This window comes from Acinetobacter sp. M5A5_2a (assembly GCF_053345265.1).
Genome location: NZ_JBKEZV010000012.1, coordinates 115,343 through 173,013, shown reverse-complemented (window position 1 = coordinate 173,013; position 57,671 = coordinate 115,343). Strand labels below are relative to the sequence as shown.

54 protein-coding genes (2 of these 54 running past the window's edge) are annotated in these 57,671 nt (G+C 37.9%); 27 read left to right on the top strand and 27 right to left on the bottom strand.

All coding sequences use genetic code 11. The features are described 5' to 3' along the window. The 5 genes from ACLBWE_RS16585 to ribF form a co-directional block, all read right to left on the bottom strand. A protein-coding gene (locus ACLBWE_RS16585) for an NADPH-dependent FMN reductase (RefSeq protein WP_348951046.1) crosses the window boundary here: on the bottom strand, nt 1-24 show its 5' portion. Its footprint begins 519 nt before the window's first position; the window shows 24 of its 543 coding nt (coding positions 1-24); it begins with the start codon at nt 22-24; the stop codon falls past the left edge of the window. Between the two features lie 138 nt (nt 25-162). After that, nucleotides 163-645 carry an FKBP-type peptidyl-prolyl cis-trans isomerase gene (locus ACLBWE_RS16580; RefSeq protein ID WP_004640310.1) on the bottom strand — a complete coding sequence of 161 codons (483 nt, stop codon included), beginning with the start codon at nt 643-645 and terminating at the stop codon, nt 163-165. Between the two features lies 1 nt (nt 646). After that, the gene (gene lspA / locus ACLBWE_RS16575) at nt 647-1,177 is read right to left on the bottom strand and encodes a signal peptidase II (RefSeq protein ID WP_005037701.1); all 531 of its coding nucleotides are present in this window, start codon (nt 1,175-1,177) and stop codon (nt 647-649) included. Then, entirely contained in the window at nt 1,170-4,007 is a 2,838-nt protein-coding gene (gene ileS, locus ACLBWE_RS16570) for an isoleucine--tRNA ligase (RefSeq protein WP_447604039.1), read from the bottom strand. The genes lspA and ileS overlap by 8 nt, the downstream gene beginning before the upstream one ends. A gap of 61 nt (nt 4,008-4,068) precedes the next feature. Beyond that, nucleotides 4,069-5,070: a bifunctional riboflavin kinase/FAD synthetase gene (ribF, locus tag ACLBWE_RS16565; RefSeq protein ID WP_017391479.1), complete on the bottom strand. Its 1,002-nt coding sequence runs from the start codon at nt 5,068-5,070 to the stop codon at nt 4,069-4,071. A gap of 208 nt (nt 5,071-5,278) precedes the next feature. Here ribF and ACLBWE_RS16560 point away from each other — a divergent pair, with 208 nt between their 5' ends. Both ACLBWE_RS16560 and ACLBWE_RS16555 read left to right on the top strand, forming a co-directional pair. After that, complete coding sequence (locus ACLBWE_RS16560) at nt 5,279-6,412, top strand: TDT family transporter (RefSeq protein WP_447604038.1); 1,134 nt, start codon at nt 5,279-5,281, stop codon at nt 6,410-6,412. Nucleotides 6,413-6,494: 82 nt separating this feature from the next. Then, nucleotides 6,495-7,061 carry a 5'-methylthioadenosine/S-adenosylhomocysteine nucleosidase family protein gene (locus tag ACLBWE_RS16555; protein ID WP_447604037.1) on the top strand — a complete coding sequence of 189 codons (567 nt, stop codon included), beginning with the start codon at nt 6,495-6,497 and terminating at the stop codon, nt 7,059-7,061. Between the two features lie 35 nt (nt 7,062-7,096). Here ACLBWE_RS16555 and ACLBWE_RS16550 read toward each other — a convergent pair whose 3' ends face one another. The 12 genes from ACLBWE_RS16550 to ubiG all read right to left on the bottom strand — a co-directional run bounded on the left by ACLBWE_RS16550 (nt 7,097) and on the right by ubiG (nt 18,049). Further along, nucleotides 7,097-7,717, bottom strand: a complete 621-nt coding sequence (locus ACLBWE_RS16550; protein ID WP_003655809.1) for a TetR family transcriptional regulator C-terminal domain-containing protein — start codon at nt 7,715-7,717, stop codon at nt 7,097-7,099. 259 nt (nt 7,718-7,976) lie between these two features. Then, nucleotides 7,977-8,777 carry an ABC transporter ATP-binding protein gene (locus tag ACLBWE_RS16545; RefSeq protein WP_447604036.1) on the bottom strand — a complete coding sequence of 267 codons (801 nt, stop codon included), beginning with the start codon at nt 8,775-8,777 and terminating at the stop codon, nt 7,977-7,979. Nucleotides 8,778-8,790: 13 nt separating this feature from the next. After that, complete coding sequence (gene ssuC, locus ACLBWE_RS16540; protein WP_003655804.1) at nt 8,791-9,588, bottom strand: aliphatic sulfonate ABC transporter permease SsuC; 798 nt, start codon at nt 9,586-9,588, stop codon at nt 8,791-8,793. After that, nucleotides 9,585-10,760, bottom strand: a complete 1,176-nt coding sequence (gene ssuD / locus ACLBWE_RS16535; protein ID WP_199990978.1) for an FMNH2-dependent alkanesulfonate monooxygenase — start codon at nt 10,758-10,760, stop codon at nt 9,585-9,587. The genes ssuC and ssuD overlap by 4 nt, the downstream gene beginning before the upstream one ends. A 26-nt stretch (nt 10,761-10,786) precedes the next feature. After that, nucleotides 10,787-11,770: a sulfonate ABC transporter substrate-binding protein gene (locus ACLBWE_RS16530; protein WP_447604035.1), complete on the bottom strand. Its 984-nt coding sequence runs from the start codon at nt 11,768-11,770 to the stop codon at nt 10,787-10,789. Between the two features lie 72 nt (nt 11,771-11,842). Continuing rightward, complete coding sequence (locus ACLBWE_RS16525; RefSeq protein ID WP_447604034.1) at nt 11,843-12,811, bottom strand: sulfonate ABC transporter substrate-binding protein; 969 nt, start codon at nt 12,809-12,811, stop codon at nt 11,843-11,845. Between the two features lie 333 nt (nt 12,812-13,144). Then, nucleotides 13,145-14,500, bottom strand: coding sequence for an amino-acid N-acetyltransferase (argA, locus tag ACLBWE_RS16520; protein WP_447604033.1), 1,356 nt, complete (start codon nt 14,498-14,500; stop codon nt 13,145-13,147). Between the two features lie 121 nt (nt 14,501-14,621). Further along, nucleotides 14,622-14,951: an RcnB family protein gene (locus ACLBWE_RS16515; RefSeq protein WP_004640333.1), complete on the bottom strand. Its 330-nt coding sequence runs from the start codon at nt 14,949-14,951 to the stop codon at nt 14,622-14,624. Between the two features lie 240 nt (nt 14,952-15,191). After that, nucleotides 15,192-15,605, bottom strand: coding sequence for an RcnB family protein (locus ACLBWE_RS16510; protein WP_045437335.1), 414 nt, complete (start codon nt 15,603-15,605; stop codon nt 15,192-15,194). A gap of 217 nt (nt 15,606-15,822) precedes the next feature. Continuing rightward, on the bottom strand, nt 15,823-16,569 hold the full coding sequence (locus ACLBWE_RS16505) for a YciK family oxidoreductase (RefSeq protein WP_447604032.1): 747 nt from the start codon (nt 16,567-16,569) through the stop codon (nt 15,823-15,825). 68 nt (nt 16,570-16,637) lie between these two features. Then, nucleotides 16,638-17,339, bottom strand: a complete 702-nt coding sequence (locus ACLBWE_RS16500; protein WP_080758634.1) for an HAD family hydrolase — start codon at nt 17,337-17,339, stop codon at nt 16,638-16,640. Further along, the gene (gene ubiG, locus ACLBWE_RS16495; protein ID WP_447604031.1) at nt 17,336-18,049 is read right to left on the bottom strand and encodes a bifunctional 2-polyprenyl-6-hydroxyphenol methylase/3-demethylubiquinol 3-O-methyltransferase UbiG; all 714 of its coding nucleotides are present in this window, start codon (nt 18,047-18,049) and stop codon (nt 17,336-17,338) included. The genes ACLBWE_RS16500 and ubiG overlap by 4 nt, the downstream gene beginning before the upstream one ends. A 180-nt stretch (nt 18,050-18,229) precedes the next feature. On the opposite strand from ubiG, the gene ACLBWE_RS16490 reads away from it, so the two are divergent. Beyond that, complete coding sequence (locus ACLBWE_RS16490; protein ID WP_002120747.1) at nt 18,230-18,847, top strand: thiol:disulfide interchange protein DsbA/DsbL; 618 nt, start codon at nt 18,230-18,232, stop codon at nt 18,845-18,847. Between the two features lie 108 nt (nt 18,848-18,955). Here the strand turns inward: ACLBWE_RS16490 and ACLBWE_RS16485 are convergent, their stop codons facing one another. Further along, nucleotides 18,956-19,603, bottom strand: coding sequence for a TetR/AcrR family transcriptional regulator (locus ACLBWE_RS16485; RefSeq protein WP_005037677.1), 648 nt, complete (start codon nt 19,601-19,603; stop codon nt 18,956-18,958). A gap of 137 nt (nt 19,604-19,740) precedes the next feature. Next, entirely contained in the window at nt 19,741-20,379 is a 639-nt protein-coding gene (locus ACLBWE_RS16480; protein WP_003655781.1) for a TetR family transcriptional regulator, read from the bottom strand. Nucleotides 20,380-20,552: 173 nt separating this feature from the next. Between ACLBWE_RS16480 and ACLBWE_RS16475 the strand changes: the two genes are divergently transcribed. The 6 genes from ACLBWE_RS16475 to ACLBWE_RS16450 all read left to right on the top strand — a co-directional run bounded on the left by ACLBWE_RS16475 (nt 20,553) and on the right by ACLBWE_RS16450 (nt 26,703). Next, a complete protein-coding gene (locus ACLBWE_RS16475) occupies nt 20,553-21,578 on the top strand; it encodes a ferredoxin reductase (protein WP_447604030.1) in 1,026 nt (341 codons plus the stop codon). 33 nt (nt 21,579-21,611) lie between these two features. Next, nucleotides 21,612-22,775 (top strand): fatty acid desaturase family protein, encoded by a 1,164-nt coding sequence (locus ACLBWE_RS16470; RefSeq protein WP_447604029.1) that lies wholly within the window; start codon nt 21,612-21,614, stop codon nt 22,773-22,775. A 174-nt stretch (nt 22,776-22,949) separates the two neighbouring features. Beyond that, complete coding sequence (gene rph / locus ACLBWE_RS16465; protein WP_005037670.1) at nt 22,950-23,666, top strand: ribonuclease PH; 717 nt, start codon at nt 22,950-22,952, stop codon at nt 23,664-23,666. A 133-nt stretch (nt 23,667-23,799) separates the two neighbouring features. Beyond that, nucleotides 23,800-23,934: a hypothetical protein gene (locus tag ACLBWE_RS16460; protein ID WP_255787789.1), complete on the top strand. Its 135-nt coding sequence runs from the start codon at nt 23,800-23,802 to the stop codon at nt 23,932-23,934. A gap of 21 nt (nt 23,935-23,955) precedes the next feature. Beyond that, nucleotides 23,956-26,121, top strand: coding sequence for a phosphocholine-specific phospholipase C (locus tag ACLBWE_RS16455; RefSeq protein ID WP_447604028.1), 2,166 nt, complete (start codon nt 23,956-23,958; stop codon nt 26,119-26,121). Nucleotides 26,122-26,535: 414 nt separating this feature from the next. Next, nucleotides 26,536-26,703 (top strand): ABZJ_00068 family colistin stress protein, encoded by a 168-nt coding sequence (locus ACLBWE_RS16450; RefSeq protein WP_005049256.1) that lies wholly within the window; start codon nt 26,536-26,538, stop codon nt 26,701-26,703. Here ACLBWE_RS16450 and nadC read toward each other — a convergent pair. Continuing rightward, nucleotides 26,700-27,545: a carboxylating nicotinate-nucleotide diphosphorylase gene (gene nadC / locus ACLBWE_RS16445; protein ID WP_447604027.1), complete on the bottom strand. Its 846-nt coding sequence runs from the start codon at nt 27,543-27,545 to the stop codon at nt 26,700-26,702. The genes ACLBWE_RS16450 and nadC overlap by 4 nt on opposite strands. Before the next feature lie 171 nt (nt 27,546-27,716). On the opposite strand from nadC, the gene ampD reads away from it, so the two are divergent. Next, nucleotides 27,717-28,286, top strand: coding sequence for a 1,6-anhydro-N-acetylmuramyl-L-alanine amidase AmpD (ampD, locus tag ACLBWE_RS16440; RefSeq protein ID WP_348951025.1), 570 nt, complete (start codon nt 27,717-27,719; stop codon nt 28,284-28,286). 72 nt (nt 28,287-28,358) lie between these two features. Further along, entirely contained in the window at nt 28,359-29,909 is a 1,551-nt protein-coding gene (gene murJ, locus ACLBWE_RS16435; RefSeq protein WP_447604026.1) for a murein biosynthesis integral membrane protein MurJ, read from the top strand. 48 nt (nt 29,910-29,957) lie between these two features. Here the strand turns inward: murJ and ACLBWE_RS16430 are convergent, their stop codons facing one another. From ACLBWE_RS16430 to ACLBWE_RS16410, 5 genes are all read right to left on the bottom strand, one after another. Next, nucleotides 29,958-30,653 carry an FKBP-type peptidyl-prolyl cis-trans isomerase gene (locus tag ACLBWE_RS16430; protein ID WP_447604025.1) on the bottom strand — a complete coding sequence of 232 codons (696 nt, stop codon included), beginning with the start codon at nt 30,651-30,653 and terminating at the stop codon, nt 29,958-29,960. Between the two features lie 49 nt (nt 30,654-30,702). Continuing rightward, nucleotides 30,703-31,428, bottom strand: coding sequence for an FKBP-type peptidyl-prolyl cis-trans isomerase (locus ACLBWE_RS16425; RefSeq protein ID WP_003656168.1), 726 nt, complete (start codon nt 31,426-31,428; stop codon nt 30,703-30,705). 192 nt (nt 31,429-31,620) lie between these two features. Further along, nucleotides 31,621-33,804 (bottom strand): polysaccharide biosynthesis tyrosine autokinase, encoded by a 2,184-nt coding sequence (locus ACLBWE_RS16420; RefSeq protein ID WP_447604024.1) that lies wholly within the window; start codon nt 33,802-33,804, stop codon nt 31,621-31,623. Between the two features lie 18 nt (nt 33,805-33,822). Further along, nucleotides 33,823-34,251, bottom strand: a complete 429-nt coding sequence (locus tag ACLBWE_RS16415) for a low molecular weight protein-tyrosine-phosphatase (protein ID WP_447604023.1) — start codon at nt 34,249-34,251, stop codon at nt 33,823-33,825. A gap of 4 nt (nt 34,252-34,255) precedes the next feature. Beyond that, nucleotides 34,256-35,353 (bottom strand): polysaccharide biosynthesis/export family protein, encoded by a 1,098-nt coding sequence (locus ACLBWE_RS16410; RefSeq protein ID WP_447604022.1) that lies wholly within the window; start codon nt 35,351-35,353, stop codon nt 34,256-34,258. Between the two features lie 353 nt (nt 35,354-35,706). Between ACLBWE_RS16410 and tviB the strand changes: the two genes are divergently transcribed. The 11 genes from tviB (at nt 35,707) to galE (ACLBWE_RS16355) (ending at nt 47,722) form a co-directional block, all read left to right on the top strand. Continuing rightward, on the top strand, nt 35,707-36,981 hold the full coding sequence (gene tviB / locus ACLBWE_RS16405; protein WP_447604021.1) for a Vi polysaccharide biosynthesis UDP-N-acetylglucosamine C-6 dehydrogenase TviB: 1,275 nt from the start codon (nt 35,707-35,709) through the stop codon (nt 36,979-36,981). Nucleotides 36,982-36,994: 13 nt separating this feature from the next. Beyond that, nucleotides 36,995-37,855, top strand: coding sequence for a polysaccharide pyruvyl transferase family protein (locus tag ACLBWE_RS16400; RefSeq protein WP_447604020.1), 861 nt, complete (start codon nt 36,995-36,997; stop codon nt 37,853-37,855). After that, nucleotides 37,856-39,037 (top strand): lipopolysaccharide biosynthesis protein, encoded by a 1,182-nt coding sequence (locus ACLBWE_RS16395; RefSeq protein WP_447604019.1) that lies wholly within the window; start codon nt 37,856-37,858, stop codon nt 39,035-39,037. It begins immediately after the preceding gene. A 16-nt stretch (nt 39,038-39,053) separates the two neighbouring features. Continuing rightward, on the top strand, nt 39,054-39,947 hold the full coding sequence (locus tag ACLBWE_RS16390) for a glycosyltransferase (RefSeq protein ID WP_447604018.1): 894 nt from the start codon (nt 39,054-39,056) through the stop codon (nt 39,945-39,947). Nucleotides 39,948-39,950: 3 nt separating this feature from the next. Further along, on the top strand, nt 39,951-41,027 hold the full coding sequence (locus ACLBWE_RS16385) for a hypothetical protein (RefSeq protein ID WP_447604017.1): 1,077 nt from the start codon (nt 39,951-39,953) through the stop codon (nt 41,025-41,027). Between the two features lie 7 nt (nt 41,028-41,034). Beyond that, a complete protein-coding gene (locus tag ACLBWE_RS16380) occupies nt 41,035-42,171 on the top strand; it encodes a glycosyltransferase family 4 protein (protein WP_447604016.1) in 1,137 nt (378 codons plus the stop codon). A gap of 1 nt (nt 42,172) precedes the next feature. Next, nucleotides 42,173-42,781 (top strand): sugar transferase, encoded by a 609-nt coding sequence (locus ACLBWE_RS16375; RefSeq protein ID WP_111856295.1) that lies wholly within the window; start codon nt 42,173-42,175, stop codon nt 42,779-42,781. Beyond that, complete coding sequence (locus tag ACLBWE_RS16370) at nt 42,778-43,437, top strand: NeuD/PglB/VioB family sugar acetyltransferase (protein WP_447604015.1); 660 nt, start codon at nt 42,778-42,780, stop codon at nt 43,435-43,437. Before ACLBWE_RS16375 ends, ACLBWE_RS16370 begins: the two co-directional genes overlap by 4 nt. A gap of 27 nt (nt 43,438-43,464) precedes the next feature. After that, on the top strand, nt 43,465-44,640 hold the full coding sequence (locus ACLBWE_RS16365) for a DegT/DnrJ/EryC1/StrS family aminotransferase (RefSeq protein WP_447604014.1): 1,176 nt from the start codon (nt 43,465-43,467) through the stop codon (nt 44,638-44,640). A gap of 141 nt (nt 44,641-44,781) precedes the next feature. Next, nucleotides 44,782-46,656, top strand: coding sequence for a polysaccharide biosynthesis protein (locus ACLBWE_RS16360; protein WP_270903648.1), 1,875 nt, complete (start codon nt 44,782-44,784; stop codon nt 46,654-46,656). Between the two features lie 43 nt (nt 46,657-46,699). After that, entirely contained in the window at nt 46,700-47,722 is a 1,023-nt protein-coding gene (gene galE / locus ACLBWE_RS16355; protein ID WP_447604013.1) for a UDP-glucose 4-epimerase GalE, read from the top strand. Nucleotides 47,723-47,775: 53 nt separating this feature from the next. On the opposite strand, the gene ACLBWE_RS16350 is transcribed toward galE (ACLBWE_RS16355), so the two are convergent. Further along, nucleotides 47,776-49,716 (bottom strand): acyltransferase family protein, encoded by a 1,941-nt coding sequence (locus ACLBWE_RS16350; RefSeq protein WP_447604012.1) that lies wholly within the window; start codon nt 49,714-49,716, stop codon nt 47,776-47,778. Between the two features lie 426 nt (nt 49,717-50,142). On the opposite strand from ACLBWE_RS16350, the gene galU reads away from it, so the two are divergent. The 4 genes from galU to galE (ACLBWE_RS16330) all read left to right on the top strand — a co-directional run bounded on the left by galU (nt 50,143) and on the right by galE (ACLBWE_RS16330) (nt 55,074). Next, nucleotides 50,143-51,018 carry a UTP--glucose-1-phosphate uridylyltransferase GalU gene (galU, locus tag ACLBWE_RS16345; RefSeq protein ID WP_424614384.1) on the top strand — a complete coding sequence of 292 codons (876 nt, stop codon included), beginning with the start codon at nt 50,143-50,145 and terminating at the stop codon, nt 51,016-51,018. Between the two features lie 117 nt (nt 51,019-51,135). After that, nucleotides 51,136-52,398 (top strand): nucleotide sugar dehydrogenase, encoded by a 1,263-nt coding sequence (locus tag ACLBWE_RS16340; protein WP_151743760.1) that lies wholly within the window; start codon nt 51,136-51,138, stop codon nt 52,396-52,398. Next, a complete protein-coding gene (gene pgi, locus ACLBWE_RS16335; RefSeq protein ID WP_447604011.1) occupies nt 52,395-54,065 on the top strand; it encodes a glucose-6-phosphate isomerase in 1,671 nt (556 codons plus the stop codon). The genes ACLBWE_RS16340 and pgi overlap by 4 nt, the downstream gene beginning before the upstream one ends. Next, a complete protein-coding gene (gene galE / locus ACLBWE_RS16330) occupies nt 54,058-55,074 on the top strand; it encodes a UDP-glucose 4-epimerase GalE (RefSeq protein ID WP_348950989.1) in 1,017 nt (338 codons plus the stop codon). The genes pgi and galE (ACLBWE_RS16330) overlap by 8 nt, the downstream gene beginning before the upstream one ends. A 43-nt stretch (nt 55,075-55,117) precedes the next feature. On the opposite strand, the gene ACLBWE_RS16325 is transcribed toward galE (ACLBWE_RS16330), so the two are convergent. Further along, the gene (locus ACLBWE_RS16325) at nt 55,118-56,488 is read right to left on the bottom strand and encodes a phosphomannomutase CpsG (RefSeq protein ID WP_447604010.1); all 1,371 of its coding nucleotides are present in this window, start codon (nt 56,486-56,488) and stop codon (nt 55,118-55,120) included. 376 nt (nt 56,489-56,864) lie between these two features. Here ACLBWE_RS16325 and lldP point away from each other — a divergent pair, with 376 nt between their 5' ends. Further along, nucleotides 56,865-57,671, top strand: partial view of an L-lactate permease gene (gene lldP / locus ACLBWE_RS16320; protein WP_171056797.1) — the beginning only. It continues 861 nt past the right edge of the window; 807 of the gene's 1,668 nt are visible here — the first part of the coding sequence; its start codon is at nt 56,865-56,867; its stop codon lies beyond the right edge, outside the window.

Genomic DNA, 57,671 nt, shown 5'->3' with positions numbered 1-57,671 from the left:
TCCTACGATAATATAGACCAGCATGTATTTTCCCCAAGGATTTTTATATTTATAACTTAATTCATTATATAGGGGGGAGAGAATATAGAATTTGTAAGGATTCTTAGGTCATTAATAAAAAATTGAATAATAAAAAAGCCCTCATTGAGAGGGCTTTTTTATTTACATGAGTTTAATACCTTGTTGGCCTTCGGGCGTTACCTTGAATATTTCTACTTCAAAGGTAATGTTTTTCCCTGCTAACGGGTGATTAAAATCAATTTCTGTAATGTCATCATTTACCGACTTCACTACGCCGAATAAGGTTGTTTTTGCCTTATCTTCAAACTCAATCATATGGCCAGGAATAGGGCGTTGTTCAAACTTAACCGTATCGAAAGTTTGTATATTTTCTGGATTCCATGGGCCAAATGCATCTTCAGGTGGAAGATGCACGGTACGACGGTCGCCTGCACGTAAACCAAATAATGCTTTTTCAAAACCTGGTAAAAGATTTCCGTCACCAATAGTAAGAGTAACTGGTTCTTCACGGTTACGTGTATTATCGATTTCTACACCATTTTCAATAGCAACAGAAAAGTGTAGATCGACTTTAGAGCCGTCTGTAATACGAATTTCTTCGTTAGGTTGGATAATTTCGGTCATATTATGCATCCGAATTTTGGTTACGTTGCTTCTCAAGGAAGAATGTATCGATGAGTAGCAAGATGGTACCTAGGGTAATGGCACTGTCCGCAATATTAAAAGCTGGAAAGTGATGATTTTGGTAATAGACATGAATAAAATCGACAACATAGCCTAAAGTAATGCGGTCAATTAAATTGCCTAATGCCCCACCTAAAATTAAAGCGATGGCTACAGGTAGCACCACCATTTTTTTAGGCATACGAAGCAACCAAAATACAAAAAGAACTGAAACTAAGCCTGCTAAAGATGTGAAGAAATAGCGTTGCCATCCTCCTGCATCAGATAAAAAGCTAAAGGCTGCACCATAGTTATGTAATAGTGTCCAGTTTAAAAATGGAAGCACAGGTACTGGATCCGCGTAGTTCAGATGTGTACTTGCAATCCATTTTGTCCATTGATCCAACACAATGGCAAGGACAGAAAGTCCAAGCCAAATTAGGTTGTGTGGATAAAACTGGAATAAGCCTTTTTTAGCTTGTGAATTAGGCATATTTTCTCACTTCGCCACGACCAGTGACGTTCACAATACAACGACCACATAAACCAGGATGATCGGCATGTGTATTTACATCTGGAAGGACATGCCAGCAACGCGCGCATTTTTCACCTTCAGCTGCAGATATTTGTACACGTAAGCCTTCCATTTCAGTTGCTTCACCTTGTTCAGCAAATGGATGTACTACTACTTCTGAAGTAATAAGAACAAAACGGAGTTCATCAGCCAGTTGGTTTAAAACTGTTTGTAATGATTCATTTGCCCAAAGTTCAACTTTGGCTGAAAGATTACTGCCGACAAGTTTAGCGTTACGCGCTGCTTCAATCTGTTTATTTACTGCAGATTTTACGCTAATCAATGTTTGCCAATCTTCTTCAGAAAGCAAGTTTGCTTTTGATGAAACCGGTAGGTCATACCATTCTGAAGTAAATACATACTTTTCAGTTTGTTCTGGAATCAATGGCCATGCTTCTTGAGCGGTAAAGCTTAAGATTGGGCTCATCCAACGGATAAATGCTTGGACAATATGGTAAAGCGCTGTTTGTGCAGAACGGCGTGCCTGTGAATCCGCTTTAGTGGTGTACTGACGATCTTTGATAATGTCTAGGTAGAAACCACCTAAGTCATTAATACAGAAGCTTGTTAACGCACTACACACCACATGGAAGTTCATTTCTTCATAGGCAGTGATAATCGTTTGTTGTACTTCATTTGCACGCTGCAAGATGTATTGATCGAGAGCGATGAGGTCATCTACTGCCAAAGCATCAGTGCTTGGTTTAAAACCATTTAAGTTAGCAAGTAAGAAACGTAATGTATTACGAATACGACGATAGCTATCACTTACACGGCTAAAGATTTCTTTGGATGCCGCGATTTCATAGCGATAGTCACTAGAAGCTACATACAAACGTAAACCATCAGCGCCAAGTTGTTTGATGATTTCTTCAAGCGGAATATAGTTGCCTAAAGATTTCGATAACTTACGACCATTTTCATCAACCGTAAAGCCATGTGTTAACAATGCTTTGTATGGTGCACGATTGTGAATTGCCATAGACGTTAATAAAGAAGACTGGAACCAACCACGGTGCTGGTCTGAACCTTCTAAATATAAATCGGCAGGACTTTCTAGATCTTCACGTTGTTCAAGTACAGCGTAATGTGTTGTACCAGAATCGAACCATACATCGAGGGTATCGCGAATAGCGTTATATTGTTCAGCATCTTCACCAATGAAGTCTTTCGCGTCACGTTTGAACCATGCTTCGATACCTTCTTGTTCGATAAGTTTAGCAACTTCTTCGATTAATTCAGGTGTACGAGGGTGTAATTCGTTCGTATCTTTATGAACGAAGAATGGAATTGGCACACCCCAAGTACGTTGACGTGAGATACACCAATCTGGACGTCCTTCAATCATTGATTCGATACGGTTTTTACCCCAGTTCGGTACAAACTCGATATCGTTTTCAATTGCATTAATGGCACCTTCACGTAAACCCTTTTGATCCATGCTAATAAACCATTGCGGGGTTGCACGGAAAATAATAGGGGTTTTATGGCGCCAGCAGTGTGGGTAACTGTGTTTGATTGGTTGATGCGCCCATAAACGGCCTACAGCACCCAAAGCTTCGATAATCTTTGGATTGGCTTTATAGATGTGCTCACCAGCATAGATAGGGGCAGTTGGTAAATAAACACCATTACCACCCACTGGGTTATCTACTGTAAGGTTATATTGAAGACCTACTTTATAGTCGTCTGCACCATGGCCAGGAGCTGTATGTACTGCACCTGTACCGCTTGTTGCGATAACGTGTTCACCTAAAATCACCGGAACTTGACGATCGGTAAGTAAAGGATGTTGTAATGTAAGGTTTTCAAGTTTGCTACCAGTAAAGTCCGCTAAAACTACTGGATTTTCAAGTTTATAGCGTTCAATTGCTGAAGCAACAAGGTCTTTAGCAAGAATGAAGTTTTGCTTACCACGCTCAGTAGTCACTTGTACCAATTGATATTCAATTTCGGCGTGCAAAGCAACGGCTTGGTTCGCAGGTAATGTCCATGGTGTAGTGGTCCAGATCACGATATCTGTTGGATCTTGAACGTCTACATTTAAACGTGTACTTAAGTCTTTTAGATCGACAACGCCAAAACCAACATCAATTGCATCTGATTTTTTATCTTCGTATTCAACTTCAGCTTCAGCAAGCGCAGAACCACAGTCCATACACCAGTTCACTGGCTTTAAGCCCGGCTGGATATGACCATTTTTTTGAATTAAACCTAAAGCACGAACGATATCGGCTTCTTGTTTATAGTTCATGGTGAGATAAGGATTATCCCAGTCGCCTAAAATACCTAGACGCTTAAAGTCATTACGCTGTAAATCAATTTGTTTTAGTGCGTATTCACGACAAAGTTTACGGAAAGTAGCCGCGTCAACTTTTTCGCCAACTTTACCTACTTTTTCTTCAACTTTTAGTTCGATTGGCAAACCATGACAGTCCCAGCCCGGTACATAAGGCGCATCGAAATCTGACAGAGTACGGCTTTTTACAATAATATCTTTGAGTACTTTGTTGACCGCATGGCCTAAGTGAATTGTACCGTTCGCATATGGAGGGCCATCATGCAAAATATATTTTTTCTTGCCAATACGCGATGCACGAATCTGCTGATAAATGTTGTCGGTATACCACTCTTCTAACCATTTCACTTCACGTACTGCCAAATTTGCTTTCATTGCAAATTGAGTATCCGGCAGGTTTAGCGTGGCTTTGTAGTCCACTGCATTCTCAGGAGTTTGCTTATCGCTCATGCAAGTTTTCATCCAGTTTAATCAGCTTGGGAGCCGACATGTTTTACAATCAAAATTCGAATTAAAAAGGAAATTGTGTCGTGTCGTTACGATATTGTCGTAACTGATGCACGTCATTATCAATTCCTGCCTTAAGTGCTTCAAGCGAAGGGTAGTTCAATTCACCATGAAGATAGTGAAGAAAAGTCACCCGCATAAATAAGCCATACAGATTAGCAGAAACATCAGGGAAATGTACTTCTAATCTCCACTCTGGATGTTCTTGCTGAATGGCTGGACGTGTACCAACATGACCCGCGCCATATAGGCTGTTTTCATGATATCCGGCAATTCCCGGCTTTTCAGGTGTGTCCTGAAGTACTTTTTGAGTTAACGACGTTGTTTCGCAAATGACTTCAACCCCATAAATGCCATTTAAACAAGGTTTATGGCGGTTGAGGCGAACGTTAATGGTTGGAAAATCGAGAGTTCGTCCAATCTGGTCGCCATATTGAACACGTCCAGTAATACTGTATGGACGGCCTAATAATTTAGCGGCTAAGGCAAGATTTCCTGCCTGAAGTACCTGACGAATACGAGTTGAACTTACACGTTCACCTTCGAGTTCAATGGTATGTAAGTTGGTGACCCCAAATCCGTAATCTTTTAAAAATTCGCTATTGCCTTGACGGTCTTTGCCGAAATGGAAATCATCACCTAAAACCAAAGCTTGTGCGTTTAATTTGTCTTTTAATAAATCGGCAAATTCAGTAGCACTCATGCTACGGAAGTGCTGATCAAATTTAGCAACCGCAATGTAATCAACTCCAAGTTCGGCTAGATATTCGACTTTTTCTCGTAATGAATTAATACGAGGAGGAGCATCGTAGCCTTGAAAGAACTCAAGAGGTTGTGGCTCAAAAATCATGACCAATGTTTTTAAGCCTTGTGCTGCAGCAATTTTTTTGAGTTGAGCAATCATCGCTTGGTGACCTAAATGGACACCATCAAAATTACCAATAGTTACCGCTGTTGGTGGTAACTGAAAATTGGGCGATAACGCATTAAGACGAAGCAGTTTCATGAACTTAAAATATGGCTATTTTTGCAAGGGCTATATATTGCCATAATCTCACAGATTCGTCTTGTTGTTGTGTTTTTACTCAGTTATTTTTCAATATGAATATTCTTTATATTTAAAATATTGATGAATTAAATAAAAATAAATCAATTTTTCTTATTAATTATTTGCTTTACTATATTTTCATCCACTCTTTGATTAGAGAATTAAGATGAAAAAACCCTTTTACCAATTAAATCAAAGCAAAGATGTTATACGACATTTTACCCCAAATTGGTTTACAGCGACTATGGGTACTGGTGTGGTAAGTATGATTTTAATTCAGCTTCCTTTTGCTCAATCATTTTTATTCATGCTAGCAACCTTGTTATGGCAATTTAATATTGTCCTATTTAGTGTTTTTTCAGGTCTCTATTTATTACGGTGGTTGCTTTTCCCTCATGAAGCGAAGCAAATATTTAAGCATCCTAATATGAGCTTGTTTTTAGGTGCTATTCCGATGGGGTTAGCTACCATACTAAATGGTTTCTTAAGCTTTGGTGTTGGGCTTTACGGTGAAGTGGCAATCCATATTGCCCAAGCTTTATGGTACATCGATGTCTTTTTAGCGCTAGCAATTGCGTGGATTGTACCGTTTTGCATGTTTAGCCGTCAGAACCATCAGTTACATACCATGACTGCAATCTGGCTTTTACCTGTAGTTGCATGTGAGGTGGCTGCAAGCTCTGCAGGGATGTTAGTAGCTCATTTACCAGCAGATTTGCATAGCTTTCATTTATTACTGGCTGGTTATGTGCTTTGGGGAATCTCTGTTTTACCGGCATTCGCTATTTTGACAATTTTAATGTTGCGTATGGCTTTGCATCAATTACCTGAAAAAGAAGTCGCGATTTCTAGCTGGCTCTCTTTAGGCCCAATTGGTACAGGTGCTTTAGGATTATTGTTGCTAGGGCAACAGGCACAAAGAGTGGCGCCAAATGTAGGATTTGACCAATTCGCGAATGTCTTTCAAGCTTTAGGAGTTGTGGGCAGTCTGGTGCTTTTAGGTTTCGGGTTATGGTGGCTTGGTCTAGCAATCTTAACAACGCTTCGTCATGCAAAGACAGGTATTCCATTCAACTTAGGTTGGTGGGGCTTAACCTTTCCATTAGGCGTATTTATTCTGGCGCTATTTAATTTAGGACATCAGGTTGAAATTGTATTTTTACAATACGTTGCTGTGGCATTGAGTATTCTATTATTGACGATGTGGGGCGTTGTAATGAAGAAAACGCTAGCAGGAGCATATAGTGGTCAACTGTTCTTTTCTCCATGCTTAATCGCTTTACAACAAAAAATGCCGTGATCATGAAAAGGTGCAAAAAGCTTTTGCACCTGATTTATACTTATTTTCTAATTTTATTTAATTTTGATTTGAGCTTTTTTGAATGAACACTGATATTGCTTTAATTATGGCACTTCCTAATGAATCTAAAGGTTTATTTGAACAGGCAGGTGTTGAAGTCCATTACAGTGGTATTGGCAAGATTAATGCTGCTTTTAAAGCATTTGAGGTTATTCAAAAAACAGGGTGTAAAACTTTAATTAATTTGGGTACAGCAGGAAGCTCTGCGTTTAATCGACATGATTTGGTCGAGGTGAAGACTTTTGTACAACGTGATATGGATGTTTCACCGTTAGGATTTGCAGTAGGTGTAACGCCGTTAGATGATCACTTGCCAGCTGAAATTCACCTTCAACCACATTTTGCTGATTTACCAAAGGGGATTTGTGGTACTGGTGATTCATTTGAAACAGGCCAGCCAAAGGTAGCTTGTGATGTGGTTGATATGGAAGGTTATGCTTTAGCCAAAGTCTGCCATAAGTTAGGTGTACGCCTGATTTCGGTGAAATATATTACTGATGGTGCAGATGGCACTGCGCATGTAGATTGGGAAGAAAATTTATTATTAGGTGCCCAAAAACTTTTGGCCCTTTATCAAAATCATTTCTAAAAAAAGATCGGCAAGTTTGCCGATCTTTTTTTGTTTTAACGAGGCAATACGCCGTAGAGCATCAGGTGTACTGTGTGCTCAATTGAGCGTTGGAACATGCTTCGGTTACGAAGAGTTTTTCCAGTCACCATTTCCATTTGGGTTGCAAAATCTGCATAGTTTTGCGTAAGGCCCCAAATGTTTAAAATTAATAATTCTGGATCGATATCTGGTGAAATCTTTCCTTCTTCTTGCCAAGTCTGAATGACTTTAGCTTTACGCTTAAATAGTTTTTTTAATGGTCCTTTGAGAATAGGTAAAATATGCGGAGCGCCTTGAATTATTTCTAATGCAAACAATCTAGATGCTTTCGGTTGGCTACGAGACAGTTCGATTTTTTGTATTAAATAGTGAGATAGGGCTTCGGCTGGTTCTAATTCAGATTCTAATGTTTGTAAGGGAGCCAACCATTTTTGTAAAACAGTTGTGAGCACTTCTACATATAAAGACTCTTTATTTTCGTAGTAATAGAAAATATTCGACTTATGCATGTCGGCGAGTTGGGCAATTTCATCCAGACTTGCGCCAGTGAACCCATAGACCGAAAATACGTCAAGGGCGGCAGCAAGAAGCTGATTGCGCTTTTGGGTACTCTTTTTTTGTTCCATCTGCTGCATAATTAAAAAAATAATATTCCCATTGTAAGGGAAATTGTTTGATTTGTGCACAGGTGTCTTGCTTTTTTAATCAAAAAACGGCTAGTTATTTGCGTAATAGATATACTATTGTGCAAAAAATAAAGAATTTAACTAGTTTATTGTTATTCTTAAAAATATTTTTAAAATTTCGCCCTAAAAAAGAGCAATAAAACAGCAGCTTTATTGCTCGTAAATTGGGCATTTTTCGGTTGAACGGTTCTTATTACTCATTGCAAACTTAAGTTGCCAAAACAGCATCGAGTACTTGTTGCTCAAGTTGAGCAAAACTAATGCTCTTTTTACGCGGGCGTGGCAAATTAACTTGGAAACTTTGAGCAATCTGACCTTTATCTAATAAGATAATACGGTCAGCTAATTGCACTGCTTCACTTACATCATGTGTCACTAAAATGGCAGTAAAACCTTGTTCTTTCCACAAGCGTTCGATGAGGCTTTGCATTTCAAGACGGGTTAGGGCGTCTAATGCACCCAAAGGCTCATCTAACAACAAAATGCGTGGCGTATGCGACAGTGCGCGTGCTAAAGCTGTACGTTGTCGCTGGCCGCCAGAGAGTTGTGAAGGCCATTGTCCCGATTTTTCTTTTAAACCAACTTTTTCTAGTAACTCTTCAGCTAAAGCATGTTGGGGTTTTGGTAGTCCAAGTTGAACATTTTGAAGAATATTTCTCCAAGGAAGTAAACGAGGATCTTGGAACATGACTCGAATATCATCATTGGTAATACCTTCACGCAAATAGCGAGCAGACTTAAATTTAATTTCACCAAAACTGGCTTTTTCAAGTTGGGCAATTAAACGTAGTAACGTGCTTTTACCACAGCCACTTCGACCAACAATTGCCAAAAATTCACCAGGTTGGATGTGTAAGTCAAGATCTTCAAGAACCTTAACCTCGCCATAAAATTTATACAGCTGCTCAATCAGAATCTCTGCGCCTAACGTAGGTTCTTGTGATTCTGTTGGCTCTTCAGGAATGAGCTGCACGTCATTCTGATTAATATTTAAATTCAGATTTGTCATGTTTTAAGCTCCCTTATTTCTGATATCCAGAGTGCCAACGTAGTAAATAGCGCTCTAAAATCTGTGCTAAGACATCTGCCAGTTTGCCTAGTAAGGCGTAAAGAAGAATACCGACCAATACCACATCTGTTTGTAAAAACTCACGTGCATTCATGGTCATATAACCAATACCAGCTTGAGCAGAGATGGTTTCAGCAACGATGAGCAATACCCAAACTAAACCTAAAGCAAAGCGTAAACCGACTAAAATAGAAGGCATCGCACCTGGAAGAATAATTTCTTTGTAAAGTTGCCAGCGAGAAAGTCCGTAGCTTTTACCCATCTCAATCAATTGAGGGTCAACTGATCGAATACCGTGATAGGTATTGATATAAATTGGGAAAAAAACACCTACTGCAACTAAAAATAATTTTGCGGTTTCATCAATACCGAACCACAAGATGACGAGTGGAATAAGTGCTAATGCTGGGATGTTACGAATCATTTGCAAGGTCGTATCGAGTAGGGTAGAAGCAAATCGCGAAGAGCCATTCAGTAAACCCAATAGCAAACCCAATCCGCCCCCAATTAAAAGCCCAAGCAAAGCGCGACCTGCACTGACCTTAACGTGATGCCATAATTCTCCGCTAACGAGTAAGTGCCAAAAAGCGGAAATGACTGCCGTGGGTGCCGGCAAAATACGGCTTTCTAAAAGACCAGAACTCGATGCAATTTGCCAGACAATCAATAGGATGATCGGGAAAATCCAAGGCAGCAAATGCTGCCCGATTTGTTTTGTTCCACGTGAAACAATACTTTCATCTTTACTCATGCAGGCTCCTTGACGGAACTATTTGGCTTCTTCTCGTCGGGAACATAGTTGTTGGCAATAATTTCACCGAATGGACCGGTTAGATTTGGCTGAGCAAGTTTGGCACGAGTTTCGATTGGTAGTAGTGGAAATACTAACTCTGCAAAACGGATTGACTCTTCAAGATGTGGATAGCCTGAGAAAATAAAGGTATCGATACCAAGGTCAGCATATTCCTGAATACGGGCAGCGACTGTTTCAGGGTCACCTACAAGTGCTGTACCCGCACCGCCACGGACTAAGCCAATACCTGCCCAGAGGTTTGGAGACACTTCAAGCTTGTCGCGGTTACCGCCGTGGAGAGCTGCCATACGTTGTTGACCGACAGAGTCCATTTGTGCAAATTTTTTCTGTGCGGCAGCAATGGTCGCATCATCAAGATATTGGATAAGCTCGTTAGCTGCTGCCCATGCTTGTTCGTTAGTTTCACGAACAATGACATGCAAGCGAATGCCATAAGTTAATTTACGACCTTTAGCTTCAGCTTTAGCACGAACATGTTCGATCTTTTGTTTAACTGCTGCTGGTGGCTCACCCCACGTGAGGTACGTGTCGACTTGCTCAGCGGCCAAGTCGACAGCGACGTCTGAAGAACCGCCAAACCAAAGCGGTGGGTAAGGCTTTTGAACAGGTGGGTAAAGTAGTTTTGCATCATCAACTTGTAAGCGTTCACCGTGGAATGTAAAAGCTTCACCCGTATGTGAACGCGTCAAAATTTCACGCCAAATTTTTACATATTCATTAGCAGTTTGATAACGCGTTGAGTGATCTTCATATAAACCATCGCCGCGTAGTTCAGCTTCATCACCACCAGTCACTAAGTTGAGTAACACACGGCCATTCGACAAGCGGTCAAATGTTGCAGCCATACGCGCAGCCAAAGCTGGTGTAGTTACACCCGGACGTAACGCGACTAAAAACTTAAGGTGCTGTGTTGCATCAATCAGGCTAGCCGCTGTAATCCAAGGATCTTCACATGAACGACCTGTTGGAATAAGTACGCCTTCATAACCCAAATTATCTACCGCCACAGCAATTTGCTTCATATAGGCATGGTCAACCTGACGAGCGCCTTTACTTGTACCTAAATAGCGACTATCACCGTGGGTAGGAATAAACCAGAAAATTTTCATGTGCATTACCTATATGTCTATTGAAATTACTTGGCAATCCAAACAGCTTGTTTAATGCTGATCGGTTTGGGAATGATGCCTTGTTGGGTAAAAATGTCTGCGAGCTGTTGTTGCTCAGCAATAACTTTGCTGTTGAGTGGCGCTGCCGATGATGGACGTGGACGACGTTTAATGAATAAGTCACTGGTCGCAGGCTTAAGGCCTGTGCTTTGCCCAATAGCACTTGCCGTTTCTGCTTGATGGCTTTGAACCCATTTGTCGGCTTGATTGATTTGTTTGATGAGTCCTGAAACGGCTTTAGGATGTTGTTTAACAAAATCTGGAGCGGCTAAGTAAAATGTATAGTTCGGACTTAAGCCTTTACCTGATGCAAGAACACGGGCTTGGTCTTCTAGTTGTGCTGAAGCAAAGTAAGGGTCCCAAATTGCCCATGCATCAACGGCACCTTTTTGGAATGCTGCACGAGCATCGGCAGGAGTAAGCCAAATTGGAGTAATGTCGCTCCAGTTTAGGCCTGCTTTACGTACGGCTTGTACAAGCAAGTAATGAGAGCTGGAACCTTTTTGCAGCGCAATACGTTTGCCTTTCAGGTCTTTAAGCTGTTTCAGTTGTGAGTTTTTTGGAACTAAAATTGCCGATGCCAGCGGTTTAGCCGCTTCATAAGCAATGTAATATAAAGGCTTGCCAGCTGCTTGTGCGTAGACTGGTGGGGTATCTCCAGTGACTCCAACATCAAGTGAACCGACAGCTAAAGCTTCTAAAATTTGTGGGCCAGCAGGGAACTCATTCCAAGTAACTTTGGCATTTGGAAATTCTTGTTCAAATAATTTTTGCTGTTTGGCAATCGCAAAATTAATAGAGCTTTTTTGAAAACCAATACGAAGTTCTTTTACAGTGGGATCAATTGCCCAAGCTGGCGCTGCAACTGTTAAACCTAGTACAGTGACTGCGCTAATTCGTTTAGCTAACTGGACCCACTGACTTTTATTGAAAAATAATTGATGTTGCATATTGATATCCTTGTTCCCCTTGAGGCAAGGCACAGCATTTATATGATTATTTAAGCCGTGCCTAAGCTGGGTTTATTTCAGTTTTAAAATGGCGTCTTGAATGGTGAGTTTGTTTGGAATGAGCTTTTGTGCATAAAAGGCATCAGCTACTTGTTGTTGTTCTTTCGCCACCTTGTCTGATATTGGCTGAACTCCAAAACCCATACGTGAAATGGAGGTTTTGAGTACATCAAACTCAAGTGCTGTAGGTTTTTCGAGTAGCTTGGCAGCTTCATCCTGATGTGTGCTGACCCATTCAGTTGTCTGATTAAGTGTCTGTACAACTGTGTTGAGAACTTTTGGATTATTTTCTGCAAACTTACGGTCAGCTAAATAGAACTGATGATTGCTTACCAAATTTTCACCTGTTGCTAAAACTCGTGCCTGAATTTGGTGTTCAGCCGCTGCAAAGAACGGGTCCCAAATCACCCATGCATCTACCGCACCTTTTTCAAAGGCCGCACGTGCATCGGATGGCGGTAAATAAACAGGTTGAATATCATTTAAGCTTAAGTTGTTGGCTTCTAGAACTTTCAATAACAGGTAATGAACATTCGAGCCTTTATTAAGAGCAACACGTTTGCCTTTTAAATCTTGAATAGAGTGGATTGGAGAGTCTTTTTGTACCAATAGTGCTTCTGCTTTTGGCGCAGCAGGTTGGTTTGCGACATAGACTAAATTTGGATTAGCAGCCTGAGCAAAGATAGGGGGAGCTTCACCTGCTTCACCAAGTGAAACACTGCCTACATTTAGACCCTCAAGTAATTGAGGGCCAGCAGGAAACTCAACCCATTTTACTTGTACACCTTGATCTTTTAGTACTTTTTCTAGGTCACCACGGGCCTTTAAAATAGGAAGGATGCCATATTTTTGATAGCCAATATTTAAAGTTGTGGTGGCTTGTTCCTCTTTTTTGGCACAACCACTTAGCATCATCACTCCTGCTAGGCTGGCCGCGATGACTGAATATTTTGCCCATGAAGTGGTGTTGAAAAGTGCCATGAGGTTTCGTGCTCCCCGAAAGAGAAAAAGAAAAAATAATTGGATGAGCAGATACCCTAAATGGATTTTTATTTCAGAAAAAATAAGTATTCGGTCTTTATTTATGCAAAAAAAAGCTAAACACAATAGGCTATAAACTTATGCAAAAAAATGATTTATCTAAAAGAAATATGTTTGATGGATTGTAAGTAAGTTAATGTAAATAAAATAAAAAATATTAAAACATTAAAAATAGAGATTTAAAAAAAGTACAACCATAAATTAATAGCATTTATAGTTGTACTTTTTTAACTAAGCTTATCTGAAATAATAATATCTTAAAAAGAGCAAAGGCTAAGGGAGCATCTTTTTAAAGACTAAAGAATTCCTTTGGTAGTTATAGAGCGCTTGACGAGCATTGGGTAACTCATCGACACTGACTTGATGAAAACCATGTTCTAAAAACCAGTGAGCGGTACGCGTTGTTAAAACGAATAATTGACGAATACCTTGTTCTTTGGCTTTTTCTTCAAGGAATTGCAAAATTTGGCTACCACGGTTTGATTTACGATAACTTGGATGCACGGCAACACAGGCAATTTCTGCAGAACGAGTTTCGTTAAACTCAGTCGGAATTGGATAAAGTGCAGCACACGCTAGAATCATACCGTCGCGTTCAATGACAGCAAACTGGCTGATTTCTTGCTCTAAACGTTCTCGTGAACGATAAACCAAGATGCCTTCTTCTTCTAAAGGGCGTAATAAATTCATTAAACCACCCACATCTTGAATATGGGCTGTGCGAACTTCTTCATAATGTGCATCGGTAATCATGGTCCCTATACCATCTCGAGTAAATAACTCTTGAAGAAGGGCACCATCATAGGCATATGAAATAAGATGTACGCGATGTACGCCAGATAAAGACGCTTTTTTTGCTTGTTGCAAATGTAAAGTGAGTGTCGGACTAATAGTTTGGTATTGTTGAATATAGTAGTCGAGTTGATGTGGGCTTAACTCACGTAATATTTGTTCATCCTCATTAAGAAGCCCTTGTTGTTCCCCAAGAAAAATGAGTTTATCTGCTTTTAAATAAGTTGCAGTTTTGGTCGCAACTTCTTCTGCTCTTAAGTTAAATACTTCGCCTGTAGTGGAATAACCTGTTGGCCCCAGTAGCACAATATTATGATTATCGAGGTGTCGATCAATCGCATCGGTATCAATAGAGCGAACTTCACCTGTGAGCTGGAAATCCATTCCATCACGAATGCCATAAGGTTTAGCAGTCACAAAATTACCCGATATCACATCTATTCGAGCGCCGTACATTGGAGAGTTCGCTAAGCCCATAGAAAGCAATGCTTCAATTTCTAGGCGAATGGAACCTACAGCACTCATGACACAGCTTAAAGATTCACGTGTAGTAATGCGGCAGTTGTCATAAAAAGGGGTTTCAATTCCTTTTTCTTTAAGATTTTGATTAATTTGCGGACGTGCGCCGTGCACGAGAATTAAACGGATACCAAGAGAGTGTAATAAAGCAATATCGTGAATGATATGTTCGAAATTAGGATGACGGACTGCTTCACCACCAAACATCAATACGAATGTTTTATCGCGGTGAGCATTAATGTAGGGCGCTGAGTGTCGAAACCAGTGTACATAATGCTGGGTGTTATTATGCGACTTTTCTAAAGACTTGCTTGGCATACCGATCTCGAATCAACAGCAAAAAGATATAGAGATGATTCTAAACAAAAAAGATTAAAGTCGCATGTTTTAGATAAAAAAACACCCAAATCAGAGTTTGGGTGTTTAAAGAATTTTAGAATTAGTGAACAACTCTAATGATTTTGTGGCTTTGTTCATTCACAAGGACATAATTTCCATTCACTTTGTACCATTTTTGGTAGCGACCTGGTTTAGTTAATTTTTGATGTTGACGGTAGTCAATCACGTAACGTGAGTGTTGATATTCACGGGGTACAACCTGACCTGCTCGCCAAACATTACGATGGTCGTCTTTTTTAATCACTTTAACTGTTTTTACTTCATGGTTTTGGTAATTGCCATGGTGATTATGATCGTTAGGTGCTGCCATTGCTGTTGTTGCAACTAAACCACTGAGTGAAAGAACAATTGCTGTTGTTAGTTTTTTCATTGTAAACCTCGAATGATGAATTAAATTTCAATAACTAAAGATTAGTGAACAATTACAGATAAATCGTGGAGGCTACGAAGAATAAATGTGAAAACTAACGATGAAATAAGAAGAAATTAAGAAAATACGAAATGTAAGACTATAAAAAATCTTTTTATTTTTAAAATATATAAGCAATAAAAAAGGATAAAACCATGTGGCTTTATCCTTCTTGATCAGCGATAGCGAGGTTCTATCGCGTTAAAAACCACGAATACTAACAATACTATTAGAATCAGTGTCGACTAAAATATAGTCATTATTGATTTTATACCATTGTTGGTTTCGGTCTGGTTTCGGCAAGTTACTGTCTTTATAGTCGACTTTGTAGCCATTACCACGATAGTGCTGTGGCATGACATAGCCCGGCTGCCAGCGATGCTGTTTAAGCCTTTCAAAACCACGTTCTTCGCGCATACGGCGTTCGTCACGGACACGATCGTCATCATGATCACGTCCAAATCCTGGCCCACGATCGTTCCATTCACCGCGTGGTCCTCCACCTTTAGGACCTTTGGGGCCATGGCCTCGGTCAAAAGGAGGATCAGCAAAGCTCGCCATACTTGTAGTGAGTACGGCTATGGAAAGGGTTAAGATTGTGAACAACTTTTTCATGATGCATCCTCGTTTACATCTGATGTCTCTCATGTTGAATACTCTACGCGCAAAATGCAGAGAAACTGTGAAGATCATTTAATGGTTCAATTAAAATTACGGATAGATCAAGAGTTTTTATCAATAATAAAAAAGGCTTGTATATATCTTTTCAGGTATAGGCAAGCCAGATTTGATGATCGGCTGTAATTTTCTTTAGCTTTTCATCTTTAACATTTTAATCCTGTGCATCGATACTTTGACCATTGAGCGCCAAGCTGTCTTCACCCATTAAATAGAGATAAGCAGGCAAGATCGACTCTGGTGTAAGTAGTGTTTTCGGATCTTCTTGTGGGTAGGCTTTAGCACGCATTGCGGTACGTGTCGCGCCTGGATTAATGCAGTTAAAGCGGATATTTGGATAAGTATTCTCCGCTGCAAAAATTTTGCTGACCGCTTCAATTGCAATTTTGGAGACAGAATATGCGCCCCATAAAGCACGTGCTTCGCGACCTACGCCAGAGCTAGTAAATACAACAGAGGCATTTTCTGATTTCTGCAAAAGTGGTAATAGTGCTTGAGTCAAAGCAAAAGGGGCGCGCAAATTAACAGCCATGACATCATCCCAAGTTTCGGTTGGATAATGTGCTAGTTCTACGCGCTCACCTAAAATACCCGCATTATGTAAAATACCGTCTAGGCGTCCAAACTGCTTTTCGAGCGTATCGACTAAAAAGTCATAATCACGGTCAGAAGCGCTCGAAAGCTGTAATGGTAAAATTGCTGGTTGCGGTGCACCTAGACTTTCAATTTCATCATAAATAACTTCAAGTTTATTTAAGGTTCTACCATGCAGTACAACGGTTGCGCCATGTAGGGCATAAGTCAGAGCTGCAGCTCGCCCAATTCCATCGCCAGCACCAGTAATTAAAATAATTCGATCTTTGAGTAGATCTGGACGAGGTTGGTATTCTGAATATTTCATTGGTAAACCTCCTTCTTTTTATATTGATAAAACGAATAACTGTTAAAAAAGCCTATAAAACTCTTATGTTAACTTATCATACGCTGATTTTCCTGTAGAGCAGGAAGCTTTTGACGTAACATATCGTGTAATTCTGTCACCGTATTTACAATCGAATCGGCCTGCCATGCAGCGAGATCATCACGATGTTCGATTGGTAAATAGCCATATGCAGCCAAAATAGTATACATATTGGCATATCGACCAGCATCAATATCACGTGGGTGGTCGCCCACATAAATAATTTCATTTGCTGGGATATTTAACTGTTTAGCCGCCAAATACATTGGTTCAGGGTCCGGTTTGGTTTTACTGACATCCTCAGGACATACCAAAACCGCGCAGCGTTCAGTCAGATTTAACTTCTCTAAGAGAGACTCGCTTAAACCACGAGGTTTATTGGTCACAATACCCCACGGAATTTCTTTAGCTTCTAAAGCTTCTAGAAGCGGATACATGCCTTCAAACAGGTCTGTATCGACCACAATGTTATTGCCGTAAATGTCTAAAAAGTTTTGGCGATGTGCCAAGAAAATCGGATTGGTCACATCCAGCTCTGGATAGACCAATTTAACCATCGCACGAGCGCCTTCAGAAACCTGAGTACGAATTAGGTCGGCATCAACAACCGGACGTCTTTCATCACGGCACATTTGCTGAATAATACGAATGAAGTCGGCAGCCGTATCGATAAGAGTACCGTCTAAATCAAATAAAACAGCTTTCATCATGCACCTGTGTTTATTGTGTGAACCATATAATTAACGTCGACATTTGGCGCTAACCAGTAATGCTTGGTAAGCGGATTGTAGTGCAGTCCAGTCATTTCTTTTAAGGTAAGGCCTGCATTACGAATGTCATGTGCCATTTCAGATGGGCGAATAAATTTATGATAATCATGTGTACCTTTTGGCAACATGCGTAGTACGTATTCTGCACCAATAATGGCAAATAAATAAGATTTTGGGTTGCGGTTAATAGTTGAGAAGAACACATGGCCGCCCGGTTTAACCAAAGCCTGACAAGCTCTTACAATAGATGCAGGATCTGGAACGTGTTCCATCATTTCCATGCACGTCACCACATCGTATTGACCTGCTTGTTCTTGTGCTAATTCTTCTACAGGAATTTGGCGATATTCAATATTTTGAACATTGTCTTGTTGAGCATGCAAACGGCCTACAGCTAGCGGTGCTTCACCCATATCAATACCGAGTACATCTGCTCCACGACGTGCCATGCTCTCAGTCAAAATACCGCCACCACAGCCGACATCAAGTACTTTTTTACCAGCAAGTCCGCCTACGCGTTCATCAATCCAATTTAAACGTAGTGGATTAATTTGATGAAGTGGGCGAAATTCAGAATGTTGATCCCACCATTTGGCAGCAAGTGCTTCAAACTTTGCGATTTCTTGTAAATCAACATTCAATTGCGACATGGTGCTACCTCTAAACTTGAGTTATCTTTTTGGATGTAGTTCGCCGTTAGTGTAGCGATTATTGGGAAAAAAGCGATAAACCCAATAAAAAACTTCACAGAAGCAAAACGAATTTAGCATATTTGTTTTATATTTAGGGCATAAGCTAATGCATAACAACTTAGAGGAAAAGCTGTAGCAATGAAAAAATTGGTTTTGGGTGGTTTGAGTGCAGCAATTATGGCCGTATCGGGTAGTGCAATGGCAGCAGATTTTGTTGCTGGTAAAGACTACACCGTGATTGCCAATCCAGGCAAAGTGGAAGTTCCGGGGAAAATCGAAGTTCGAGAGTTCTTTTGGTATGGATGTCCACACTGTTTTAAACTTGAACCGCATATGCAAACGTGGTTAAAACAGATTCCTAAAGATGTACGTTTTGTACGTACACCAGCTGCAATGAATAAAATGTGGGAACAAGGGGCGCGTACATATTATACATCTGAGGCATTAGGTGTACGTAAACGCACGCATTTACCATTATTCCATGCGATTCAAGTAAATGGTCAGCAAATTTTTGATCAGGCATCTGCTGCGAAGTTCTTTACTCGTTATGGCGTGCCTGAACAGAAATTTAATAGCACTTACAACTCATTTGCTGTGACTGCAAAAGTTGCTGAGTCAAATAAACTTGCTCAACAGTACCAATTAACAGGTGTTCCTGCGGTTGTAGTTAATGGTAAATATGTTGTGCAGGGTGAAGATGGTAAAGTCACTCAAGTTCTTAATTATTTAATTGAGAAAGAACGTAAAGCCAAATAAGTTGTTTAGGCTTTACTTCAAAAATGGGCTTCATCTGAAGCCCATTTTTATTCACTTAAAATTTATATCGATGTTTAATTTTTTGTTAATTATCACGAAATATTTCAATTAATTTTTTGGGTTTTCATCTTCAATTTGAAAATTTAAAACATCAAAATTAACTGTTTGGGTTGGTAGCGATAAGGCCTGATTAATATATAAATTAATTAATTTCTGGCGAGAACCAATAGAACGCTGGTAATACGTAGAATTTAAAAGTAATGATGCGCCATAAGTCAGTGACCAGATGTAAGACAAATAATCACGAATCGACATATCATAATTTAATGATTTTAAATAATTTTCCGTAATATCTTTAATAGCTAAAATGCGCTGTTGGCGGATTTCATAAAGTTCTTCGAAAAGATGCTTCAACTTAGACTCTGTCATCGTCAGATTTTCTTCAAGTTGATGCAATAGAATCGTTTTTCCAGGCGTAAGCAAATGGTGAAGCATGTAATGAGGAGCATACTCTTTGAAATCTGTATTATATTTTTTAGAAATTTCTAAAATTTGCTTTTCATTTTGAATAATTAACTCAAGTAGAAGCTCATTTTTGCTTCTAAAATGCTTATAAAGTGTGCCTTTAGCAATATCCAGCTCGGCCACTAACTCATCTAGAGTAATTTCCTGATTGTTTTCTAGTAACAATTTTTCTGCCACGCTTAGAATTTTTTCTTTGCGCATCAAAAACTGTGTATGACGATCAAGATTCATAGGTATTCCCACACCAGTTTGGCCTAACTAATAATTTACTTCCTGTAAAAAGAAAAAGACTTTTCTCGAAATTTTTAGCCTTTTTCTTTCTCTCTTTACGTATTACCACATAACCCGTTTTTTGTCATTTGCCGCTTTTACCGTTCCCAGTTTGCAATCCCTCTAAAGAGTAAGCGAACTTGTGTAGAGGCATTTTCGATAAAGGCTGTTTGTTGCTGTTTGAGCTGCTCATCTTGATATTGTTTAGATAGGTTGAGCCACGTCATTGCCCATGTAAATGACATGTTGGTCAAAATAGTAGACAAGACATTTAAGTCTTGAGGTTGTTGAATATGTTTGAAATTTTCGAGTTTGGTGAGATCTGTAGTCAAATCTTCAATCAGAAATTCGATTTCTCGTGCAATTGCTGCACGAACTGTTTCTGAACCTCCCCAACGTTCAGAAATCATAAATTGCCACTGCTTAGGGCTATGATTTACCGCCTGAACAAATAGCTCAATGCTGGTCTGAGTTTTAGTAGATTTATGTTGTAAATAACTTTGGCCTAATTGATGTAAAACACTTTTTAAGTGTAGTGCGACTTGATCAACCAGTTCTTTACCAAGTTCATCCATGTCTTGAAAATGACGATAAAAAGCTGTTGGTACCAAACCAACTTCACGTGCAACTTCACGCAAACTGATACTACTGAACGAACGCCCAGACGTGCTCAGATGCAAGGCTGCATCGAGGAGTGCCTGACGACTTTGCTGTTTTCGTTCATCCCGTATCGACATTAAAAGAACCTATTTAAACCGTGAGCCAGAGTCTAACAAAAAAGAGCAAACTTTCATAAAAAAAATAGTGAACAAGTGTTGACTGAGTGAACGGTTATAAATATAGTGTACATATGTTCACTATACGAACATGTGTTCACTCAAATAAATAGCCAGATACAAAAGAGGAACGTATGAACGCAACAATTAGTTATCAGCCACATTTGGTTCGAGAAGATTTCGTTGATTTTGTTTTGCAGAAAATTAACGTGACTTGGGCTTGGAAACGCGTACTTGCAGAAGTTACCGCAGTTCAGTCTCTTCATACCGATATGGTGCTTATCAAGCTAAAACCGAATCGTAATTTTAAATTCGATCAGGTATGTGCTGGACAAAGTATTTTATTAACTCTACTTATAGATGGGGTTTACCACCAGCGTAGTTATTCAATTATTGAAGTAACGAATGAAGGTGAAATCTCTTTAGGTATTAAAGTACAGGGCTTAGTGTCTAGTGCAGCTCAACTCTTACATGTTGGAGAGTGCATTGAAATTTCACAGCCACAAGGTGATTTTACTTTGCACCAAGGCCAGCAACCTGCGATTTTAATTGCGTCAGGTAGTGGCATTACTGCAATTTATTCACTTTTGCAACAAGCTTTGAAACAGCAGCTTGAACAGATTCATGTCATTTACTTTAATCGCGCAGAAATTTTTCATGCTGAATTAAAAGCTTTGGCAGAAAAGCATCCAGAGCTTCAATATCATTTTTTTAATACCACTGAGCAAAAGCAGCATTTAGATGCGAAATTGTTGACGAAATTGGTCCCGAACTTTAAAGACCTACAAATGTATGCATGTGGTCATCACGGCATGATGCGTCAGGCACAAGATATTTATAAGCAACATGATGTGTTGGAAAACTTCCATCAAGAGTTTTTCATGCCTGTTCAAATCGAACAGTCTAATGAAGCACAACCAATCATATTTCGTCGTTCGCAACAAAACTTTCTTGCCACGACAACGTTATTAAGCAGTGCAGAGCAAGCTGGCTTACGTCCACAGCATGGTTGCCGTATGGGTGTATGCAACCAATGTACGTGTACCAAAGTCAGTGGTGTCACCCAGAATATATTAACAGGTGAAATTGACGATCAACCAAATCGTGCAATTAAGTTATGCGTGAACCAAGCCCTTAGCCCAGTCACGATTGATCTATAAAAACAAACATAAAAGAGATTTGAGGATACCCTTATGAATATGGCAGTGGAACTTAAAGCAACATCAAAATCGGCACATTTAACCCCAGAGCAAACAGAAGCTTTTGGTCGCCGTATTGAAGAAATTCGTCTTGAAGTGATGAAAGATCTCGGTGAAAAAGATTCAAAATATATTTACAAAGTACGTAATTTTGTACGCTACACCGAAATTGCATCACGTGGCATGTTGATGTTTGGTGGTTGGATTCCACCAGTATGGTTGTTGGGTACGGCTATGCTAGGCGTATCTAAAATCGTTGAAAACATGGAACTCGGTCATAATGTGATGCATGGTCAGTTTGACTGGTTAAATGATCCAACGCTTAACGGTGCAACCTATGACTGGGATACGGTGTGTACGGGTGAAGACTGGAAATATACTCATAACTATAAGCACCATACCTATACCAATGTGTTTGGCATGGATCATGATATTAGCGGTTATGGTGTGATGCGCATGAGTCGTGAGCAAAAGTGGGAACCTCGTTTTTTATTCAACGTGCCAATGGGCTTTGTATTGTCAACGGGTTTTGAATGGCTACTGGCTTTGCAACGTCTAGAGATGGAAAAGGTGTTGTTTGATGGCACCAAAACTTGGAAAGAAGTGTATGTAGAATCTAAAAATCTACGTAAAAAAATGGTACGTCAGTTTGGTAAAGATTATGTGCTATTCCCACTAATTGCAGGACCAATGTTCTTGCCAGTATTGGCTGGTAACTTTTTTGCTAACTTGATCCGTAACTACTGGGCATCGACCGTGATTTATTGTGGTCATTTCACAGAAGACTCTGAAATTATCACTGACAATATTGATAATGAAACTAAAGCAGAGTGGTACTTGCGTCAGATTCGTGGTTCAGCAAACTTTACTGGCGGTAAAATCATGCATTTCTTGAGTGGTAACTTGAGTCATCAAATCGAACATCACTTGTTTCCTGATGTACCTGCCAACCGCTATCAAGAGATGGCACCTAAAGTACGTGAAGTTTGTGCAGAGTTCGGTCAACAGTACAATACCGCGCCCTTTGGATCTCAAATTTTGAGTGTGTATAAACGTCTGGCTGTTCACTCTTTGCCTGACAATGTGGTTGATCATTTAGTGGCGACCAAGCGGACCTTTGTTGAGGCGGTAAAAGGCATGTTTGGCAAAACTGCTTAATAAAGATAGAGCATTGTTTAAGGTATTCCAAATAGCTCCTTTTAAGGGGCTATTTTTATTTTTGAGTCATTAAAAGTGCAGACTTACATTTGAAAGTAGGGAATAAACTCAACCTGTCAAAATCCTTTGCTATACTATGCCCAGATTTGTATTTAAGAGAAGTTAGGAAGGATTATGCGTATTGACCAACGTGAATTAGACCAGTTACGTGAAGTAAAAATCACACGTAACTATACCCGTTACGCAGAAGGTTCAGTTCTGGTTGAGTTTGGTCACACCAAAGTCCTTTGTACTGCAAGTATCGATAATTCGGTTCCACGGTTTTTAAAAGGAAAAGGACAGGGCTGGGTCACTGCTGAATATGGCATGTTACCGCGCTCAACACACTCACGTTGTGACCGTGAAGCAGCGCGTGGTAAACAGTCGGGCCGGACACAGGAAATCCAACGTCTGATTGGTCGTAGCTTACGTGCTATGGTCGATTTGAAAAAGCTTGGCGAAAACACGATTACCATCGACTGTGATGTGATTCAGGCAGATGGTGGTACACGTACTGCATCAATTACTGGTGCGGCTGTAGCATTGGTTGATGCTATGAATGTTTTATTGTCTCAAAAGAAAATTAAGCATGATCCGCTTAAAGGATTAGTTGCTGCAATTTCTGTGGGTATGTATCAAGATGAAGTACTACTTGATCTTTGCTATGAAGAAGACTCGAACTGTCAAACTGACTTAAACGTGGTGATGACTCAAGCAGGTGAATTCATTGAAATTCAAGGTACTGCTGAAGACAAACCGTTTACTCGCGCACAAAGCAATGCCATGTTAGAAATGGCTGAAAAAGGAATTGCCGAGCTCGTTAAAAAGCAACAAGAAGCTTTAGGCTGGTAATTTTACACTTTCCAAAAAGCGCATCTTCGGATGCGTTTTTTTATGCCTTCATCAAATCGACATAAAAACATCACTTGCCTGTCACTTTTACGCTTTATTAGTAGTTCGCATTTAAACCGTTTGGAAAAAACCGATGCGAAAACTTTCACTTTTATTAATTACATCTTTAGCACTTATGCTCAGTGCTTGTAACGATGATAACGACTCAGACAATTCATCGCCAACAACACCGCCGACCAGTAATTGCAAAATGCACTGTGCACCATAATAAGAACTCAGGATAGAACTAATGAATCGTCGCGAATTTCTTTTAAATTCTACAAAAACCATGTTTGGGACAGCTGCTTTAGCGAGTTTCCCGCTTAGTATTCAAAAAGCCTTAGCTATTGATGCCAAAGTTGAAACTGGAACTATTCAAGATGTTAAACACATCGTGATTCTGACTCAGGAAAACCGTTCTTTCGATAATTACTTCGGAACACTAAAAGGCGTGCGTGGTTTTGGAGACCGCTTTACCATTCCAATGACCGAAGGCCGAAAGGTTTGGGAACAATATGATGCTAAGAAAAATAAAATATTGCCTTACCATTTGGATAGCCGCTTAGGAAATGCACAGCGCGTTTCAGGTACGCCTCATTCATGGTCGGATGGTCAAGCCGCTTGGGACAATGGTCGTATGAGTGATTGGGTAGCGCATAAAAAGCCGCAATCGATGGGGTACTACAAAAAACAGGAAGTGGAATATCAGTTTGCATTAGCCAATGCTTTTACCATTTGTGACGCTTACCACTGTGCGATGCATGCAGGTACCAATCCAAACCGTAAATTTATCTGGACTGGAACGAATGGCCCTACAGGTGCAGGTGTTGCCAGTGTTGTAAATGAGTTTGATGGTATTGGTCCTTCAAATGAGGGTTATGAATGGACGACTTATCCTGAGCGCTTACAACAGGCTGGCGTTAGCTGGAAAATCTATCAAAATATGCCGGATAACTTTACCGACAATCCTCTAGCTGGTTTCAAACAGTACCGCCGTGCAAATGAGCAGTCAGGGCAACCTGTAAGTAATGATGTTCTCGTTTGTCCTGCATACGATGAAAAAATCGATGCAACACAGCCGCTTTATAAGGGTATTGCTAACACCATGCCGGACGGTGGTTTTTTAGGAACTTTTAAAGCAGATATCGCTCAAGGTAAATTACCGCAAGTAAGCTGGTTGGTTGCTCCTGCAACTTACAGTGAACATCCAGGACCATCTAGCCCTGTACAGGGTGCTTGGTATATTCAGGAAGTATTAAATGCTTTAACTGAAAACCCTCAAGTTTGGAGTCAGACGGTTTTATTAGTGAACTTTGATGAGAATGATGGCTTCTTTGATCATATTCCTTCACCAAGTGCACCTTCTAAAGATGAAAAAGGTGTAGTTCAGGGGAAAACGACTTTAAGTGATCAACAAGTGTCTTATGAGTACTTTACTCATCCAGCAGTCGCTACAGCAAAATCTCAACCTGCAACAGATGGACGTGTTTATGGACCGGGTGTACGCGTTCCAATGTATGTGATTTCACCATGGAGTCGTGGGGGATGGGTGAATTCACAAGTCTTTGACCATACTTCTATTTTACAGTTCTTAGAAAAACGTTTTGGTGTGCAAGAGCCAAATATTAGTCCATACCGCCGTGCTGTGTGTGGTGATTTAACTACAGCTTTTGATTTTAAAACACCGAACCTTTTGCCTGTAAATGAGTTAGTTGGTAAGAAAACAAAAGCAGAAGCCGATGCTATTCGTGTTGCTCAAGCTTTATTGCCACAAGTTCCGGTTCCAAGCCAACAACAATTTGCACAGCAGGAAATGGGCATTAGACCTTCACGTGCTTTACCTTATATTTTGCATACCAGTGCTAAAGTCGATGCAACACAAAAGACTGTAAAACTGATGTTCTCAAATACAGGCAAGCAGGCAGCGGTTTTCCATGTGTATAACCGATTAGATCTTACAGTGATTCCACGTCGTTACATGGTTGAGGCAGGTAAACAGTTAGATGATGTCTGGAATGCTACAAATGGGCAGTACGATTTATGGGTACTTGGACCAAATGGTTTCCATCGTGCGTTTAAAGGTAATTTGAGTCAAGTTAATCAGACTCAAGCATTGCCGGAAATTAGAGTGTGTGTGGAAGAATGTGATGCGAATTTGTATTTAAAAGTGCGTCATGATGGTAGTAAGTCAGTCAAGCTGACAGTCAAGGCAAATGCTTATCTTGTAAATAAGATATGGAATATAGAAACCGATCATTCTGAAAAAGAACTGGTTTGGGATATGTCTGAATTTGGTGGTTGGTACGACTTCACTGTGACATTAGCTGATGATGCTACTTTTAGCCGTCGCTTTGCTGGCCGTATAGAAACTCAAGAAGATTCAATTTCTGATCCATATATGGGTTATTTAGTGTAATGGATGAGTGATTAAGCTGAAGTTTTGGGTTAATAATTTATTTTAAATTAGCTAGCACGACGGAGCTTTATCGTTTATTCATCCAGTGGAAGTAGCTAATTCGTTACTTTGGTTTTGCCCAAAGTGAGGTACGTAACAAAGATTAATTAATCTTTGTTACGTACCGAAAGACAAAGACAGGCTTAAAACATTCTTGCGCTTCGACAAAGCTATAATCGCTTTGTCTTGCTCAGGTTGTAGATGACATCTCGCACAATCTAATGTTGGGAAATATAAATGAAGAGAGGTAATATCTTGTTGTGTAGATGAATAATGAAAATAAAGACTTACCTTTTGTAACAGAATCTCCTAAGCCTCGTCATATTTATCTTTTACCTTGAAACCCTGATTTTTTTAAAGTAATGGGGAAAATTTATGCTACAAGGTTTTATTGTATTATTAGCGGTAGTTACATTTGTTTTAATGGCTGCCGACCCACGTGATAGTGGGGCGCAAGCGACTCAGTCAGCATGGCAGAAAACGCAAGCAGCAGACATGACCAAGTCGCAAAAAAATACTAATAACGATGTGGACTTTATTTAAGCATTAAAACGCATTGATAAATCAACAGCTCTAACGTCTTTAGTCAGTACACCCATAGAAATGTAGTCAACACCTGTGGTGGCAACTTCGCGTAAGTTTTCAATGGTGATATTACCCGATGCCTCTAACTTACAACGTCCTGCAACATGTTTTACAGCATCAATCATTTGCTGTTGACTAAAGTTGTCTAGCATTACAATGTCTGCACCAGCTTCAAGTGCTTGGTTTAGTTCATCCCAAGTTTCAACTTCGACTTCAACAGGTTTACCCGGTGCAATTTGATGGGCTTTGGTAATTGCCTGAGTAATACCACCAGCCGCCATAATATGGTTTTCTTTAATTAAGAAAGCGTCAAATAAACCTAGACGATGGTTTTGACCACCACCGATAGCTACAGCATATTTTTGTGCAATGCGTAAGCCCGGTAAGGTTTTGCGTGTATCGAGAAGTTTTGTGTTTAAACCTTCAAGCTGTTGAACATATTCAGCTGTTTTTGTTGCAACCGCAGATAAAGTTTGAATAAAGTTTAAAGCAGGGCGCTCTACAGTAAGTAAGCTACGCGCAGAACCAGCAAGCTTTAAAAAGGCTTCATTTGCAGCAACACGCTCACCTTCTTGTTTAAGCCAAGTCACTTGAACGGTGTTGTCATAAGCTGAGATGAGTGCATTGACCCAAGGCTGTCCAGCTAAAACCATATCTTCACGGCTAATAATAGTCGCAGTGGCTTGCTCATCTTCGGGTGTGAGCATAGCGGTAATGTCACCGTCCCCAATATCTTCTTGTAATGCTTGTTGAATATTGATTTGAATTGATTGTTCAAGCAAAGACTGAGGTATGCTCATACGGTTTCCATTTTGTCGATGACCCTAAAACTTGCGATATATTAGCACCGTCGACTTTAAAAATAAGCTGTTTTATGAGATTAATCGCGATAAACAATCGCATTTACTACTTTGAAAAGTAGATAACTGTTTTAAACTAAAACAATTGGCAAGCAATTTATTGGCATCTCAATGAAGCAAATTACACCGTATGAAGTTATAGATGGGCAATTAAAAGGGGCGAGACAAATCCCTTCTCCAAATTTTAACCAGCGTCCGACTGGTACCGAAATTCAAATGATTGTGGTTCATAATATTAGCTTGCCGCCGTCTCAATTTGGAGGCGGGTATATTGAGCAGTTTTTTCAAAACAAGTTAGATTGGTCAGTCCATCCTTATTTTCAGACCATTGAGGGGATGAAGGTTTCTACGCATTTGCTGATTTTACGTAGTGGGGAGGTCCTACAGTTTGTTAATTTTAACGATCGGGCATGGCATGCAGGGCGTTCGAGTTATTTAGCCAAAGTAGAATGCAATGATTATTCAATTGGTATAGAGCTTGAAGGGAGTGATGATTTGCCCTTTGAAGAAGTACAATACAATGTATTAACCGACGTCGTTACTGCCATTCGTCAGGCTTATCCTGAAATTAAAAACCATATTGCAGGACATTCAGATGTTGCACCCGGCCGAAAAACTGATCCGGGACCTTATTTTAAATGGCAGCACTTTAGACAATTGTTGGGTCAGAAAAAAACTTGAGTTTGTTCATCATTTCACAACGAAAAGATTTTCTAGTTTCATTACAATAGCGTCTTTCGAATATAGCTGTAGGTGAGTACGATGGCATTATGGCGATCGACTTTTATTGTCAGTGCAATGACGATGTTGTCACGAGTGTTAGGGTTAGTGCGTGACGTCGTATTGCTCAACGTGTTTGGTGCGGGTAAAGATTTCGATACCTTCGTCGTCGCTTTTCGTATTCCCAACTTCTTTCGACGATTATTTGCCGAAGGTGCCTTTTCTCAGGCCTTTATTCCAGTATTAACTGAATATAAAACAGGCCGAGCACACGCTGAAGTTCAGATTTTGATTAGTCGGGTATTTGGCTGCTTGTTAACAGTCATGACCTTACTTACTTTTGTGGCTATGGTTTTAGCCCCTGCAATCATCTATATGTATGCCCCAGGTTTCCATAGTGATCCTGAAAAGTTCGATTTAGCCGTCAGTATGTTCCGTCTGACCATCCCTTATTTATTGTTTATGTCGCTGACTGCTTTTGCCAGCAGTATTTTAAATAGTTATGGATCGTTTGCTTCACCAGCTTTTTCACCAGTTTTGCTGAATGTAGCGATGATTGCAGGCGCATGGTGGCTTACGCCGTATATGGCTGAACCGATCAAAGCATTAGGTTGGTCAGTGGTTGTGGCAGGAGTGTTGCAGTTAGCTTTGCAGATTCCAGAATTATGGCGTAAAAATCTACTGATTCCACCTAAAGTTGATTTTAAACACGAAGGTGTAGAACGTATTTTAAAATTAATGCTGCCAGCATTATTTGGGGTATCTGTTACGCAGATTAACCTGTTATTAAATACGATTTGGGCCTCTTTCATGCAAGATGGTTCAGTGTCTTGGCTCTACAGTGCAGAGCGTATGACTGAATTGCCGTTAGGTTTAATTGGCGTTGCGATTGGTACAGTGATTTTACCTTCACTTTCTGCCCGTCATGCAGAACAAGATCAAGCAAAGTTCCGCGGTATGATCGACTGGGCTGCAAAAATTATTGTATTAGTTGGCTTACCGGCAAGTATTGCCTTATTTATGCTTTCTACACCGATTATTCAGGCATTATTCCAGCGTGGCGAATTTGACCCACGGGATACACAAATGACAGCTCTAGCACTGCAATGTATGAGTGCAGGCGTGATTTCGTTTATGCTGATTAAAGTCTTTGCACCTGGTTTTTATGCACAGCAAGATACCAAAACACCAGTACGTGTCGGTTTAATGTCAGTCGCAGCGAATGCTATTTTAAACGTTGTATTTATTGGTTTCTTTAAGCTGATTGATTGGCAGGCAGAGCATATGGCACTTGCTTTGGCATCTTCAGGCTCGGCTTTAGTAAATGCGGGTCTACTCTACTTCTATTTACATAAACGTAATATTTTCCGATTTGATTCGCATTGGAAAAAATTAGGACTTCAATATGGTTTGGCTAACCTTGCCATGATTGCAGCACTTTGGTTTGCGTTAAATTGGTACAACGGTGAACTTTCACAGTGGTTACGTGTTGCCGAAGTGGTTGGATTATGTGTCGTCGGTGTAGTTGCTTATCTGGTTGCTCTCGGGGTTACAGGTTTTCGTCCTAGAGACTTAAAACACTAAAAATAAAAAAGCGATCTTAACTGATCGCTTTTTTTATATCTAATGAATTTATTTCGGTAAAACTTGCAGTAATTCAATATCAAAAATTAAAGTACTATTTGGGCCAATCGTGTCACCAGCCCCGACTTCACCATAAGCAAGATTCGCAGGAATAAAGAAACGAGTCTTTCCGCCTTCTTTCATGGTTTGCAGACCTTCTGTCCAGCCTGCAATCACTTGACTGAGCTGAAACTCAACTGGATGATTACGGGCAATAGAACTATCAAATACCGTCCCGTCGAGTAAACGACCTTCATAATTCACTTTAACACGAGATGTAGCTTTCGGCTTTTGACCATTACCTTCTTTTAATACTTGGTATTGAAGACCAGATTTAGTCGTGATTACACCTGATTTTTTTGCATTGTCAGCAAGAAATGCTGTACCTGCTTGGGCATTCTGTTGACCTGTTTTTTGAAATTCGACGAGTTGTTTGGCTTCTAAGGTTTTCTTATAGTCATTAATCGCTTTTGCCATTTCTTCATCAGTTAGGCGTGCTGTTTTACTTTGTGCGCCTTCTTGAAGACCTTGGTAAAAAGTATCAAGATTTAGATCTGTTAATGCATCAGTATTATTACGACCCATCAAATAGCCATAACTATAGCTAAATTGTTCTTTTGCTGGGCTTTTATTCGTTATAGGAGTTGCAGCAAGAACAGATAAACTCATTGTTGATGTTGCAATAATTAGACCAATTTTTTTCATGCCGTTTTCCAAAAAAAAGGAGAGTAGCGTTCTACTCTCCTGAATGTTTTTATTTCACTGAAATGAGTTCTACATCAAAAATCAGTGTACTGTTTGCTGGAATGCCAGGAACTTCCTGAGGGCCATAGGCAAGATTTGATGGAATGAAGAACGTCGCTTTACCGCCTTCTTTCATCAATTGAAGTCCTTCAGTCCAGCCTGGAATAACCTGATTGAGTGGAAACTCAACTGGCTCACCGCGTTTATAAGAACTATCAAAAACCTGACCATTAATTAAACGGCCTTCGTAATGTACTTTAACTATAGATTGCGCAGTGGGTTGTTTACCTGTGCCTTCTTTAGTAATGATATATTGCAAGCCAGACGCCGTAGTTTTTACGCCAGCTTTTGTTTTATTTTCTGCAAGGAATTGAGCATCGGCAGACTCAGGAGCAGCACCAGCAGCTTGTTCTGGTTTATTCTGTTGCTGCATTTTTTGCTGTAATTCTTTTTCATAAGCGGTTACAGCAGCTTTTAACTCTTCTTGAGTGTAAGCACTTGGCTGCTTGCTGCGAGCATCATGAATCCCTTTCACAAATGCTTTTGTATCTAGCTCAGGTGGAGTTTGTTGAGCAACTTCATACCCAAGAACATAACTGATTTTTTCAATTGGAGAGGCATTTTTATTTGCCTTGCTTCCGACTTCTGTGGTCGGATGTTGGCTTGCATAATATACTGGTACAAGTGCAGCACCGCCTAAAACTACAGCGACAGCAATGGGTAAGGCTTTACTCATAAAAGGTTCCAAAAATAATCATTTGAGTCTAAAAAGGCTGCTTTTGATCTTAGCATGCTTAAGCATAGAATGTTTAAGAAAAAAAACGAGTGGTTTTTTATATATTTTAGTTAGTTTTAGTAGGGATATACTTAAAAAAATCTTAAATAAAAAAACCGGATCACTTGATCCGGTTTTTTTATGACTTTACGTTTAATCTTCTTTTTGTGCTTTATATGCGTAAGCGTAGTTATAACCGTAACCATAACCCGCGCTAGCACGTTGAATGTCATTGAGAATAAAGCCGTTGACTTTGACACCCGCTTGTTCAAAGCGATTAAGTGTTAATTCAAGCTCTTTCATTTGTGACTTAGCATAACGAGCTACAATTAAGTTCACACCAGTGTATTGCGAAATAATAATACCATCGGTTACTGCGAGTACTGGTGGAGTGTCAATAATGATGTGGTCATATTGACTTTGTAGCTGTTCAAGTAATTCTTTAAATTGGTTTGAGCTTAAAATTTCTGAAGGATTTGTTGGGCTCTTACCACGTGTAATCACATCAAGGTTAGCAACTTGAGTTTTGTGAAGTGCCTGTTGAAGATCAGCTTGCCCACTCAATAATTCAGAAAGACCTGGCTTTACATCAACATCAAAGTATTTGTGCATATAACCACGACGCATATCGGCATCAATCAGTAACACACGCTTATCACCTTGCGCAAAAATTGTTGCAAGGTTAGTCGAAATAAAGGATTTACCTACTTCTGGTGACGGGCCTGCAATCATAATGATATTATTTTTCGCACTCGCCAATGCAAAGTGAATCGCAGTACGGATACTACGTAAGCTCTCAATTGCAATATCATCACTATTTTTAACTGCAAGAATAGGAATACTCTTCTTCTTCTTTAAAATCTTGATACGACTTTCTTGAATTGGTGAGCGTGGTACGGTTGCATAGACTGGTAAATCCAATTCATTTTCAATTTGTCCAGAATCCTTAATCCCTGTACGTAACATATTACGTAATAAAGCCAGTAATATCCCAATAAATGCACCGATAAATATTGATAAAATAAGGATAAGGGGTTTTTGTGGTTTAATTGGAGCAACAGGTTCAACAGCAGTGTCTACAATGCGAACATTTCCAATTTCACCGGCTTTAGCAATTCGAAGTTGTTGATAAGAGTTAAGCAGGGCTGTATAAAGCTGAGTCTTAACTTCTACTTCACGATAAAGCTGTAAATATTGACGTTGTACATCGGGTAATTGTTTTAAGGTATTATTTAATTCACCAATTTGTTTATTAATAGCAGTAATCTGTCCATTAATTTCACGCATTACAGGATGTTCAATAGTATATTTTGCCGCCATTTCGGCTTGCTTCTGCTCAAGCTCAGATTTTTTAGTTTCTAAAGTAATGCTTTGAGTTAAATAGAGCTCTGATTCTTTAGTCACATCCACAGTGTTGTACTGTTGACGGAATTTATTAAATTGACGCTCAGCATCATCAAGTTGTTTTTTTAGATCTGGAAGCTGTTCATCCAAAAACTTTAAAGTCTGAGCAGATTCAGCCGAACGGCGTTCAATATTTTGTGCACTATAAGTTGCTAAAATTGCATTGAGTACCTTAGTAATATGTTCTTTATCTTGACCTTGATAGCTTAAGCCTAGAACACCTGTAAGTTTACCTCGCTCACCAACTGAATAGTTTGAACTTATAGCATTTACAGATGCTGGTAAAGAAAGATTTCTGATATTATAAGTTGCGTCAAATTGATCTTTTGTAAAAATAGCGACTTTCCAAGTTCCATGTGGAGCAGTAACTTGATTTAACTGGTTAAGTGGTACTGTTAAAACATTTTGCTCAGTATTAGGGTCAGTCAAGCGTAAAGATTGTTTATCAAAATTAAGAAGTAAATTTTTATCTAAATAAAATGCTGGAACGTCAAATTCACGAATTTCAAAACTTTTTTGGCTATCTTTAAATAAAACTGAATTTTTAGTGTATTCAGTTTTATATTCCGTATCGCTTAATAAGCGATGGGTAAATGTATTTTCTGTGCTGGAAACTTGTATATTCAGATGTAAGTCTTTAATGACCGAACCCAAAACCAGACGGGACTTTAAAATTTCAATTTCGGCTTGAGCTGGCGATTTTTGCTCAATCATTTGTGATAAATCACCTAAAAGTGCAGCAGAGGCTCCTTTGCTGTCTTCAACTTGAACCAAAGCATCAACCGAATAGGTGTCAGGTGTTACACGTAAATAGAGTAGTGCACATACAAGGCTTAAAATAATGCAAAGAGCGATAAGTTTCCACTGAGCAATCAGTGAAAAGAATAATTCCTTTAAATCAATGGTGTCTTCGGTATTAGTATTTTGGTTCATAAGTTTAAAATCTTGGCGTTAAATATAAGGTTTCCAGTCATCAATACATTGCTGTATGAGTTGGCAAGTTTCATCAAAAATAGCTTGGTCGTGCTGGTAGGGATCAGGCACATTTTTGCTTTGCCAATGCCCTAAGCGATAAGTTTTACCTTTTGCAAAGGGCCAAGTCTGTTCAATATGTTTTTGCTGATTTTGACTCATCACTAAAATCAGGTCAGCTCTCTTAATATGTTCTGCGCTAAGTTTACGTGCAACATGTGGTTGCATATCAATACCTAATCGTTGCATACAAAGTCGGGCTTTTTCATCAGCTTGATGACCGATAAGCCCCGAAATACCGGCAGACTCAATATTTAACTGAGGATATTTCTGTTTTAAAAAATACTCAGCCATAGGGCTACGGCAGATATTTCCAATACAGACGACTAAAATATTTTTAAACTGCATAATATTACTGTCCCAAACGGTCTATGTTATATAACGCACTTGAGAAAGGAATAATTTGGTTGACAACACGTTGCCAACGAGTTAAGCCAGTCGAATCAACGTAGACAATATCATTACTACGTAGTCTAAACTGATTAGCTAACCCAAAATCACCAATACTCATTAAGTTTAAATGATAGAGTTCAGTTGTTCGGTCATTTGGATTGGTGCGTAACACATAAATTCGACTCGCACTAGCAGATAAAGGGTTTAAGCCTAAACTTTCACCTAATGCATCACTTAGAGTCATACCTTGGTCACGCATTGCTAATGCTTGGTTTTTCCCAGACTCACCCATAACGTAAATCTTTTGATTTTCGCGGGTGCTGACATAAATGGTATCGTTTGGTTGAACTAATAATTTATGTAATGAAAAACCTGCTTTTTCTAAGTCTATAGTATTTAGATTATAGGTTTGGCCATTTCGAATGAGTTGAATATAAGTATTATCACCCTTATCACTGACACCGCCAGCAAGACCCAGAGCTGCATAGACACTAACAGGTTGGTCACTTAAGTAGAACTGACCACCCTTTATGACGCTGCCCTGAACAGAGAAACGCTGGCCTTCATATGATAATACACGTACCACCACGTCAGGATTTTTTAAGAAGCGGGCAAGTTGGCTATGTAACTCACGGTTCACTTGAGCAAGAGTTTTACCAGCTGCTTTATAGCGACCAACTAGAGGAAACTGAATATAGCCATTTTGGTCAATAGGGTATCCACTCGCTTGAACAGACTGTTCATTGCTAACACTAATTTGAGGTGTAATTTCAGGGTAGGCCCAAAGTTGGATAGAAAGCACATCACCTGAGCTTAAGCGGTATATGGGGTGTTGATTTTTAAATAAAGCTGCATAGCTACGTTGATAGTCAACTTGAGCAGGTTGAATTGCAGGTAGTGTTTCTTGAGAGATTTTAACAACATTAACAGTAGTTCCAAGGTCAGTTTTATAAACGCCTTCATTTGGAATATCGTAAGTTTGTAAACCGGAAGTAACCGCACAGCTGGCAGCACTCAAACTTAAGGCAAGAACAGAAAAAAACTGGCAATACTTCACACGCAACCCTTTGTGTATTTATCTTTAATTGATATTGTCCACTGCATAGTAACAAGTGTCTATTAAACGCAGGATGAATGGATTTTAGCTGAAAAGAAATGAAAAAACACCGAAAAATCGTATAGCTTTGTATGTTTAGTTTATCTACAAGCTAAATTTCACAAAGTAATAAGGGGGAAATATTAAACCTATAGGCTTTCAATTTTCTTCCAATACGGTAGATAGAATGCTTGTAAACACATTTATACAATTAGCTTACGGGTGTCTTGAAAAATCTGCTATAGTACGCTCCGTTATATATGCTCAAAGCATTGCTATATATAGATACAAACTTTAGAAAAGGCTTTCTTAATATGCAAATTGCCAATTTGAAAATAGCAATCATTGGTTTAGGTTATGTAGGCTTGCCATTGGCAGTTGAATTTGGGAAGAAAGTACCGGTAGTTGGTTTCGATATTTATCAGAAACGTATAGATGAACTTAAAAGTGGGCATGACCATACATTAGAAGTTTCTTCAGAAGAATTAAAAGATTCAACTCAATTGAACTATACAACAGATTTAGAGGATTTAAAAAACTGTAACTTTTTTATTGTCACTGTTCCAACACCAATTGATGATTTTAAACAGCCAAACTTAACTCCTTTAATTAAGGCATCGACTAGTATTGGTCAGGTACTAAAAAAAGGCGATGTGGTGGTTTATGAGTCGACCGTATATCCAGGTGCTACAGAAGAAGTTTGTATACCAGTTTTGGAAAAAGTGTCAGGTTTAAAATTTAATCAAGACTTTTTCGCAGGCTATAGTCCAGAGCGTATTAACCCTGGTGATAAGTTGCATCGAGTAACCAATATTTTGAAAATTACTTCGGGTTCAACGCCAGAAACTGCTGATTATGTTGATGAAGTTTATAACTTAATTATTGAGGCAGGAACTCATAAGGCACCTAACATTAAGGTTGCAGAAGCAGCCAAAGTCATTGAGAACACGCAGCGTGATGTTAATATTGCTCTCATTAATGAGTTAGCCCTTATTTTTAATAAATTGGGTATAGATACAGAAGATGTACTTAAGGCTGCAGGGACAAAGTGGAACTTCTTACCTTTTCGACCGGGCCTAGTTGGTGGACATTGTATTGGAGTAGATCCTTATTACTTAACTCACAAGGCTGAGTCTATTGGGTTACACCCTGAAATTATTCTGGCTGCTCGACGTTTAAATGACAGAATGGGTGAATACGTTGCAACTCAGCTTATTAAAGAGATGGTAAAACAACGTATACAAGTTGTTGGCGCACGCATTTTGGTGATGGGATTGAGTTTTAAAGAAAACTGCCCAGATATTCGTAATACAAAAATTGTTGATTTTATACAAGCATTAAAAGAATATGATTTAGATCTAGATATCTACGATCCTTGGGTAGATGATACAGAAGTTCAACAGGAATATGGATTAGCGCCAGTTAAAGAATTAAGCCAAGGTGTGTATGATGCGATCGTTATTGCGGTTGCACATAATCAATTTCAAGCAATGTCTGCGGAAGCATTTCATGCTTTAGGTAAAGATAAGCATGTACTTTATGATTTGAAATACGTATTAGCACAGAATCAAGTAAACATAAGATTGTAAAATAGGGTTTATAATGTCAGATTTAATTAATTTATTTAAAGAGTTTTCTGAAAAGAAACAAGGTAATATTTATTATTATGCGAATAATGGTAATGCTGGTGATGCATTAATTAATATGGGATTTTATGCGCTAGCAAAAAAATATAATTTAAATTTTACACCAATATCATTTGATGAGGTTGCCAAGGTAAAACAAGGTGATACCGTTATGATTGCTGGTGGTGGGGCTTTGGTACCAGAGTGGGGCGCTACAACTGACTTTCTAACACAATTGAATAACCAAAAGGTAAAAGTTGTGATTTTACCCCATTCAATTAGGGAGGTAGATGACGTAATTTCAAATCTCACCGAAGGTAGTATTATATTCTGCCGTGAAAAGTATAGTTATGATTATTGTATAAAAAAGTCAAATGCATCAAAAATTTTTTTAGAAGATGATATAGCTTTTTTCTGTGATATTTCTGAAATAAAATCATCTAAAAATGAAATGCAGGTTTTTTCGAGTAAAAATATAATTCGGAAGTTCATATTCACATATCATAATGTTATTTCAAAATTTAAGAAAACAATATATGCAACAAGAGTGGACAAGGAACAGAGTGCCACAGTAGATGTTCCTAGAGTGCTTGTTAATGATTTATCGATAGTGGCTAGTTTTGGCTCATCTAATTATGATCAATCGTTATATAGCGCTAGAAAATTCCTGGAATTAATCGATTTGTATGATGAGGTTTATACCGATAGACTTCATGTTTCTATTGGTGCAGCCTTGTTAAATAAAAAAGTTAAAATTTATAATAATGGATATTATAAATGTAAGGGCGTTTACGAGCAAAGCATGAAGAAAATGGAAAATGTGAGTTTCATCGAGTAAATGAAAAAATCAATTTTTCTATTTGGTTTAAAAATTATAGGGGCCATTCTGTCATTGGTTTTGGGAATGGTCATCTCTAGAATTTATGGTGTAGAAATATTTGGTTTATTTGGATTGATATTAACTTGGTCTAATATCTTCTCAATAATTGGGTGTTGGGGCGGAAATGTAAAAATAATAGAAAAGAGATATAAAATTATACCTCAAGAACAAATTTTATTTTTTATTTTTGGTGCTTTTCTTGCTACTTTAATTGGTTGTATATTTTTTGATTATAAATATAACTTGTGGTATGTAGGGTTAATAGTATTTCCACTCTCTTTTTTTATATTCAAATCATCTATTTTAATGCTGCATAATAGGCAATATGCAAATTCTGTGATAGATGATTTTTTGAAGTACTTTTTACCTTTAATTTTTGTACTCTTTTTTTATTTTCTTGTTAATTATAATGAGTTTTTTTTAGTTTATATTTCTTCTATATTTTTTCTTTTTATATCTTCTTTGTTCATTGTTTTTTCTAGTTTTAAGTTATATAAGGATGAAAAAAAAGAAAGTTTATTTAGTTACGTAAAATATGGGTGGGTTCCCACTTGTTCAGCATTGTTAATTCTATTAAATGCACAGTTTGATCGGATCATTTTATCTAATATTGTGAGTGATAAATCATTAGGTTATTATACTATCGCACAAAGTTTTACTGCTCTAATAACTTATATAAGTGTATCTGTAATGGTTGTTATTACTCCTAATTTAGTTAAATTTTATCAGGAAAAAGAATTTATAGCGTTACATCATTTATCAAGGAAGTATTCTCTTTTTCTCTTTGCTGTTAGTGCAGTAATATTCATATTAACAGTAGTGTTTGGTAAATTATTTTTTTCCCTATATGGGGTTACTAGTCAGGATGGCTATTTGTCATTGTTAATACTTTTATTTGGTGTTGTTTTATCACAGATTTTTGGTTTTGGTATGACAATTGCTGCATATACTGAAGATAAAAGTAAATTATTATCCTTTCAAATTATAGTTTTTTTAACGATTTCGATTTGTTGCTATTTTATGTCCGTAAAATGGGGGATATTGGGCGCAGCAATTTCAACTGCTAGCGGCTATATTTTAATGAAATTTATATTATGGCTGTATTACAAGCGCAAAAGTATTAACGTTGGTTTAATTTAGTTTAAAGGAGCCATTAGTGAAGATTGGTATTTCATTAAAACAAAATGCATACACTCCTGAAGCTTATGCTTATCAAGAATATCTTATTGCGAGAGGGCATAGTATACAATTAGATTATGAGCATTTGTTAGATAATAATAATGATATCAATATATATTTTATGGGCGTTAGACCTTTTTGGAAAAAAAAACTAATTAAAGCCATAGAAGTTCATGAATATCAAAGTTTATCTACTCCTCCTTATGCTATCTTAAAAGATATAGTTAAAAAGACTATTAATAGCAAGCCATCAGGTAGAATTTTCCTTAATGAAGAGGTTGAGAATACTCTACAATTTAAAGATAGTATTCCTTCTATTAGGAGAGATATGGGGGTGGATGAAGCTTTATATCAACAAAAATCTGATAACCCCATTTATGATATAGTATATTGTGGTTCTATTTTGGGTCGCCAAGGCTTAGTTGAAGCAATAATTCAACTTGCTAATTTGGATTTAAAAATATTGATTATTGGTACAGTTACTTCTGAGATAGAACAAATTTTCAAATTATCTCAGAAAAATATAACCTTACTAGGGCGTGTTGAAAGAAGTGAGCTACCAAAGCTTTATAGAGAGTGTCGCTTTGGACTTAACTTTACACCTGATATATATCCATTCAATATTCAGACCAGTACAAAAACTTTAGAATATTTAGCTTCAGGCTTAAGTGTTATTTCTAATAAATATCAATGGATTGAAGAGTTTGCACTTAATCATGATTATCAACCAATCTGGTTGGAGTCTATTTCTTCTAAAGATGATCTTATTTCTAATATAAATAACGATGTGCAAGTTGATATGCATATCTATAAATGGGGTAATATATTAGAAAACTCTGGTTTTGAAAATTTTCTCTTAAAGTTGGTTTGATACATGAATAAACTAAAAGTTAGTAATCAAGCTATATTTATTTCGATTTTTATTGTACTTTTTACAAAGATACTTTTATTTTTATTGTTTGAAACTGATTATTTAATACTTCCTATTGGTGGAGGGAGTGATGCTGATTATTATGATGCTTTTGCTAAAGGATATGAAGATTATACAACCTCTTTATGGCCTATTTTTTTAAAATTTCTTTCTGATTCTGGTTTTTACTCTAGATCTATAATATCTTATGTAATATTTGGTATCCATTTATTTTTACTTCCTTTTTTGACTACAGTAGTTGCAAATTTAAAGTTTAATAAAAACCAAAAAGAATATTTTTATTGTATATTGTTAATGCTCATATATCCTACTTTGTTTTTCTATTCTATGGATATATATCGTGATACTGTTATGTTATTAATATTCCTTTTGGGGTGCTTAACGGTTAGAAAATATATAAATACGAATGAAGTTATAATAAAAATATTCTTTTTTATTTTGTCTATAGTTTTTCTATTTTTGCTTTATGGTTTTAGACCATATCTAGGTTTCGGGTTTTTGATGGCTTTAATTTTTTGGAGAATTAAATTAAATGCTAAGAAAACCATATTTCTTGGATTTTTTTATTTATTAATTTTGTTTATTTTAAATTTTTATGGATATCTTGATCCACTAACAAAATATAGAGAAGGTTTTACTGAAAATGCTGATGTTAGTTCAGGCTCTACTTTGGGAATTGACTTCTCTGATCCTGTAATGTTTGTACCTAACTTTATTTTAAGTATTCTAGGCCAATTATTTGGATTGTTTTTTGTAAATCCTTTATCTGTACTATTATGGATTATCGAGAGTTTGCCTTTTATTTTTATGTTTTTCTATATTATTAAAAATATTAGATATGCTAATGCTTTTATACGATTTTTATTAGTTTTTTTTGTGGCTTATGGCAGCGTCTGGTTAATTGGTAACGATAATCTTGGCACAGCCGTTAGATTGAGAATGTTTAATTATATTGTTGTCTATATATGTTTTTTCTTATTACTGGGTGAGAAACATAAGCAATTATTCTCGAAAAAATGAGGTTGGTATGAAAAAAATAGCATTAATAGGAACAGTCGCTTCAAGCTTTTATGGTTTCCGTGCCGACCTTATAAAGAGTTTAATAGACAATAAATATCAGGTGTATGCTTTTGCTACAGATTATGATGATATCTCTTCACAACGAATCCAAAGCTTGGGCGCTATCCCTGTTCCTTATGAGCTAAATAGAGGTGGCTTAAATCCACTAGCTGATTTAATAGCTACCTATCGCTTAGCTAAGAAAATAGGTGAAGTCTCGCCAGAAATCGTTTTTTCATATTTTACGAAGCCTGTTATTTTTGGAACTTTAGCAGCTAAATTAGCAAAAGTGCCGCGTCGTATTGGTATGTTAGAAGGTTTAGGGTATACCTTTACTGACCAACCCGAAGGGCTTGCCCCTAAAACTAAACTGATACGAAATATTCAGATTTTTTTATATAAAATAGCTTTTCCACATTTAGACCATTTAATCTTTTTAAACCCGGATGATCCAATAGATTTATTGAAAAATCATTCTTTATCAGTAAAGAATGTCAGTGTTTTAGGCGGAATAGGTTTAGATTTAAAAGCATATCCATATAAGCCAGTAGCCAATCTAAATGCTATAAAAACTAGGTTTTTATTTATAGGCCGATTGCTGAAAGAAAAAGGTATCCATGAATTTGTAGCTGCGGCTAAATTAGTAAAAGAAAAGTATCCTAAGACTATATTTACAGTATTAGGAGCAGTTGATAAAAGTAATTTAGGTGCATTATCCGAAGATGAATTACACAATCTTATAAAATCAGGAGTTATAGAGTACCCTGGGCATGTAGATAATATTCAGGAATGGATCGCGAATAGTGACGTTTTTGTTTTGCCTTCCTATCGGGAGGGAGTACCAAGAAGTACGCAAGAAGCTATGGCAATTGGTCGAGCGGTAATTACTACAGATGTTCCAGGCTGCCGTGAGACGGTGATAAATGGAGTTAATGGTTTTATCGTACCGCGATGGGACCCTGAAAAGTTAGCTGAGAAAATGATTTACTTTATTGAGCATCCTGAAAAGATTCAAATAATGGGTAAAGCTAGTTATGAAATAGCAATCGAAAAATTTGATGCTAATAAAGTAAATCAAAAACTGATAGATATTTTAGGGCTGTAAAATGTTGAAACGTTTATTTGATATCATTATTGCTTCTATAGCATTAATTTTGCTCTCGCCATTATATTTCTATGTTGCATATAAGGTGAAAAAAAACTTAGGCTCGCCAGTATTGTTTCGCCAAGTTCGCCCAGGTTTACATGGGAAGCCGTTTGAAATGATTAAATTTCGAACAATGAAAGATGCAACAGATGCACAGGGTAATCCTTTACCAGACAGTGAGCGCCTAACGCCATTTGGTAAAATGCTTCGTTCTACCAGTTTGGATGAAATGCCTGAGCTTTGGAACGTGATTAAAGGTGATATGAGTATTGTTGGCCCACGACCTTTACTGATGGAGTACTTGCCGCTTTATAATAAAGAACAGGCCAAGCGTCATGATGTACGTCCAGGAATGACTGGTCATGCTCAGGTGAATGGACGTAATGCAATTGGCTGGGAAGAAAAGTTTAAACTTGATACGTGGTACGTTGAAAATAGATCGCTTTGGTTAGACTTTAAAATTATGCTACAAACCGTTAAAAAAGTAATCGCTAAAGATGATATTAATGAAGCGGGTGAAGCGACGATGACCAAGTTTACAGGTTCAAAGTCGGAAGCAGATAAATGAGTAACCATATCTATGCGATTTATGGTGCTTCAGGTTGTGGTCGCAGTCTGATGCCTGTTGCAAGACAACAGCTCCAACGTCAGGGTATTGCAGCAGAAATTTATTTTATTGATGATAGTTTACAAGAAGAAAAGATAGTAAACGGACATACAGCTGTGAACTATCAAACTTTTAAATCAATAGAATGTTCTAATAAGTATGTATTAATTGCTATTGCGAATAGTCAAATTCGTGAAAAAATTGCCAATCAGTTGATTGCTGATGGTATTAAACTTTGGTCCGTACACGCTGATAATTCAATAATTATGGATAACGTTGAAATCAGTGAAGGGGCAGCCTTAAGTCCTTTCGTTTCAATTACATCAAATATAAAAATCGGTAAATGTTTTCATGCTAATTTATACAGTTATGTTGAGCATGACTGTGTGATTGGTGACTACGTTACATTTGCTCCAGGCGTTAAATGTAATGGTAACATTCATATTGAAGATCATGCTTATATAGGTGCTGGAGCCGTCATTAAACAAGGTACACCTGACAAGCCTTTAGTAATTGGTAAAGGTGCTGTTGTTGGTATGGGTGCTGTAGTGACTAAAAGTGTACCAGCTGGTGTAACAGTTGTCGGCAACCCAGCCAGAATTTTAGAAAGAAAGTAAGAAGTATTTTTTTATTAGGAAATCATAATGTTAAACACTGCATTTGAACCATGGCCAAGTTTTACTACAGAAGAAGCTGACGCAGTCAAAAATGTATTACTATCAAATAAAGTAAATTATTGGACCGGTCAAGAATGTAGAATTTTTGAAAAAGAATTTGCCGAGTTTTCTGGTACAAAATATGCGGTAGCTTTGGCAAATGGAACTGTTGCGTTGGATGTTGCATTAAAAGCTTTAGATATTGGTGCAGGTGATGATGTTATTGTGACGTCTCGTACTTTTCTTGCTTCAGCAAGCTCCATTGTAACGGCGGGAGCTAATCCTGTTTTCGCAGATGTAGAGTTGGATTCTCAGAATATTTCACGACGTACGATTGAAGCCGTAATTACACCCAATACTAAAGCGATTATTTGTGTACATTTGGCCGGTTGGATGTGCGATATGGATCCGATTATGCAACTTGCTACTGAGCGCGGCATCTATGTTATTGAAGATTGCGCACAGGCTCATGGTGCAAAATATAAAGGAAAAGCTGCTGGGTCAATCGGTCATATTTCTGCTTGGTCTTTTTGTCAAGATAAAATTATGACAACTGGTGGTGAGGGCGGTATGGTCACCACAAATGATGAAGAGCTTTGGAAAAAAATGTGGTCTTATAAAGATCATGGTAAAAGCTATGACAGTATTTATAATAAACAACATCCTCCAGGTTTCCGCTGGTTGCATGACTCATTTGGTACTAACTGGCGCATGATGGAAATGCAAGCAGTTATTGGTCGAATTCAGTTAACACGTATGACTGAATGGACACAAAAGCGTACTGAAAATGCAGAAAAGATTTTAAAAGCGTTTGAAAATTCTCCTTACTTTAACGTTCATATCGCTTCAGATGATTATGTTCATGCGTATTATAAATGTTATGCGCAAGTGAATTTAGAGGCATTACCAGAGGGTTGGTCTCGTGATCGTATAATGCAAGAAATTAATGCGCAAGGCGTCCCTTGCTTTAGTGGCTCTTGTTCAGAAGTTTATTTAGAGCATGCATTTGATGGTACACCATGGCGTCCAGAAAAACGTTTGGAAAATGCGCAGCAATTAGGTGAAACAAGCTTAATGTTTTTGGTGCATCCGACTTTGAGTCCAGACAGTATAGAAAAAACAATTCTTGCAATTAATGCCGTTAGTAGAGCTATACAGTCATAAAAATGTGAAGCTATTCACATAGCTTTCTTTTGAATTATGATCTGATTTAAAGTTATGTAACCGCTGCGTAAATTTTATTTCTAGTTATATGAGAAATGAGTATAAATATCGCACGGTTACTAGAACGATTAGAAGAGTATTGTGAAAAAGATTATTTATCAGTTTGCGTCTGCCCCAAGACTCACCAAACAATGTTTTTTGGTTCTTGTAGACCTTTTTGCGTTTCCTGTTATTTTGTGGCTATGTTATGCCATTCGACTGTTTGATTTAGGTGCTGAAGTTATCCCAGGGATTAACTATGGAGTAGCGATCGTTACTATCGTTGCTATTTTAAGTTTAATGGTAACTGGGGTATATCGCTTTATTGTTCGTACTTTTAACGAAGCCTTTATTGCAAAATTAGCACTTGCTGTTGCACTGATGGTGGTTGTTTTATATAGCCTAAATGCATTCTCGGCAGCTTTTGTTCCAACATCAATTCCATTGATGTTTGGTTTCTTAATGTTTAGTTGGGTTTGGTGTAGCCGTGCATTTATCCGATTTATTGTAAAGTCTGCATTACTCACAGGGGAAGAGAGAAAGCGTATCGCAATTTATGGTGCAGGTGATGCTGGTCAGCAAATTGCAGCTGTGCTTTATCGTTCTGGCAACCATTTACCTGTCTTCTTCATTGATGATAATAGTTCTTTGCAAGACCATATGGTTGGTGGTTTAAAGGTACTATCTTTAGAAAAAGCTTTACAACGGTTTGAAAAATATAAAACTGATGAAATTTTATTAGCATTGCCTTCAGTAGGTCGCGTACGTAAAAGTGAAATTATCCAACAGTTAGAGCCCGCACATCTTAAAATTACGGAACTTCCTGGCCTTACTCAGCTGGTTGATGGTGAACTAAAAGTTGCTGATATTCGTGAAGTAGACATTGTTGATTTATTGGGACGTGACCCAGTACCACCTGTAGATCATCTACTTGCAAAAAATATTCATAATAAAATCGTAATGGTAACAGGTGCCGGTGGTTCTATTGGCTCGGAGTTATGTCGACAAATTATTAAAAATCAACCTAAAATGTTGATCATTTATGAAATTACAGAATTTGCTCTTTACAGCATAGATAGAGAATTACGTCTAAGCGCTCAATGTGAAATTGTTCCAATTTTAGGTACTGTTCAGGATCAACAAAAATTAGAGCGTATTATTGAGCAATATAGCGTACAGACTGTTTATCATGCCGCTGCCTATAAACATGTACCTTTAGTAGAATGTAACCCTATTGCTGGCCTCAAGAACAATGCGATTGGAACAGCGAATAGTTTAAATGCAGCTGTGAAAAAGGGTGTTGAGACCTTCGTTCTAATTTCGACCGATAAAGCAGTACGCCCAACCAATGTTATGGGTGCATCAAAACGCATGGCTGAGCTTTATTGTCAGGCAATGGCTGAAGCTCAAAAGCAAACTCAAATTAGTATTGTACGTTTTGGTAATGTATTAGGGTCTTCAGGCTCTGTAGTTCCCTTATTTAAAAATCAGATTGCAAAAGGTGGTCCTATTACTGTGACCCATCCAGATGTAACACGCTACTTCATGACGATTCCTGAAGCATCTCAGTTAGTTATTCAAGCTGGTGCCCTAGGTAAAGGTGGAGATGTCTTTTTACTTGATATGGGCGAACCTGTCCGTATTCAGGATTTAGCTCGCCAAATGATTTCTTTAAGTGGTTTAACTGTGCGTGAACATGATTCAGAGCAAGGGGATATCGCAATTCACTACAGTGGATTACGCCCAGGTGAAAAACTTTATGAAGAATTATTAATTGATCAAGAAAATACTGAATATACCGAGCACAGTAGAATTCTTCGATCATTTGAAAAGTTTTATCCTCTTACAGAGATTCAAGAGGTTTTTGAGCGGGTTAATAATATGACTGCTGTTCAAAAAGATATTGATTGGGCTCTTTGTCAACTCGAACACTATGTCGATGGGTATAAACGTAGCAAAGATATTATGGTTAATTAGATTATAAATATCAGTTATTATCTAAATAGTTTGAGAGGCACATATGGCTAAAATTCTAGTCACTGGTGGTGCAGGTTATATTGGTTCACACACATGTGTTGAGCTTTTGCAGGCTGGTCATGAAGTTATCGTTTTTGATAACCTTTCGAATAGTTCAGAAGAATCTCTAAATAGAGTTCAAGATATCGCTCAAAAAAGTTTAACTTTTGTGCAGGGCGATATTCGTAATGCAGATGAGCTTGATCGTGTTTTTCAGAGTCATTCAATTGACGCTGTGATCCACTTCGCGGGTTTAAAAGCCGTAGGTGAAAGCCAAGAAAAACCGCTCATTTATTTTGATAATAATATTGCGGGTAGCATTCAACTGGTTAACTCGATGGAAAAGGCTGGTGTTTATACACTTGTATTTAGCTCCTCTGCAACGGTGTATGACGAAGCCAATATATCGCCATTAAATGAAGACATGCCAACAGGTATGCCAAGTAACAACTATGGTTATACTAAGTTGATTGTTGAACAATTATTGCAAAAGTTGTCAGCGTCTAATCCAGAGTGGTCAATTGCATTGCTTCGTTATTTTAATCCAGTAGGTGCACATAAGAGTGGGCGTATTGGTGAAGATCCACAAGGTATTCCAAATAATTTAATGCCGTATGTGACTCAAGTTGCTGTGGGCCGCCGTGAAAAATTGTCCATTTATGGCAATGACTATGACACAGTAGATGGCACTGGTGTACGTGATTATATTCATGTGGTTGACTTAGCGAATGCGCATTTGTGTGCTCTAAATAACCGTTTACAGTCGAAGGGTTGCCGAGCATGGAATATCGGTACAGGTAATGGTTCATCTGTTTTGCAAGTTAAAGATACCTTTCAACAAGTTAATGGCATACCTGTAGCCTTTGAGTTTGTAGCACGTCGAGCTGGCGATGTTGCGACTTCTTTTTCAGACAATCGCCGTGCAGTTACAGAGTTGGGTTGGCAACCGCAACATAGTTTAGAGGATATGCTTGCTGATAGTTGGAATTGGCAGAAAAAAAATCCTAATGGATATAAGGTAGAATAAACCTATATTGATAAATTGAAGTAATAGGGGAAACCCTATTACTTCAATTTTATTTATTTTTCTGAAACCTTTTTAAAGAGTGGAATTAATTGGTCCGCACCATAAATACTAAGATGATCATCATCAAAATATAAAGGCATACCGTCTTTATCAGGATAACAATAATTATTATCACAGAAAAAATTAGCTGTTTCTAAAATTTTGACACCACATTTTTCAGCTGCTTCATTTTGCGCCTCATAAGATAACTTACTACGTTGCATATATTGAGCTCTTAGGATTTTCATTCTTGTCTGTGAATGAATAATGGCTTTATGTGCTAAAGTTTTCGGAACATTAGATGGAAACTCAGGAACAGGACGTGTAACAAAAACTTCATTCTTTTTTGAAATCTTACATAGAGTATCAACATAAGCTATTTTCATAGCATTATAATATTCTTGATTATATGCTTGGAATGGACGATCTATATATCTAATAGGCTTTGTTAAATCATTGTCCCCATCTGGAGCACCGTGGAACAGCACATTGATTCGATTAATTATTAGAATCGGAGTATTAGGATGTTGATCTAGTTTATTTATAAATTTTGATATAACTAAGCCACATTTAAAATTTGGGCTATTTAATTTTTTAATATGCTCCACTGTAGGGCAGCCTGAATAGGTCCAATCTAATACTGAAGAGTTTATTGGAAGTGATTTTTCAACTGATCTAATCATTGCTGCTGCGTGACTATCTCCTATTACAATTAACTTAACAGGCCCATTGCCATACTTGCATTCAGGAACTTTTATACCTTCTTCTATATGGCACTTCTGCATTAAAGGGTTTCTATTATTAGATTGTTGGGCTATGTTGTTGATTTTTTGTGGTAATCGATTTGGCATTCCATCTTTTACGAAAAAAGCTATGAATATCGCCATAGGAACTGAAATATAGATTAATGTACTAATATAGTTTAAGTAAACTTTTTGTTTTGAAAGCCATTTTCTTGTTGGGGTTTCAATAAATTTAAAAGATAGCCATCCACAAGTAATTGATAATATAATGGATAATATTATATATATTATTTCATGCGATTTTTCTATGTATGATAAGTAAAATACAATAGGCCAATGCCATAAATAGATAGAGTAGGAGGTATTTCCTAAAAATTGTACAATTCTATTATTTGTTAAAATAGAATTATTCTTAGATGCTAATAAAATTAAAAGAGTTCCTAAGACAGGCAAAACTGCATTATAACTAGGCCAAGCAGTTTTTCCTGAAAAAAATATAACAGAAATAACTATTAAAAAAAATCCAAAAATCTCAATTATTGTTTGTTTAGAAGATGAAAAAACTTTGTTTTGAAAGAATAAGTATAACAATCCACCAGTCATCATTTCCCAAGCGCGCGTTGGTAGTAGAAAGAATGCAGCGGTTGGATTGGATTTTGTTATTAAAATTGATAATAAAAATGATATTAATAATATTACTAGAAATATTAACCTCAAAACCAATTTATTTTTTGTTAATAAGGTTATTATAAATATAATTATAGGAAGTAGAATATAAAATTGCCACTCAACAGATAAAGACCAAGTATGTAATAGTAATTTTTCATGAGAGTCAGTATTAAAATAACCAGATTCTCTAAAATACTGAATATTTGAGAGGAAGCTTAAACTAGTGGCTGCATGTTTACCATAGTCTTTTAGTTCTTGAGGGGTTAAAGTAAACCATCCTATTATTCCAATAATCAAGCATAAGGCGACTAGGGGTGGAATAATTCTATTTGCACGAGATATATAAAATTTTAAAAAATTAAAAGTCTTTTTTTCAAGGCCAGATACGATAATTTGAGTCATTAAAAAACCTGAAATGACGAAAAAAATATCCACACCGATGAAACCACCGGAAAAGCCTATTACTCCAAAATGGAAAAGTACAACTAATGCTACGGCATAAGCTCGTAGTCCATTGATATCGTATCTAAAGTTGGTATTCATAAAAAAGCTAAGTCAAGGTATCGTCCGCATTATTATATGTACTTAGAAGAATGATTTAGTATATTTTTATATCTGTTTGACTTCTTAAAATCATTAAAAACAATTGATATTATTTAATACATATGATACCAAATTTTGAGAATATAGAAGAGTATTATTGCTTGATTTTTTCTATTATATATTTGATTCTAAAAGTAATTAATTCTGTAGATGGAGGGGGTTGAGAGGTGTTTTAAGAGAAATGCATCAAGAATTATGCTATAGTAGACACATGCTGAATGCTTCTTAATTATTTGAATAGCTTTCAGCTAGCATAAATTATCATTTTTAAATTACTATAGACAAAATAAGTCCTGCCCAACAAAGTATTGATAGGGCGTTATGTTAACGTAGTAAAGATATTATGGTTAATTAGAGAGTGAATCTGTGATTAAAAAGGCAGTTTTACCTGTAGCTGGATTAGGTACACGTTTTTTACCAGCAAGTAAGTCAATTCCCAAAGAAATGGTCACAGTGGTAGATCGCCCTGCAATTGAATATGTAGTGCGTGAAGCTGTAGAGGCTGGAATTGAGCAAATTATTTTGGTAACTCATTCATCTAAGGCATCAATTGAAAATTATTTTGATCGAAACTTTGAACTAGAAACGACTCTAGAGCAAAAGAAAAAGTTCGATTTACTTGAAGAAATTACACAGATTATTCCATCTCATGTGACTGTGGTAAGTGTAAGGCAGCCTCAACCTTTGGGTTTGGGGCATGCTGTTTTATGTGCAAAAAGTATTGTTGGGCAAGATGATTTTGCTGTGTTATTGCCAGATGTATTGGTTCAAGATAACTCAGGGAAAAATGATCTATCGCGTATGATTTCACGCTATGAAGCAAGTCAAGCTGCTCAAATCATGGTTGAGGCAGTACCAGATCATCTTGTAGATCAATATGGAATTGTTGATGTGAAGCAGAGCCCGAATGAGGGTGAAAGTATTGCTATGCAGGGAATTATCGAAAAGCCTGCTATAGGTTCTGCGCCTTCTAATTTATCCGTGGTGGGGCGTTATATTTTACCTGCTAAGATTATGCAGCTTTTGGAAAATACACCCAAAGGTGCGGGCAATGAAATACAGTTAACTGATGCTATTGCGATGCTTCAAGAAACTGATACCGTTGAAGCCTACCGGATGCAAGGCCAAACTTTTGACTGTGGCAGCAAGCTTGGCTATTTGAAAGCTGTACTACATTATGGTGTTGCACACCCTAAGTTAGGATTGGAATTTAAACAGCTGATTCAAGAACTTAAATTATAAAGTTTTGTAGTTCTGCTTAAGCATTTGTAAAAACTACTGAATATAGTAGCTGAGCAGTATATTCTCTTCCTGTAAAGGGAAGAGAAATCTATAAAATACGAAAAAATCAGGTGTGCAATGAAAATCGCAGTATTTGGAACAACGTTACATGCCGGCGTGATGGCAGCGTTATTAGCTGAATATGGTAATCAAATTTACTGGTGTACAAGTGTCACCTGTGAAGAAAATATTTCTGTACTTTCGTATCAAGATCAAGACGTAAATAATTACTTAAATAAGCAGCGAAAAGCGGGTTTCTTAAAAGAGAGCCCTTTTTCTGAGATTCCTTTAGATATTGAAGTTTATTTATTCTGTTTTAGCCCAACACAAATTGAACTTGCATTAAAAACGGTTGAAAAATTGGGTGAACGACCAATTGTTCACCCACGGTTAATGATTAATGGTTCTACTTTTGGTTTGCACGGTACAGAGAAATTAAAACAGCATTTGCCAAAAGATGAGTGGGTTTACTTCCCTGATGTGATTCAGGAAGGTAATGCCATTAATAGTGTATTGAATGTAAAGCATGTCATTATCGGTGTGGAATCTAGAGATGCAAGTGAAACTATGCAGGAGTTATTGCGTCCTTTTTTCCAGTTTAGTTATCAATATTTATTTATGCCGATTTTAGATGCTGAGTTCACCAAACTTAGTATTTCAGGCATGTTGGCTACCCGCATTAGTTATATGAATGACTTGGCTATGGTTGCCGAAAAGTTAGGTATTGATATTGCGAATGTAAAACATGGTATCGCTGCTGACACACGTATTGGTGCTGCATATTTATCACCAGGTGTAGGATTTGGTGGTGAGAATTTTTCGCATGATATTTTAACACTTTCGAGCACTGTGTCTGAAACTGGAACAAAAAGCCGCCTTTTGGAACAAGTTTGGGCTATTAATGAGCAGCAGAAAGAAATTTTATTTCGTAAGTTATGGAATTATTATCACTGTAGCCTAAATGGCAAAATAGTTGCGATTTGGGGTGCTTCTTTTAAAGAAAATACTTCGAATATACACAACTCACCGATTCATATTTTATTAGCTGCATTATGGGCACAGGGTGTAATAGTGCGTCTGCATGATCCTCAAGCTTTAGATGAAATAGCAGCAGCTTATGGGCATCGTGAAGATTTAATTTTATGTACTGATCAATATGAGGCGGTACGAGATGCTCATGCATTATGCCTAGTCACTGCATGGAAGCAATATTGGAGTCCTGACTTTAAGCAACTACAACAATTAATGAAGCATCCTTTAATTTTAGATGGACGTAATATTTATGATCCTGCTTATGTAAAGGCGAAAGGTTTTGCTTATGAAGGAGTAGGTCGCTTATGAGTAAGTCAATTGAGCAATTTCCAAAGGAATTAGTCTCACCTTTAGCTCATCTGCAAACTTTAGGTGAAAAAAACTCGAAATTACATATAAAAGAGCTATTTGCTTTAGAGCCTGATCGTTTTCAAAATTATTCTGTAAAATTTGATCAATTATTTTTTGATTATAGTAAGCATCGCTTAACCAAAGATATTTTAGAACAATTAGTAGCTCTTGCGAATACTAAAAACTTAACTGAATGGATTAATCGCCTTTTTTCACAAGCTAAAATTAACTGTACTGAGCAACGTGCAGCAATGCACTGGGCATTGCGTTTACCGGCTGACTATTCAAAGTTTCCAGACTTAACAGAACAAGTTCATAGCCAGTTACAACGTATGTATGCCTTAGTGGAAAAAATCCATGCAGGACAATATCGTGGCTCAACTGGTGAAGTGATTCAAGACGTTGTTAATATTGGAGTGGGTGGGTCCGATTTAGGACCACAAATGGTCACCCATGCGTTGTCTGATTTCAAGGTGAAAACGGCTAAGCCTTTAAATGTTCACTTTGTTTCGACTATGGATGGTAGCCAGTTATCAGAATTACTCCACCAACTTCGTCCTGAAACAACTTTGTTTATTATTTCATCTAAGTCTTTTGGTACGATTGATACTTTATCAAATGCTCAAACGGTGCGTCAGTGGCTTGAAAAAGCATTAGGAGCACATGCTCGTGTATTAAAAAGTCACTTTATTGGCATATCTACAAAAGCTGACAAAATGTCAGAATGGGGAATCGCGCCTGAAAACCAGTTACTGCTGTGGGACTGGGTAGGTGGACGTTATTCTCTATGGTCTTGTATAGGATTGCCTATAGCCTTGACGATTGGTGTGGACGGTTTCCAGCAACTTTTAGCAGGGGCTCATGCAGTCGATGAGCATTTTCAAAATACGAGTTTTGATCAAAATATTCCAGTTTTGATGGCACTGTTAGGAATCTGGAATAATAACTTTTTAAATATTCAGACTCATGCCGTATTACCCTATGATGGACGATTAAAGTATTTTGCAGCCTATCTGCAACAGCTAGAAATGGAATCTAATGGGAAGTCAGTACAGCGCAATGGCCTAAAAGTTGAGCTTGATACTTGTCCTATTATATGGGGTGAGGTTGGACCAAATGCTCAACATGCTTTCTATCAGTTGTTACACCAAGGAACGCAAGCTGTAAGTTGTGACTTTATTGCCCCAGTCCAACGTTATAATGCAGATCATTTTACCTATGTTGAAAATGCAGAAGCTCTGGTCGAACAACACCATCTTGCACTTTCAAACTGTTTAGCACAATCAAGATTACTAGCCTTTGGTAATGAGGCTTTAGACTCGACTGAATTAGAGAATTTACCAATTTATAAGCAATATGAAGGTAATCAACCAAGTTCTACATTATTATTGAAAGAATTAAATCCCTATAGTTTAGGAATGTTGATTGCTTTATATGAGCATAAAGTTTTTGTGCAGTCTGTGATCTGGAATATTAATCCATTTGATCAGTGGGGGGTTGAGAAAGGTAAGCAGATTGCTGATCAGCTACTTCCGATTTTAAACGGTGTTCAAAATGACCTTTCAACACTTGATGCTTCAACGCGTGGATTAATTAAAATATTGTTAGGAAAAGTAGATGGCTAAAATTCTAGTCACTGGTGGTGCAGGTTATATTGGTTCACACACATGTGTTGAGCTTTTGCAGGCTGGTCATGAAGTTATCGTTTTTGATAACCTTTCGAATAGTTCAGAAGAATCTCTAAATAGAGTTCAAGATATCGCTCAAAAAAGTTTAACTTTTGTGCAGGGCGATATTCGTAATGCAGATGAGCTTGATCGTGTTTTTCAGAGTCATTCAATTGACGCTGTGATCCACTTCGCGGGTTTAAAAGCCGTAGGTGAAAGCCAAGAAAAACCGCTCATTTATTTTGATAATAATATTGCGGGTAGCATTCAACTGGTTAACTCGATGGAAAAGGCTGGTGTTTATACACTTGTATTTAGCTCCTCTGCAACGGTGTATGACGAAGCCAATATATCGCCATTAAATGAAGACATGCCAACAGGTATGCCAAGTAACAACTATGGTTATACTAAGTTGATTGTTGAACAATTATTGCAAAAGTTGTCAGCGTCTAATCCAGAGTGGTCAATTGCATTGCTTCGTTATTTTAATCCAGTAGGTGCACATAAGAGTGGGCGTATTGGTGAAGATCCACAAGGTATTCCAAATAATTTAATGCCGTATGTGACTCAAGTTGCTGTGGGCCGCCGTGAAAAATTGTCCATTTATGGCAATGACTATGACACAGTAGATGGCACTGGTGTACGTGATTATATTCATGTGGTTGACTTAGCGAATGCGCATTTGTGTGCTCTAAATAACCGTTTACAGTCGAAGGGTTGCCGAGCATGGAATATCGGTACAGGTAATGGTTCATCTGTTTTGCAAGTTAAAGATACCTTTCAACAAGTTAATGGCATACCTGTAGCCTTTGAGTTTGTAGCACGTCGAGCTGGCGATGTTGCGACTTCTTTTTCAGACAATCGCCGTGCAGTTACAGAGTTGGGTTGGCAACCGCAACATAGTTTAGAGGATATGCTTGCTGATAGTTGGAATTGGCAGAAAAAAAATCCTAATGGATATAATTAAATATCAATAAAAAAGGAGCGAATTGCTCCTTTTTTATTATGGATTAGCCTTGAATCAATCCTGTCAACTCATCTACATAATGTTGCATAGGGTGGGCTTGACGGTCTGCACGGCTTTCAATGTTTAAACGTAGCAATGGCTCTGTGTTTGACGCACGTACATTAAAACGCCATGTGCCAAAGTCCAGACTTACACCATCGGTACGGTCAATTTGTGGGTTTTGATCAGCATAGAAATCGAAAATCTTTTGAATAGTGGTCTGTGTATCAGCCACTTTAAAGTTGATTTCACCACTACAAGGGAATTTGGCAATCATATTTTCAACGAGGGTTGAAAGAGATTGTCCAGTTTCAGAGAGTAAGGCAATGGTGAGTAACCACGGAATCATGCCACTGTCGCAGTAAGCAAAGTCACGGAAGTAGTGATGGGCACTCATTTCGCCGCCGTATACGGCATTATGTTCACGCATGACATCTTTAATGAAGGCATGACCAGATTTTGACTGTACTGCAATGCCTTTGTATCCATCGACAATATCAAAGGTGTTCCACACTAAACGTGGGTCATGAACAATTTTTTCGCCAGGTTGCTTAATCAAGAAAGCTTGAGCCAATAGACCAACAATATAGTAGCCCTCAATGAACTGACCCTTTTCATCAAACAAGAAGCAGCGGTCAAAGTCGCCGTCCCAAGCAATACCCATATCTGCTTGATGTTCAAGTACAGCATTTCGGGTACTGTCACGGTTTTCAATTAAAATTGGGTTAGGAATCCCATTTGGGAAAGTACCATCTGCTTTATGATGAATTTTGATAAATTCGACAGGAATATTGAGCGCTTTAAATTTTGCTTCAATGGTATCAATGACATGACCCGCAGCACCATTACCAGCATTTACGACCAGTTTTAATGGGTGAATTTTTGCTGGGTCAATATAAGTGACTAAATGTTCGACAAATTCAGGCAAGATGTTATAGCTTTGAGTAGTACCTTTTTGACTAACTTCTTCAAAGTGATCTGTTTCTGCTAAAGCCTGAATTTCTTTTAAACCCGTATCTGCACTAATTGGACGAGCATTTTCTCGTACCAGTTTCATACCGTTATAGTCCATTGGGTTATGACTAGCGGTAACTTCAATACCACCTTGTACATCTAAATGAAAAGCGGCGAAATAGACCTCTTCAGTACCCGTCATGCCTAAGTCAAGCACATTAACACCAGCATCATTTAGGCCGCGAATGGTCGCTTGTTTTAAAGACTCACTGCTTAGACGAATATCGCAACCTACAACTACAGTCTTTGGTTTATAGATTTGTCCGTAAGCGCGGCCAATTTTATAGGCGATTTCTTCATTCAATTCGGTGCCGAGTTTACCTCGGATATCATAGGCTTTAAAACACGTTAAAGTAGTCATTATTCAGTTCAATACAAATGATTTGAGTTTTGAGCATTATTATACATTTATCAATTAATGGTTATGTTTATAGTTTTTATATTCAAGTTCTAAGCTTCATTTCTGTAAGGTGGGTCTAAATTTATAAGAATAATTTTTTAAGACTTTAGTCTAATAAATAAATTTATGAATGAGAAATAGCTTGATTTTACTTGGCACTATTGGTCATACCAATTGTGGTGATTATTTAATGCTTGAACTTGCTAATGCTCGTGTTTATGATGCGATCTGCGGTTTAAGAAATAACATTTGCACTTAAATTTTAATTGGTCATACCAATTGTGCTAAATGTTTAAAATTTTAAGGTACAAAAAATTCGCCCCAGCATTTCAAGGAGATGACAATGCTCAATATGTGGCAACAACTTTATGACCCTTTAAATAATATTTGGCTGTCCAGTGCAGTTGCATTAATCCCGATTATTTTCTTCTTTTTGGCTCTGGCGGTTTTTCGTTTAAAAGGCAGTATTGCGGGTACGGGCACAGTCATTATTGCATTGTTGATCGCTCTCTTTTTCTATCAAATGCCGGGTCAAATGGCCTTTGCATCCATTATTTATGGTTTCTTCTACGGTCTATGGCCAATTTCATGGATTATTATTGGGGCAGTCTTTCTATATAAAATTTCGGTAAAAACAGGCCAGTTTGAGGTGATTCGCTCAAGCATTTTGTCAATTACCGAAGATCAGCGCCTACAAATGTTACTGGTTGGCTTTGCTTTTGGTACGTTCCTTGAAGGGGCTGCCGGTTTTGGTGCTCCTGTCGCAATTACCGCTGCATTACTGGTTGGTTTAGGCTTTAAGCCACTTTACGCAGCTGGTTTATGTTTGATTGTGAATACTGCGCCAGTTGCATTTGGTGCGATGGGCATTCCAATTATTGTGGCGGGGCAGGTTTCTGGTGTAGATACCATGGAAATTAGCCAGATGGTTGGACGTCAGTTGCCGTTTTTAACGCTGATTGTGCTGTTCTGGATTATGGCGATTATGGATGGCTGGCGTGGTGTTAAGGAAACTTGGCCTGCGGTGTTGGTGGGTGGTGGCGCTTTTGCGATTGCACAATATTTAACATCTAACTTTATTGGTCCTGAATTACCGGATATTACAGCGGCAATTGCTTCATTGGTCAGCCTGACTGTGTTGTTC

Bases quoted from the DNA above. Each gene is read 5' to 3' on its own strand.
- ACLBWE_RS16580 (WP_004640310.1), bottom strand. From the start codon at position 645: ATGACCGAAATTATCCAACCTAACGAAGAAATTCGTATTACAGACGGC.
- lspA (WP_005037701.1), bottom strand. From the start codon at position 1,177: ATGCCTAATTCACAAGCTAAAAAAGGCTTATTCCAGTTTTATCCACAC.
- ileS (WP_447604039.1), bottom strand. From the start codon at position 4,007: ATGAGCGATAAGCAAACTCCTGAGAATGCAGTGGACTACAAAGCCACG.
- ribF (WP_017391479.1), bottom strand. From the start codon at position 5,070: ATGAAACTGCTTCGTCTTAATGCGTTATCGCCCAATTTTCAGTTACCA.
- ACLBWE_RS16560 (WP_447604038.1), top strand. From the start codon at position 5,279: ATGAAAAAACCCTTTTACCAATTAAATCAAAGCAAAGATGTTATACGA.
- ACLBWE_RS16555 (WP_447604037.1), top strand. From the start codon at position 6,495: ATGAACACTGATATTGCTTTAATTATGGCACTTCCTAATGAATCTAAA.
- ACLBWE_RS16550 (WP_003655809.1), bottom strand. From the start codon at position 7,717: ATGCAGCAGATGGAACAAAAAAAGAGTACCCAAAAGCGCAATCAGCTT.
- ACLBWE_RS16545 (WP_447604036.1), bottom strand. From the start codon at position 8,777: ATGACAAATCTGAATTTAAATATTAATCAGAATGACGTGCAGCTCATT.
- ssuC (WP_003655804.1), bottom strand. From the start codon at position 9,588: ATGAGTAAAGATGAAAGTATTGTTTCACGTGGAACAAAACAAATCGGG.
- ssuD (WP_199990978.1), bottom strand. From the start codon at position 10,760: ATGAAAATTTTCTGGTTTATTCCTACCCACGGTGATAGTCGCTATTTA.
- ACLBWE_RS16530 (WP_447604035.1), bottom strand. From the start codon at position 11,770: ATGCAACATCAATTATTTTTCAATAAAAGTCAGTGGGTCCAGTTAGCT.
- ACLBWE_RS16525 (WP_447604034.1), bottom strand. From the start codon at position 12,811: ATGGCACTTTTCAACACCACTTCATGGGCAAAATATTCAGTCATCGCG.
- argA (WP_447604033.1), bottom strand. From the start codon at position 14,500: ATGCCAAGCAAGTCTTTAGAAAAGTCGCATAATAACACCCAGCATTAT.
- ACLBWE_RS16515 (WP_004640333.1), bottom strand. From the start codon at position 14,951: ATGAAAAAACTAACAACAGCAATTGTTCTTTCACTCAGTGGTTTAGTT.
- ACLBWE_RS16510 (WP_045437335.1), bottom strand. From the start codon at position 15,605: ATGAAAAAGTTGTTCACAATCTTAACCCTTTCCATAGCCGTACTCACT.
- ACLBWE_RS16505 (WP_447604032.1), bottom strand. From the start codon at position 16,569: ATGAAATATTCAGAATACCAACCTCGTCCAGATCTACTCAAAGATCGA.
- ACLBWE_RS16500 (WP_080758634.1), bottom strand. From the start codon at position 17,339: ATGATGAAAGCTGTTTTATTTGATTTAGACGGTACTCTTATCGATACG.
- ubiG (WP_447604031.1), bottom strand. From the start codon at position 18,049: ATGTCGCAATTGAATGTTGATTTACAAGAAATCGCAAAGTTTGAAGCA.
- ACLBWE_RS16490 (WP_002120747.1), top strand. From the start codon at position 18,230: ATGAAAAAATTGGTTTTGGGTGGTTTGAGTGCAGCAATTATGGCCGTA.
- ACLBWE_RS16485 (WP_005037677.1), bottom strand. From the start codon at position 19,603: ATGAATCTTGATCGTCATACACAGTTTTTGATGCGCAAAGAAAAAATT.
- ACLBWE_RS16480 (WP_003655781.1), bottom strand. From the start codon at position 20,379: ATGTCGATACGGGATGAACGAAAACAGCAAAGTCGTCAGGCACTCCTC.
- ACLBWE_RS16475 (WP_447604030.1), top strand. From the start codon at position 20,553: ATGAACGCAACAATTAGTTATCAGCCACATTTGGTTCGAGAAGATTTC.
- ACLBWE_RS16470 (WP_447604029.1), top strand. From the start codon at position 21,612: ATGAATATGGCAGTGGAACTTAAAGCAACATCAAAATCGGCACATTTA.
- rph (WP_005037670.1), top strand. From the start codon at position 22,950: ATGCGTATTGACCAACGTGAATTAGACCAGTTACGTGAAGTAAAAATC.
- ACLBWE_RS16460 (WP_255787789.1), top strand. From the start codon at position 23,800: ATGCGAAAACTTTCACTTTTATTAATTACATCTTTAGCACTTATGCTC.
- ACLBWE_RS16455 (WP_447604028.1), top strand. From the start codon at position 23,956: ATGAATCGTCGCGAATTTCTTTTAAATTCTACAAAAACCATGTTTGGG.
- ACLBWE_RS16450 (WP_005049256.1), top strand. From the start codon at position 26,536: ATGCTACAAGGTTTTATTGTATTATTAGCGGTAGTTACATTTGTTTTA.
- nadC (WP_447604027.1), bottom strand. From the start codon at position 27,545: ATGAGCATACCTCAGTCTTTGCTTGAACAATCAATTCAAATCAATATT.
- ampD (WP_348951025.1), top strand. From the start codon at position 27,717: ATGAAGCAAATTACACCGTATGAAGTTATAGATGGGCAATTAAAAGGG.
- ACLBWE_RS16430 (WP_447604025.1), bottom strand. From the start codon at position 30,653: ATGAAAAAAATTGGTCTAATTATTGCAACATCAACAATGAGTTTATCT.
- ACLBWE_RS16425 (WP_003656168.1), bottom strand. From the start codon at position 31,428: ATGAGTAAAGCCTTACCCATTGCTGTCGCTGTAGTTTTAGGCGGTGCT.
- ACLBWE_RS16420 (WP_447604024.1), bottom strand. From the start codon at position 33,804: ATGAACCAAAATACTAATACCGAAGACACCATTGATTTAAAGGAATTA.
- ACLBWE_RS16415 (WP_447604023.1), bottom strand. From the start codon at position 34,251: ATGCAGTTTAAAAATATTTTAGTCGTCTGTATTGGAAATATCTGCCGT.
- tviB (WP_447604021.1), top strand. From the start codon at position 35,707: ATGCAAATTGCCAATTTGAAAATAGCAATCATTGGTTTAGGTTATGTA.
- ACLBWE_RS16400 (WP_447604020.1), top strand. From the start codon at position 36,995: ATGTCAGATTTAATTAATTTATTTAAAGAGTTTTCTGAAAAGAAACAA.
- ACLBWE_RS16395 (WP_447604019.1), top strand. From the start codon at position 37,856: ATGAAAAAATCAATTTTTCTATTTGGTTTAAAAATTATAGGGGCCATT.
- ACLBWE_RS16385 (WP_447604017.1), top strand. From the start codon at position 39,951: ATGAATAAACTAAAAGTTAGTAATCAAGCTATATTTATTTCGATTTTT.
- ACLBWE_RS16380 (WP_447604016.1), top strand. From the start codon at position 41,035: ATGAAAAAAATAGCATTAATAGGAACAGTCGCTTCAAGCTTTTATGGT.
- ACLBWE_RS16375 (WP_111856295.1), top strand. From the start codon at position 42,173: ATGTTGAAACGTTTATTTGATATCATTATTGCTTCTATAGCATTAATT.
- ACLBWE_RS16370 (WP_447604015.1), top strand. From the start codon at position 42,778: ATGAGTAACCATATCTATGCGATTTATGGTGCTTCAGGTTGTGGTCGC.
- ACLBWE_RS16365 (WP_447604014.1), top strand. From the start codon at position 43,465: ATGTTAAACACTGCATTTGAACCATGGCCAAGTTTTACTACAGAAGAA.
- galE (WP_447604013.1), top strand. From the start codon at position 46,700: ATGGCTAAAATTCTAGTCACTGGTGGTGCAGGTTATATTGGTTCACAC.
- ACLBWE_RS16350 (WP_447604012.1), bottom strand. From the start codon at position 49,716: ATGAATACCAACTTTAGATACGATATCAATGGACTACGAGCTTATGCC.
- ACLBWE_RS16340 (WP_151743760.1), top strand. From the start codon at position 51,136: ATGAAAATCGCAGTATTTGGAACAACGTTACATGCCGGCGTGATGGCA.
- pgi (WP_447604011.1), top strand. From the start codon at position 52,395: ATGAGTAAGTCAATTGAGCAATTTCCAAAGGAATTAGTCTCACCTTTA.
- galE (WP_348950989.1), top strand. From the start codon at position 54,058: ATGGCTAAAATTCTAGTCACTGGTGGTGCAGGTTATATTGGTTCACAC.
- ACLBWE_RS16325 (WP_447604010.1), bottom strand. From the start codon at position 56,488: ATGACTACTTTAACGTGTTTTAAAGCCTATGATATCCGAGGTAAACTC.